50 protein-coding genes, 3 tRNA genes and 1 pseudogene (1 of these 54 only partly in view) are annotated in these 57,201 nt (G+C 67.0%); 33 read left to right on the top strand and 21 right to left on the bottom strand.

What is annotated here, in order from left to right:
* The first annotated feature begins 221 nt into the window (after positions 1-221).
* Complete coding sequence (locus tag KA419_12815) at positions 222-590, top strand: metallopeptidase family protein (protein MBP7866820.1); 369 nt, start codon at positions 222-224, stop codon at positions 588-590.
* Between the two features lie 48 nt (positions 591-638).
* Here KA419_12815 and KA419_12820 read toward each other — a convergent pair whose 3' ends face one another.
* Positions 639-2,036 (bottom strand): B12-binding domain-containing radical SAM protein, encoded by a 1,398-nt coding sequence (locus KA419_12820; GenBank protein MBP7866821.1) that lies wholly within the window; start codon positions 2,034-2,036, stop codon positions 639-641.
* A gap of 460 nt (positions 2,037-2,496) precedes the next feature.
* On the bottom strand, positions 2,497-3,387 hold the full coding sequence (locus tag KA419_12825) for an alpha/beta hydrolase (protein MBP7866822.1): 891 nt from the start codon (positions 3,385-3,387) through the stop codon (positions 2,497-2,499).
* Between the two features lie 239 nt (positions 3,388-3,626).
* On the opposite strand from KA419_12825, the gene KA419_12830 reads away from it, so the two are divergent.
* Positions 3,627-4,586: a ketoacyl-ACP synthase III gene (locus KA419_12830; GenBank protein ID MBP7866823.1), complete on the top strand. Its 960-nt coding sequence runs from the start codon at positions 3,627-3,629 to the stop codon at positions 4,584-4,586.
* A 165-nt stretch (positions 4,587-4,751) separates the two neighbouring features.
* Here KA419_12830 and KA419_12835 read toward each other — a convergent pair whose 3' ends face one another.
* On the bottom strand, positions 4,752-5,519 hold the full coding sequence (locus KA419_12835; GenBank protein ID MBP7866824.1) for a hypothetical protein: 768 nt from the start codon (positions 5,517-5,519) through the stop codon (positions 4,752-4,754).
* Between the two features lie 311 nt (positions 5,520-5,830).
* Here KA419_12835 and KA419_12840 point away from each other — a divergent pair, with 311 nt between their 5' ends.
* Positions 5,831-6,817: a polysaccharide deacetylase family protein gene (locus KA419_12840; GenBank protein ID MBP7866825.1), complete on the top strand. Its 987-nt coding sequence runs from the start codon at positions 5,831-5,833 to the stop codon at positions 6,815-6,817.
* A 412-nt stretch (positions 6,818-7,229) separates the two neighbouring features.
* Positions 7,230-7,934, top strand: coding sequence for an MBL fold metallo-hydrolase (locus KA419_12845; GenBank protein MBP7866826.1), 705 nt, complete (start codon positions 7,230-7,232; stop codon positions 7,932-7,934).
* 89 nt (positions 7,935-8,023) lie between these two features.
* On the opposite strand, the gene KA419_12850 is transcribed toward KA419_12845, so the two are convergent.
* On the bottom strand, positions 8,024-9,796 hold the full coding sequence (locus KA419_12850) for a VWA domain-containing protein (protein ID MBP7866827.1): 1,773 nt from the start codon (positions 9,794-9,796) through the stop codon (positions 8,024-8,026).
* Positions 9,797-10,216: 420 nt separating this feature from the next.
* Between KA419_12850 and KA419_12855 the strand changes: the two genes are divergently transcribed.
* From KA419_12855 to KA419_12870, 4 genes are all read left to right on the top strand, one after another.
* The gene (locus KA419_12855; protein MBP7866828.1) at positions 10,217-12,157 is read left to right on the top strand and encodes a 1-deoxy-D-xylulose-5-phosphate synthase; all 1,941 of its coding nucleotides are present in this window, start codon (positions 10,217-10,219) and stop codon (positions 12,155-12,157) included.
* A complete protein-coding gene (locus KA419_12860; protein MBP7866829.1) occupies positions 12,082-12,837 on the top strand; it encodes a TlyA family RNA methyltransferase in 756 nt (251 codons plus the stop codon). Before KA419_12855 ends, KA419_12860 begins: the two co-directional genes overlap by 76 nt.
* Positions 12,834-13,703 carry an NAD(+)/NADH kinase gene (locus KA419_12865; protein ID MBP7866830.1) on the top strand — a complete coding sequence of 290 codons (870 nt, stop codon included), beginning with the start codon at positions 12,834-12,836 and terminating at the stop codon, positions 13,701-13,703. The genes KA419_12860 and KA419_12865 overlap by 4 nt, the downstream gene beginning before the upstream one ends.
* Before the next feature lie 137 nt (positions 13,704-13,840).
* Positions 13,841-14,764 carry a cysteine synthase family protein gene (locus KA419_12870; GenBank protein MBP7866831.1) on the top strand — a complete coding sequence of 308 codons (924 nt, stop codon included), beginning with the start codon at positions 13,841-13,843 and terminating at the stop codon, positions 14,762-14,764.
* 232 nt (positions 14,765-14,996) lie between these two features.
* On the opposite strand, the gene KA419_12875 is transcribed toward KA419_12870, so the two are convergent.
* Positions 14,997-15,073, bottom strand: a tRNA-Asp gene (locus KA419_12875).
* Positions 15,074-15,154: 81 nt separating this feature from the next.
* A tRNA-Val gene (locus KA419_12880) sits at positions 15,155-15,230 on the bottom strand.
* A gap of 589 nt (positions 15,231-15,819) precedes the next feature.
* Here KA419_12880 and KA419_12885 point away from each other — a divergent pair.
* Positions 15,820-17,541 (top strand): right-handed parallel beta-helix repeat-containing protein, encoded by a 1,722-nt coding sequence (locus KA419_12885; protein ID MBP7866832.1) that lies wholly within the window; start codon positions 15,820-15,822, stop codon positions 17,539-17,541.
* Positions 17,542-17,550: 9 nt separating this feature from the next.
* On the opposite strand, the gene KA419_12890 is transcribed toward KA419_12885, so the two are convergent.
* Positions 17,551-19,032, bottom strand: coding sequence for a polysaccharide pyruvyl transferase family protein (locus KA419_12890; protein ID MBP7866833.1), 1,482 nt, complete (start codon positions 19,030-19,032; stop codon positions 17,551-17,553).
* A gap of 77 nt (positions 19,033-19,109) precedes the next feature.
* Here KA419_12890 and KA419_12895 point away from each other — a divergent pair, with 77 nt between their 5' ends.
* The 3 genes from KA419_12895 to KA419_12905 all read left to right on the top strand — a co-directional run bounded on the left by KA419_12895 (position 19,110) and on the right by KA419_12905 (position 21,821).
* Positions 19,110-20,003, top strand: coding sequence for a patatin-like phospholipase family protein (locus KA419_12895; GenBank protein ID MBP7866834.1), 894 nt, complete (start codon positions 19,110-19,112; stop codon positions 20,001-20,003).
* 115 nt (positions 20,004-20,118) lie between these two features.
* Entirely contained in the window at positions 20,119-21,216 is a 1,098-nt protein-coding gene (locus KA419_12900) for a hypothetical protein (protein ID MBP7866835.1), read from the top strand.
* A 98-nt stretch (positions 21,217-21,314) separates the two neighbouring features.
* Positions 21,315-21,821: an NYN domain-containing protein gene (locus tag KA419_12905; GenBank protein MBP7866836.1), complete on the top strand. Its 507-nt coding sequence runs from the start codon at positions 21,315-21,317 to the stop codon at positions 21,819-21,821.
* A gap of 219 nt (positions 21,822-22,040) precedes the next feature.
* Here KA419_12905 and KA419_12910 read toward each other — a convergent pair whose 3' ends face one another.
* Complete coding sequence (locus KA419_12910; protein ID MBP7866837.1) at positions 22,041-24,677, bottom strand: fused MFS/spermidine synthase; 2,637 nt, start codon at positions 24,675-24,677, stop codon at positions 22,041-22,043.
* Between the two features lie 175 nt (positions 24,678-24,852).
* On the opposite strand from KA419_12910, the gene KA419_12915 reads away from it, so the two are divergent.
* From KA419_12915 to KA419_12980, 14 genes are all read left to right on the top strand, one after another.
* Positions 24,853-25,677, top strand: coding sequence for an SCO family protein (locus tag KA419_12915; protein ID MBP7866838.1), 825 nt, complete (start codon positions 24,853-24,855; stop codon positions 25,675-25,677).
* Positions 25,674-27,347, top strand: a complete 1,674-nt coding sequence (locus KA419_12920) for a cbb3-type cytochrome c oxidase subunit I (protein MBP7866839.1) — start codon at positions 25,674-25,676, stop codon at positions 27,345-27,347. The genes KA419_12915 and KA419_12920 overlap by 4 nt, the downstream gene beginning before the upstream one ends.
* On the top strand, positions 27,344-27,967 hold the full coding sequence (locus KA419_12925; protein MBP7866840.1) for a cytochrome c oxidase subunit 3 family protein: 624 nt from the start codon (positions 27,344-27,346) through the stop codon (positions 27,965-27,967). Before KA419_12920 ends, KA419_12925 begins: the two co-directional genes overlap by 4 nt.
* 10 nt (positions 27,968-27,977) lie before the next feature.
* A complete protein-coding gene (locus KA419_12930) occupies positions 27,978-28,277 on the top strand; it encodes a cytochrome C oxidase subunit IV family protein (protein MBP7866841.1) in 300 nt (99 codons plus the stop codon).
* Between the two features lie 238 nt (positions 28,278-28,515).
* On the top strand, positions 28,516-29,442 hold the full coding sequence (gene coxB / locus KA419_12935; protein MBP7866842.1) for a cytochrome c oxidase subunit II: 927 nt from the start codon (positions 28,516-28,518) through the stop codon (positions 29,440-29,442).
* 233 nt (positions 29,443-29,675) lie between these two features.
* On the top strand, positions 29,676-30,527 hold the full coding sequence (locus KA419_12940; protein ID MBP7866843.1) for a UbiA family prenyltransferase: 852 nt from the start codon (positions 29,676-29,678) through the stop codon (positions 30,525-30,527).
* The gene (locus tag KA419_12945) at positions 30,524-30,847 is read left to right on the top strand and encodes a nucleotidyltransferase family protein (protein ID MBP7866844.1); all 324 of its coding nucleotides are present in this window, start codon (positions 30,524-30,526) and stop codon (positions 30,845-30,847) included. The genes KA419_12940 and KA419_12945 overlap by 4 nt, the downstream gene beginning before the upstream one ends.
* A 294-nt stretch (positions 30,848-31,141) precedes the next feature.
* Positions 31,142-32,401 carry a c-type cytochrome gene (locus KA419_12950; protein MBP7866845.1) on the top strand — a complete coding sequence of 420 codons (1,260 nt, stop codon included), beginning with the start codon at positions 31,142-31,144 and terminating at the stop codon, positions 32,399-32,401.
* Entirely contained in the window at positions 32,398-32,910 is a 513-nt protein-coding gene (locus KA419_12955; GenBank protein ID MBP7866846.1) for a cytochrome c3 family protein, read from the top strand. Before KA419_12950 ends, KA419_12955 begins: the two co-directional genes overlap by 4 nt.
* Before the next feature lie 33 nt (positions 32,911-32,943).
* Positions 32,944-35,667, top strand: a complete 2,724-nt coding sequence (locus KA419_12960) for a 4Fe-4S dicluster domain-containing protein (GenBank protein MBP7866847.1) — start codon at positions 32,944-32,946, stop codon at positions 35,665-35,667.
* A 130-nt stretch (positions 35,668-35,797) separates the two neighbouring features.
* Positions 35,798-36,166: a GxxExxY protein gene (locus KA419_12965; protein MBP7866848.1), complete on the top strand. Its 369-nt coding sequence runs from the start codon at positions 35,798-35,800 to the stop codon at positions 36,164-36,166.
* Positions 36,167-36,379: 213 nt separating this feature from the next.
* Positions 36,380-37,672 carry a polysulfide reductase NrfD gene (nrfD, locus tag KA419_12970; GenBank protein ID MBP7866849.1) on the top strand — a complete coding sequence of 431 codons (1,293 nt, stop codon included), beginning with the start codon at positions 36,380-36,382 and terminating at the stop codon, positions 37,670-37,672.
* Complete coding sequence (locus KA419_12975) at positions 37,669-38,106, top strand: DUF3341 domain-containing protein (protein MBP7866850.1); 438 nt, start codon at positions 37,669-37,671, stop codon at positions 38,104-38,106. The genes nrfD and KA419_12975 overlap by 4 nt, the downstream gene beginning before the upstream one ends.
* Positions 38,103-39,098, top strand: coding sequence for a hypothetical protein (locus KA419_12980; GenBank protein ID MBP7866851.1), 996 nt, complete (start codon positions 38,103-38,105; stop codon positions 39,096-39,098). The genes KA419_12975 and KA419_12980 overlap by 4 nt, the downstream gene beginning before the upstream one ends.
* On the opposite strand, the gene KA419_12985 is transcribed toward KA419_12980, so the two are convergent.
* Complete coding sequence (locus tag KA419_12985; GenBank protein ID MBP7866852.1) at positions 39,085-39,714, bottom strand: DUF47 family protein; 630 nt, start codon at positions 39,712-39,714, stop codon at positions 39,085-39,087. The genes KA419_12980 and KA419_12985 overlap by 14 nt on opposite strands.
* The gene (locus KA419_12990) at positions 39,711-42,821 is read right to left on the bottom strand and encodes an efflux RND transporter permease subunit (GenBank protein ID MBP7866853.1); all 3,111 of its coding nucleotides are present in this window, start codon (positions 42,819-42,821) and stop codon (positions 39,711-39,713) included. Before KA419_12990 ends, KA419_12985 begins: the two co-directional genes overlap by 4 nt.
* A gap of 329 nt (positions 42,822-43,150) precedes the next feature.
* Here KA419_12990 and KA419_12995 point away from each other — a divergent pair, with 329 nt between their 5' ends.
* Positions 43,151-43,528 (top strand): hypothetical protein, encoded by a 378-nt coding sequence (locus KA419_12995; protein MBP7866854.1) that lies wholly within the window; start codon positions 43,151-43,153, stop codon positions 43,526-43,528.
* A gap of 313 nt (positions 43,529-43,841) precedes the next feature.
* Here KA419_12995 and KA419_13000 read toward each other — a convergent pair whose 3' ends face one another.
* Complete coding sequence (locus tag KA419_13000; protein ID MBP7866855.1) at positions 43,842-44,024, bottom strand: type II toxin-antitoxin system HicA family toxin; 183 nt, start codon at positions 44,022-44,024, stop codon at positions 43,842-43,844.
* Positions 44,021-44,218, bottom strand: coding sequence for a type II toxin-antitoxin system HicB family antitoxin (locus KA419_13005; protein MBP7866856.1), 198 nt, complete (start codon positions 44,216-44,218; stop codon positions 44,021-44,023). Before KA419_13005 ends, KA419_13000 begins: the two co-directional genes overlap by 4 nt.
* A gap of 210 nt (positions 44,219-44,428) precedes the next feature.
* Here KA419_13005 and KA419_13010 point away from each other — a divergent pair.
* From KA419_13010 to KA419_13020, 3 genes and pseudogenes are all read left to right on the top strand, one after another.
* A pseudogene (locus KA419_13010) lies at positions 44,429-44,866 on the top strand (recombinase family protein).
* A gap of 72 nt (positions 44,867-44,938) precedes the next feature.
* Positions 44,939-45,448 (top strand): hypothetical protein, encoded by a 510-nt coding sequence (locus KA419_13015; GenBank protein MBP7866857.1) that lies wholly within the window; start codon positions 44,939-44,941, stop codon positions 45,446-45,448.
* A gap of 6 nt (positions 45,449-45,454) precedes the next feature.
* Positions 45,455-45,865 carry a carboxypeptidase regulatory-like domain-containing protein gene (locus tag KA419_13020; protein ID MBP7866858.1) on the top strand — a complete coding sequence of 137 codons (411 nt, stop codon included), beginning with the start codon at positions 45,455-45,457 and terminating at the stop codon, positions 45,863-45,865.
* 133 nt (positions 45,866-45,998) lie between these two features.
* Here KA419_13020 and KA419_13025 read toward each other — a convergent pair whose 3' ends face one another.
* From KA419_13025 to hpt, 7 genes are all read right to left on the bottom strand, one after another.
* Complete coding sequence (locus KA419_13025; protein MBP7866859.1) at positions 45,999-46,151, bottom strand: hypothetical protein; 153 nt, start codon at positions 46,149-46,151, stop codon at positions 45,999-46,001.
* A gap of 676 nt (positions 46,152-46,827) precedes the next feature.
* On the bottom strand, positions 46,828-47,175 hold the full coding sequence (locus KA419_13030) for a glycosyltransferase family 39 protein (GenBank protein ID MBP7866860.1): 348 nt from the start codon (positions 47,173-47,175) through the stop codon (positions 46,828-46,830).
* A 155-nt stretch (positions 47,176-47,330) separates the two neighbouring features.
* Complete coding sequence (locus tag KA419_13035; protein ID MBP7866861.1) at positions 47,331-47,750, bottom strand: secondary thiamine-phosphate synthase enzyme YjbQ; 420 nt, start codon at positions 47,748-47,750, stop codon at positions 47,331-47,333.
* Positions 47,751-47,775: 25 nt separating this feature from the next.
* Entirely contained in the window at positions 47,776-48,480 is a 705-nt protein-coding gene (locus KA419_13040; protein MBP7866862.1) for a hypothetical protein, read from the bottom strand.
* Between the two features lie 60 nt (positions 48,481-48,540).
* Positions 48,541-48,614: transfer RNA gene (locus KA419_13045), tRNA-Ile, on the bottom strand.
* 67 nt (positions 48,615-48,681) lie between these two features.
* Positions 48,682-49,482 carry a formylglycine-generating enzyme family protein gene (locus KA419_13050; GenBank protein MBP7866863.1) on the bottom strand — a complete coding sequence of 267 codons (801 nt, stop codon included), beginning with the start codon at positions 49,480-49,482 and terminating at the stop codon, positions 48,682-48,684.
* 136 nt (positions 49,483-49,618) lie between these two features.
* On the bottom strand, positions 49,619-50,188 hold the full coding sequence (gene hpt / locus KA419_13055; GenBank protein MBP7866864.1) for a hypoxanthine phosphoribosyltransferase: 570 nt from the start codon (positions 50,186-50,188) through the stop codon (positions 49,619-49,621).
* 173 nt (positions 50,189-50,361) lie between these two features.
* Here hpt and KA419_13060 point away from each other — a divergent pair, with 173 nt between their 5' ends.
* The 3 genes from KA419_13060 (at position 50,362) to KA419_13070 (ending at position 54,528) form a co-directional block, all read left to right on the top strand.
* Positions 50,362-51,603, top strand: a complete 1,242-nt coding sequence (locus KA419_13060) for a serine/threonine-protein phosphatase (GenBank protein MBP7866865.1) — start codon at positions 50,362-50,364, stop codon at positions 51,601-51,603.
* A gap of 156 nt (positions 51,604-51,759) precedes the next feature.
* Positions 51,760-53,067: a hypothetical protein gene (locus KA419_13065; GenBank protein ID MBP7866866.1), complete on the top strand. Its 1,308-nt coding sequence runs from the start codon at positions 51,760-51,762 to the stop codon at positions 53,065-53,067.
* A gap of 39 nt (positions 53,068-53,106) precedes the next feature.
* Positions 53,107-54,528 (top strand): sugar porter family MFS transporter, encoded by a 1,422-nt coding sequence (locus tag KA419_13070; protein ID MBP7866867.1) that lies wholly within the window; start codon positions 53,107-53,109, stop codon positions 54,526-54,528.
* A gap of 13 nt (positions 54,529-54,541) precedes the next feature.
* Here the strand turns inward: KA419_13070 and KA419_13075 are convergent, their stop codons facing one another.
* The gene (locus tag KA419_13075) at positions 54,542-56,761 is read right to left on the bottom strand and encodes a ferrous iron transporter B (GenBank protein MBP7866868.1); all 2,220 of its coding nucleotides are present in this window, start codon (positions 56,759-56,761) and stop codon (positions 54,542-54,544) included.
* A gap of 100 nt (positions 56,762-56,861) precedes the next feature.
* Positions 56,862-57,201, bottom strand: partial view of a UvrD-helicase domain-containing protein gene (locus tag KA419_13080; GenBank protein ID MBP7866869.1) — the 3' end only. 2,087 nt of this gene lie beyond the right edge of the window; only the last 340 of its 2,427 coding nucleotides appear in the window; its start codon lies off the right edge, out of view — the gene reads right to left on this strand; it ends in the stop codon at positions 56,862-56,864.

Genomic DNA, 57,201 nt, shown 5'->3' on the forward strand with positions numbered 1-57,201 from the left:
TCCACTTTAACGCCGCTTTTGCTCTATCACCCCCCTCGCACAAGAATGCCGGCTGTCTCTGAAACGCTTCAAAACCTCTCACCGCGCCCCTTTTGGCCCTGCTTGTCCTCATGATGCGAAACCGCTGGCCTCGGCACGGCCCGGTTGCATTCGCCGGCGGCGTGCGCTACCATACGCCAGCGCCCTCAGGGCCGCAACCCAGACCACGGGAGGACGCCGTGCTGCCCGACATGGAAGAATTCGAGGACATGGTGGCCCAGGCCTACGCCGAGGTCCCCGAGGAGTTTCGGCAACTCCTGGAGAACGTCGAGATTTGTGTGGAAGAGCGGCCGTCCCTCGAGACCCTCCGCGAGATGGGCCTGGAAGGCCGGGGGACGTTGCTGGGCCTCTACCAGGGGGTCCCCCGCACCGCCCGCAGCGCCTTCGCCGACCCCCTCTACCCCGACCGCATCGTCCTCTACCGCCGACCCATCCTCCGGATGTGCCGAAACCGCCGGCAGGTGGTGGAACAGGTCCGCATCACCCTCGTCCACGAGATCGCCCACCACTTCGGCATCTCCGACGAGCGCCTCCGCAAGCTGGGGTACTGAGACCGTTCGCGTGGCCCGCGGGCAGTACCAGATGATGGATGGGACCCTTTACGTTGTCGCGCTCTCCGCGCACGCGAACCGCGCTCCCTTCTCCCGGGTGAAATTCCGGTAAGCGGCGAGGTCCACCTTCAGGTTGCTCCGGTAGGAGAGGTTGCCCACCAGGCTGATGAGGGGGTGGCGCCGCCCCAGCACGCACCGCCACACGCGGTGAAGGATGCTCCCGAAGGCATAGAAGTCCCGGTTGCAGGTCATCATTTCCTCGATGACGGCCTCGAGAGACAGCCGAAGGTAACGAGCGACCGGAAACGTCAGCGTGTAGTATTTCCATTCCGTGGAGGGGTCGTCCAGGGCGATCCGCCCCCGTTCGTTCAACTGGTCCCACAACCGGGTCCCCGGCAGGGGGGTCAGGAAGAGGGTGTTGAGGTTGTCCACGCCGTAGCGGCGGGCCGTCTGGGCGATCCGGCGGCCGATCCCCGCCTCGTCGACGTCCAGGCCGATGATGAAGGAGCCCACCACCAGCAGTTTGTGCCGCTGGATCCGGCGCACGGAATCCCGGATATCCCTTCCTTTCAGGAGGTTGAATTTCTTTCCGAGTTCCTTGAGCCCCTCCGGCGTAGGGGACTCGAAGCCGATGAAGACGCCCCGGCAACCCGCCTTCTTGGCCAGGGTGAGGAGTTCCTCGTCGTCGGCGAAGTTGATGGTGGCCTGGGCGACCCACTCCTTCCGGAGGCGGGCCGCGATCAGGGCGCGGAACAGTTCCTTGGCGCGCTCGATGTGCTCCGGCTTCGTCCCGATGAGATTGTCGTCCACCACGAGCACCAGTTTCTCGGGGACCGTCAGGAATTCCTCCACCACGTCCGCAACCGGTCGCTGCCGGTAGTGGGCCCCGTTGAACGCCGTGACGCTGCAGAAATTGCAGTTCAGGGGGCAGCCGCGGGTGGTCTGGATCGCCCCGAAGGCGTACTCGCCGGTCAGCAGGTCGTGCCGTGCGGGGGGGATGCGGTCGACCGGCGCCAGTCCGCCGTCGTAGCGGCGCTTCAGGTCACCCCGCTTCAGGTCCTCGAGGACCTGAGGCCAGATCACGTCGGCTTCCCGGGTGACGACGGCATCCACGTGGTCCAGGGCCTCGTCTAGGCACATGGTGGCGTGGATGCCGCCCATGACGACGGGGACGCCCAGGTTGCGGTAGAAGTCGGCGATCTCGTAGGCGCGGTTCGCCTGGGACGTGAAGGCGGTGATGCCCACGAGGTCGGGGCGAGGCAAGGACGCGTAATCGGGTTGTGAGACGTTTTCGTCCAGGATGGCGATGTCCCAGCCCGGCGGCGTCAGGCCCGCGAGCACCATGAGGCTGAGGGGTTTCCAGACGCGGTAACGGTTCCAGCGGCTCTCCTTGACGTGAACGATGCTGACGAGGGGATTGGACGGGTTGATCAGGTAGAGGCGCATTCTGTTTTTCTGCTGCCCGATTTCGTCTGAAAAGGGGTCAGGACTCCTGACCAGATTAGCAAATGAGCTATCCTCTGTCAACACGTGTTTTCCGCAGAAAACGCCACCTTCCCGTGATCGGGGGCGGTCGGCTCCCGGAGAGGGCCCCGGGCGTGATCAGGGTCTGGGGTGGGACTGCCTCCGGGGGATCAGGGTGCAGACCACACAGACGACGAGACCGAGGAAGCCGCAGCCGCCCCAGCGGGCGGTGGCCCCGAGGCGTTCGTAAATTCACAGGCCGGCCGGCGGGGCCAGGGTGAAGGCGAGAGAGTACACGGCCGTGTCGAGACCGACGGCGGCAGCCCGGAAAAGGCGTGCCGGTAACGGTTCCGGAGCCGCGCGAAAACGGTCGCCGGGCGCCGCCTCCCCGCCGGGGTGGCGGCCGGGGTCTCCTCGCGCCGCCGCTCCGCCACGTCGCGGTTCACTCCTTCAGGAAGAGCCGGTCGAGGATCTGCCCGAGCGCCCGGTTGAACTCCTCCGGGGCCTCCATCATGGGGAAGTGTCCCCGGCCTTTCAGGACGACCACCTCGTAATCCTTGATGAACTTCCGGTTCGCCTCGATGTCCGTGGGGGCCAGGTCAGCGTTGACGGCCCGCACCGGGCACGAGAGCGATCCCGCCCAGCCCCGCGGGTCCCACTTCAGGAGGTTTTCCATGGCGGGGACGGCGATCTCTGGCGACGCCGCGGTCATCTTGTCCAGGACCTTCGTTTTCAGGGCGGGGTCGGTCCCCGGTGCGAACAGGTGGGGGGCGAGAGCGTCCCGGCAGCCGGCGACGAAATCCTTCTTCAGGAGCCCGACGAAGGTCTGGATCTGATCGGGGGACATGGACCGGTCGAGCTTGTGGAGGGTGTCCACCGGGACGAGGGCCGCCACTTCCCCCCCGGTGGCCATCCGGGCCGTCTCCAGGATGACCGGGCCGCCCATGGAGTGGCCCACCAGGACCGCGTGCCGGAGCCGCAGGACCTTGAGCACGGCGAGCACGTCCTCGCCGAAGCGGGGGATGGTCCACTCCTTTCGGGTGTCCGCGGACTTGCCGTGGCCCGCCAGGTCGAGGGTGACCACCCGGTACCGCGGGGAGAAGGCGTCGACCTGGGCGTCCCAGACGCCGGCGTCCCCGGTCCACCCGTGGACGAACACCAGGGCCGGGCCCCGGGTCCCCCGGACCGTGTAGGCGATCTTCGTGCCGTCGGCGGAGACGGCCTCGCCGGTCACGGTGCGGGGCTTGCCGGCCTCGGCGTCCGCCAGGGCGGCCCCGAGAACGAACAGGACGGTGAAACCGCGGATGAAACTTCCGGGGAACGCTTTCGGCACGGTGAACCTCCAGGGTCGGGAATGCGGCGGGAAAGGGGCCCGATCCGCCGGTCCCGCCCGGACAAGGATACGCCAGGCCCGGGGAAGATACAACCGCGGAGGGGGCGGTGGGCGCCGGGAAGCGCCCGGAAAAAAAAATTGCATAATCTGGCCCGAAGTGGTAATAATGCGCGCTTGACATTGATTGAACGAGGTTTTCAACCGTGAACCAAAGAAAAGTGAAGATTTCAGCCATCGAGATGTACGTCCCCGACCGTGTCCTGACCAACAAGGACTTCGAGCGGATGGTGGACACCTCCAACGAGTGGATCCTGGAACGGACGGGGATTCACGAGCGGCACGTCGTGGAGAAGGGCCAGACGAACTCCGACCTGGCGACCCAGGCCATTCGCCGCCTGTGCGAAAAACGGGGCATCGAGCCCTCCGAGATCGACCTCGTCATTCTCCCGACGGTGACCCCGGACATGTTCTTCCCCTCCACCGCCTGCGTGGTCCTGGACAAGCTGGGCGTCCGCAACTCCTGGGGCTTCGACCTCTCGGGCGCCTGCTCCGGGTTCATCTTCGGCCTGGCGGTCGGCGAGAAGTTCGTGCGGACCGGCGTCCACAACAAGGTGGTGGTGGTGGGCTCCGAGGTGATGTCCTCCATCATCGACTACACCGACCGGGCCACCTGCGTGCTCTTCGGCGACGGCGCCGGGGCCGCCCTGCTGGAGCCGGCTGAGGAGGGCGAGGTGGGGCTGCTGGACATCCTGACCCGCTGCGACGGGGCCGGCGGCAAGTTCCTCTACATGCCCGGCGGCGGCAGCATGAACCCCTCCAGCCACGAGACGGTGGACAAGAAGATGCACTACGTCCACCAGGAGGGGCGCCAGGTGTTCAAGTTCGCCGTTACCGAGATGGCCGACATCTCGGAGAAAATCCTGAAGAAGAACAACCTCGAAGCGGACGACGTCAAGCTCTTCGTCGCCCACCAGGCCAACATCCGCATCATCACCGCGACCGCCGAGCGCCTGAAGCTCCGGGAGGACCAGTACATCATCAACATCGAGCGCTTCGGGAACACCACCTCGGCCACCATCCCCATCTGCCTGTTCGAGGCGAGCCGGGACGGTCGGATCCGGAAGGGGGACTGGGTGCTCCTGACGGCCTTCGGCGCCGGTTTCACCTGGGGGAGCGTCCTGCTGCGCTGGGAAATCTGACGGCACCGCAACACCAGCCATCGCCTTCCGGGTGATGGCTCGAGCAGAGGCATCATCACCACTTTCCCGTTTGATTTTCGGGTTGTTCCGCGTCCCTCATGCTTTCGCGGGCGTGGGCGGTGTCAGAGAGTGAAAGCGCGGGTGAGGGCACCCGCGCTTTTGTTTTCAGGGGGTCCCGGTCTGCGCCGGCGGGTTTTCCGGGGGCGGGGCCGGGGCCGGGGTTTCACCTTTCCGGAGCGTCGCGAGGATTTCCCGCAGGACACGGTTGCTGTCTTCCGCCAGGGTCACCGAGCGCTCGCTCAGGGCCAGGGAGCGCTCGATGGAGGCCTGCGCGCGGTCCTGGTAGTCGAAGGCCTTCCGCATCTGCAGCTTGGTCCGGCGTCCGACGAGGAGGATGATGAAGATGAGGAAGGCCAGCAGGATGAACCAGAAGTAGTCCGCGACCCAGAAGAGCCAGTTGGAGCCGGCGCCGCCCCGCTCCTTCGCGAAAACGGACGGGAACTCGCGGGAGGTGGTCCATCGCCCCTTGGAATCACTCCAGAAAAGCGTGTTGCCGGCGTTCCACACGGAGTAGGCCATGGAGTGCTTCTGGAACAGGTCCGCCGGCGCCCCGACCAGCTCCACCGTCACCACCCCGTAGATGAGCCCGCCGTAATCGTTTTCCGGGTCGGTGCGGCGATCGTCGATGAAGGCGTTCAGCACGCGGAGTTCCCCTTCGAAGGGAAAGAGCTTCGTCTTGAAGTGGTAGGTCTGCTCGCCGGTCTTCCGGAAGACCTCGGTGTTTCGGTCGGCCTTCTGGGCGGCTTCCCAGGCCAGGATCAGCCCGCCCGTGTCGGGCTTCGACTGGGCGGGGGCGGCCTGGAAGCAGAGGCAGCCCAGGACGGCCAGCGTCAGGCTCGCCGCGACGGTCGGAAGGGGTTTCGGGTGGCGCATGATCGACCCTCCTGCGCTTCGGATGAATCGAAAATACCCGGTCGGGACGGCGGAGTCAAGGTTGATGCGGTCGCAAAAATTACCATCACCCTCCGGGTGATGGCTCAAACAAAGGCTTTACAGACACTTTCCCGCTCGTTTTTCCGACTTTTTGCGAACCCGTCAAAATTTACTGGAATGTGGGGACACGCGTCGTGGCGCCGTGGTTGACAAAGCTTTCCGCGGGGCGGAAAATCATGCGTCGCCCCGTTTGCGCCCCCGGGGACGGACCACGGGGGCCAAGGCGGCGGCTCCGAGGGAAGGAGAACCGGATGACCCCGCCTTGCCGCCGCTCCGCAGCGGTCCTTCTGACCTGGCTTTTCGCCGTTTCCTGCGCGGCGGCCGTCGTGGACCGCCTGCCCCCGGGGCCGCCCGGCCAGCGGCGGGTCGCCCTCACCTTCGACGCCTGCGAGAGCAACGCCCCCGCCGGTTTCGACGAGACCGTCCTGGCCTGCCTCCTCCGCGAGAAGGTCCCCTTCACGATCTTCGCGGGCGGGAAGTTCGCGGAGCGCAACGCCGCCCGGTTGCGGGAACTGGCCGCCTTCCCCTTCGTGGAGGTGGAAAACCACTCCTTCGCCCACCGCCAGCACATGGAGCGGATGAGCCCGGCGGAGGTCGAGGCGGACGTTCGGCGCGCCGAACGGGTGATCGCGGGGCTGACAAGCCGGCCCCCCCGGTTTTTTCGCTTCCCCGGCGGGAACTACGACGATCGCACCCTTGAGCAGGTGGAGAAGATGGGGTACCGGGTGGTCCACTGGACCTTCGCCAGCGGCGACCCCGACCCGAAGGTCACCCCCGAACGCCTGGAGCAGTACGTCCTGTCCGGGGCCAGGGACGGCGGCATCCTGATCTTTCACGTGAACGGGCGGGGCTGGGCCACGGGCCGGGCGCTGCCGGGCATCCTCGCGGGCCTGCGGGAAAGGGGCTACCGCTTCGTCCGGCTGGACGAGGCGATCGAGGGCGCGGGCCCCGCCGCCGGGAGCGCACCCGCCGCCCCCCTCCCCCTTTCCCTCCGCCCGGGCCCGCCGTCCGCGGCGCCGCTCCCTGTGCTCGGGCCCCCGGTCCCCGCGTCGCTGCCATCCCGGGGGCCGTCGATCCGGACCGGGCCCGGCGGGCCCGGGGCCCCGGAGACACCCCCCGGGCCGGACCTCCCCACCCCCCTCCGGCGGCCGCCGTCCCGCGCGGTGCTGGCGGGGACCGCCGCTCTCCTGCTGGCCGCCCTCATCCTGCTCTCCGTCATTCGGCGGAAAGGGAAATGAGAGGCGCAGGTCGAGCTTGCAGCGTAATAGTCGACTGCCTGCTCCTTGCCCGGTCGCGGTCGAGCGGGATCGGGCTCCTCACCTTCGACGACGCCCTGGAACGGGAACACCGGGGGGTCGATCAAGGGAACGCGCCCGGTCCGACCGACCGGTGACCTCCTTTTTGTGACGGTTGGCATTGACTTTGACCCTCTTTCCGTGGAAAATTCAGCTGTTTGGCGAATCTTGATGCACCCGCAAAAAGTCGCCAATTGGTATTTCCCGCGAATAACGCCAATTGACGCGAATACCGAATAAAAAGGAATAACATGACTTGTGATATTCCAATTCGCGATGATTCGCGTGATTCGCGGGCGTAGACAGACATTTTGCGGGGATGGCGATTTTCGAAACGGCTTCAGGAGGGTGGAAGGTGAACTGGCAAGTGACCGCCGTGGGCAACGCGGGGTTCCGGATCGATGCCGGCCCGCGCCGGATCTTCATCGACGCCTTCTACCGGCCGCTCCCCGGTGTGGCCGACCCCCCCGCCCGGTCGGTGTGGGACGTGAGCCGGGCTGACCTCATCCTCGTGACCCACGATCACCCCGACCATTTCGAGCCCGCCCTCACGTCCTCCGTGGCGCACCGGATGGGGGCTGTCGTGGTGGGCTCCCAGCGGGTCGTCGAGACGCTGCGGCAGTTCGACCGCACGGTCCGCTGCTTCGGGGTGGAGCCGGGGCAGGAGAGCCATCCCGGAGGGCTGCTCTCCCGGGAGGTCCACGCCGCCGGCATTACCCTGTGCGCTTTCCGAACGTCCCACGGCTCCGATCACCTCTCCTGGTTGGGGTCGTGCGAGGACGGGTTCCGCTTCCTCCACGACGGGGACAACGAGGACACCTCCCGCTACACCCCCCAGGACACCGGGGCCCTCGACGCGCTCTTCATCGCTCCCTGGCTCGGTTCGGGGTGGGCCCAGGCCATCCGCCGCCTGAGCCCGGCGCGGTGGTTCCTGATGCACCTCACCGCCGCTGAGATCGACGCCCACGAAAAGGGCGCCTACCTGCCCGAACTCTGCGACAGCGTCCCCCCCGGCGTCGTCTGCCTCCGCCCCGGCAAGCGTTATTCCCCCGAGTCCTGACCACGGGCAACGCTGACCCCCGGCAGGAGAAAGAAGCGCTGCCCGCAGCCGGCGGCCGTGAAAGGCGGGACCGTCGGGCGCCGCCCGCGTCAGTCCGGAACGGCGACGCGGGCCGCTTTCTTCGGGGTGGTCAGCAGGTCCAGGATCTCCACTTCCTTCTTGAGGTCGGGGTCGTTCAGCGGGGCCATCTCGGCGGCAAAGTGGGCGCGGAATTTGCGGAACACGTCCGCGTAGGGGGCGGAGACCGCCAGCGGCATGGACGTCCGCTCCCAGCGACCGAGGGCGGCCGTTTCCGGGACCCGGATCCCCTCCGCCGGCGTGACCGAGCAGACCACCTTGCCCCCCGCCTGAGCCGTCTCCCGCTCGTCGGACATCCAGTTCAGGAGCATGTCGGCGTACCGGGTCAGCAGGACGGCCTTCCGGATCCCGCCGTGGGCATAAAACTCCTTCCCGGCGACCGGCGGCGACACAGTACGGCGCTCCTCCCCTGGCTTGCCCGACCGGTCCTCCCAGGAGACCTTCAGGGAAAGGGAGCCGCCCTCGCCCGTCCGGCGGAGCTTCAGCAGGACGATGCCGCCTTTCACCTTCCCTTCCACCGATTTGGAGGGGAAAAGGGTGGCGACCTTCATCAGCTCGCCTGTTGCCTGGTCGGCCTCGGGGGAGCCGTAGACCTTGAGGATGCGGTAGCCCGGGCTCTCCAGGGCCAGCCGCAGGTTGAAGACCAGGGGCGTCACCATGTACGCGAACTCCTCGTCCAGCCGTTTCCGGAAGTCCCTGGAGGAGTGCACGGAGTAGTAGTTGCACCCCCGGACCTTCGAGATGCCCGCCACGAGTTCGGTGTTGAAGTCCACGCCGACCCCGATGAACGTGGTGAAGATGCGCCGGTCCGCGTTCTTCCGCGACAGCTCGAGCAGGCCTTCCGGATCGGTGACGCCGGTGTTGGGCATGGCGTCGGTAAGGAAGAGGATGCGGTTCTCGTACACCGCGGGGTCCGGGTTGGCGACGGTTTTGAAGAGGTCGGCGCCCATCCGGATCCCGGCTTCCATGTTGGTCCCGCCCCGGGGCCCCAGCTCCAGGAGGTGGCCCTTGAGCTTCTCCACGTCGGTCTCGCCCACGAAACGCAGGGGCTTGGCCAGGTAGGCCTCGTCGTCGAAGAGGACGACACCCAGCCGGTCGTCCTCCTTCAGGTGCCCGAGCAGGGCCGTCAGCGACTCCTTGGCCACCTGCATCTTGGACTTGTCCTCCGCCTCCCCCTCGGGCTGCTTCCGGCTCCCGGAGGCGTCGTAGTAGTAGTCCCGGAAGTTGGCGGACATGGAGCCCGAAATGTCCAGCACCACCACCAGGTTGAGTTTCTTGCGGGTGAAGGTGGAAGCGTCCAGGCCCGACTGAAGGCCGACAGAGAGGTAGAGGTCCTCCCGCCCCGAGATGGGGTCCTTCGAGACCGCCGCGGCGTAGGCGGGGCAGAAGAGGCTCTTGCAGGGCTCCTGGGGGCCCTGGTCGAAGTAGTAGTCGTAGAACAGCCCCTCGTAGGCGAGGTCCGTGGGCAGGGGCAGGTAGCCTCGCCGGATGTTCTCCCGGAAATTGCCCGCGTCCTTGGCGCCGCCGGTGGCGAGGCCGAGCCGGGCGGTGTCCGCCATCGCAGGGGCCGGCGGGGGCGCGGAGGGCATGGCCATCTGGGCGACGGATCCCCCCTTGGCCGTCTCTTCCCCCTCCGCGGGGAGGTTCAGGCACCAGTCGTCCGTCCGGTTGCGGACGTCGGGTTTGGCCCCGTTTCCCGTCTCCTGTTGCTTGCAGGCGATGGAAAGGGCGAGGACCAGGCAGGCCGCGGCGGTCGGAAGGAACAAGCGGGGACAGGATTTCATGATGATCCTCCGGTAAAAGATCGCACATCGTCAGGACGCAGTCCCGATCCCGGGGTTGCATTCTTTCTTGATGCCGCGGCCGCCCCCACCCCTGCTTCAGGCCGGACATGACCCTCCCGGCTCCTACGGCGGAATTCACCGGGCCCCGTCCTTGAAGGTCCCGCAAAGGTCCCCTGCAGCCCGCGAATCACGCGAACCGTTGTCATGGAGTGATTATATCACCGACGTTCGATTCGAGTCATTCGCAGGCTGCAAAAGACCCTTTGCGGGTTCACCGGGCTCGATCGTGCAGCTGGACACCCGTCGAGAATTTTCGATCAAGGCCTCTCTTGTCTGATATAATAAAAAATTGGCGTTTTCCAGAACGGGAGATGACCCGGGGAGCGGGACGCCGTGATCGCGGACCGGGAGGCGCGGAGAATGCTCGAAACCATCGACAGCCCGGCGGACCTGAAGAAACTGTCACTGGAGGACCTGGAACCGCTGGCTTCCGAAATCCGGGACCGGATGATCGAGGTCGTGTCCAAGAACGGGGGCCACCTGGCGTCGAACCTCGGCGTCGTGGAGCTGACCCTGGCCCTGCACTACGTCTTTGACACGCCCCGGGACAAGATCCTCTGGGACGTCTCCCACCAGTGTTACACCCACAAGCTGATCACCGGGCGCCGCGACGCCTTCCATACCCTCCGCACCTACCAGGGGATCACCGGCTTCTGCAACCGCCAGGAGAGCCCCCACGACGCCTTCACGGCGGGGCACGCCTCCACCTCCATCAGCGCCGCCCTGGGCATGGCCGTCGGAAGGGACATGGCCCGCCGTGACAACCGGGTGGTGGCCGTCATCGGCGACGGGTCCCTCACGGGCGGGATGGCCATGGAGGGGCTCAACCAGGCCGGGCACCGCCGCAACAACCTGCTGATCGTCCTCAACGACAACGAGATGTCCATCTCCTCCAACGTGGGGGCCTGGTCGGGGTACCTCAAGCGCATCATCGACGGCCAGGTCTACACCGTCTTCGCCCGGGACGTCCAGGCCGTCCTCCGCAGCATCCCCGGCATCGGGAATCAACTCCTCAAGACCACCAAGAACCTGGTGGACGCCATCAAGACCTTCTTCGTTCCCGGCAAACTGCTGGAGGAACTGGGGCTCCGCTATCTCGGCCCGGTGGACGGTCACAACGTTCCCAAGCTGGTGGAGACCTTCCGGGAGATCCGGGACATGGAGGGGCCCGTCCTGCTCCACGTGGTCACCACCAAGGGGAAGGGCTACGCCCCGGCCGAGAAGGAGCCCGACAAGTGGCACGGCGCCTCCCCCTTCAACGTGGCCACCGGCAAGGGGCTCCGGTCCGGCGGGCCGCCCACCTACACCGCGGTGTTCTCGGAAACGCTCCGCGAGCTGGCCCGGACGGACGACCGGCTCGTCGCCGTGTCCGCCGCCATGCTGAGCGGGACGGGCCTGGACGCCTTCAAGCGGGCATACCCGGACCGCTGTTTCGACGTGGGCATCGCCGAGCAGCACGCCGTGACCTTCTCGGCCGGGATGGCCACGGAAGGGTACCACCCCGTGGTGGCCATCTACTCCACCTTCCTCCAGCGGGCCTTCGACCAGGTCTTCCACGACGTCTGCCTCATGAACCTTCCCGTGACCTTCGTCCTGGACCGGGCGGGGATCGTCGGGGACGACGGGCCCACGCACCACGGGCTGTACGACCTCGCCTACCTGCGCATCCTCCCCAACATGACGGTCATGGCCCCCAAGGACGAGGCGGAACTCCGCGACATGCTCCTCACCGCCACGCGCCTGGACGGGCCCGCCGCCATCCGCTTCCCCCGGGGGGCCGGCGAGGAGGTCTCCCTCGAGGGGCCCCCGCGCGAGGTCCCCGTGGGCAAGGGCGAGGTGCTGCGGACCGGGAAGGACGTGGCCCTCATCGCCATCGGCAGCCGGGTCCACCCCGCCCTGAAGGCCGCCGAGACCCTCTCCCGGAAAGGGATCGAGTGCACGGTCGTCAACGCCCGCTTCGCCAAGCCCCTCGACCGCGACCTGATCCGCCAGGCCGCCGAGGGCCGCCTCGTGGTGACCGTGGAGGAGGGCATCCTCCCGGGCGGTTTCGGGGCGGCGGTCACGGAATTCCTCCAGGACGACAACGTCTTCACCCAGGGTATCCTCCGGATGGGGCTGCCCGACCGGGTCATCCCCCACGGCGACCCGCGCATCCTCCTGGCCCGCTACCGCCTCGATGCGGAAGGCATCGCCGAGCGGGTCGCGGAGTTCTTCGAAGAAAGACGATGGCCAAGGAACGACTCGACAGTCTGCTGGTTGAACGAGGACTGGCGGAAACGCGCGTCAAAGCCCAGGCCCTGATCATGGCGGGGCTCGTGCTGGCGGGCGACCGGAAGGTGGACAAGCCGGGGACCCGCGTGGACGACACCCTGCCCCTCCGGGTCCTGGGGGACGGTTGCCCCTTCGTGGGCCGTGGCGGGCTCAAGCTGGCCCACGCCCTGGACGTCTTCGCCCTCCCGGTGGACGGGGCGGTCTGCCTGGACGTGGGGTCCTCCACCGGGGGTTTCACCGACTGCCTCCTCTCCCGCGGCGCCCGGCAGGTCCACTGCATCGACGTGGGCCGCAACCAGCTGCACTGGAAACTGCGCACCGACCCGCGGGTCGTCCTTCGGGAGGGCTTCAACGCCCGCTACCTGGGGCCCGGCGACTTCCCGGGCGTGGTGTTCGACCGGGTGGTGATGGACGTCTCCTTCATCTCCCAGACGCTGATCCTGCCCGCGATCCGCCGGTTGCTGGACGCGGGCGGCCGGGCGGACGCCGACGTGGTCACCCTGGTCAAGCCCCAGTTCGAGGCGGGGCCGGGCGAGGTGGGGAAGGGCGGGATCGTCCGGGACGAGGCCGTGCGGGAACGAGTCCTCGAAACGGTGGCTGACGTCGCCCGGCACCTCGGTTTCCGGGTGCTGGGGCACACCGTCTCCCCCGTCACCGGCGCCGACGGCAACGTCGAGTACCTGCTTCACCTCAAGGGAGGCGACCCATGAGCGACCCGTGCTTCCACTGCGCCGCGATCTTCATGAAGGACCTCCGGGGGGCTTCCTCGGAACCCGTCTACCAGCTCCTGGACTTCCTCGCCGGGCGCGGCCTGCGCACCGCCGTAGAGGAACGGGCCGCGGCGACCCTGCTGCGGAGCGTGGACCGCTTCCCCATCGACCAGGTCCCCGCGGACACCGACCTCCTCATCGTGCTCGGGGGCGACGGCACCCTCCTCAGCGTGGCCCGGCACCTCAACACCCGGCGCATTCCCCTGTTGGGGATCAACTTCGGTTCCCTGGGATTTCTGACGGAAGTCCCGCGGGAGGACATGATCCCCAACCTGAACCAGATCCTCGACGGGCACTTCCGGATGGAGAACCGCCTTCGCCTCGAAGCCCGCCTCAAGCGGAACGGGGTCGTCCTCGCGGAGCACCTGGCCCTCAACGACATGGTCATCACCAAGGGCGCCCTGGCCCGGATCATCCACATCGAGGTGACCGTCGGCCCCCGGTTCCTCTCCCCTTACAACGCCGACGGCTTCATCGTGGCCACGCCCACCGGGTCCACCGCCTACGCCCTGTCCGCCGGCGGCCCCATCGTGACGCCCACCAGCCGGAACCTGGTGCTGGCGCCCATCTGCCCCCACACCCTCACCCACCGCCCCATCGTCCTGGACGGTTCCGAGCCGGTCCGCGTCCGCCTGCTGGCGGGCGAGGACGTCATGATGACCGTCGATGGCCAGGTGGGGTGCCCCATGGTCCCCGGCGACGTGGCGGAGGTGGCCGCCTCGCCCCACGACGCCCGCCTCGTGATGCCCGAAACCCAGAGCTTCTTCGACGTGCTGCGCCGGAAACTGAAGTGGGGGGAGCGCTGACCCGACCGCCTGCTCCGGGTATCCTTCAGACCCGTGGGAGAAAGACGTTCCTGCGAAGTTCCCCCGGTTGACAGCCGGCCGCCGGCGGGGTAGACTTCGCCCTTGCCGAAGGGCTCGAAAGAGGAGGGTTACGGTACATGGACATTCTGAAGGCCGTCGGAAACACCTCGATGGTCCGGCTTCGCAGGGTCGTCCCGCCCGGCTGCGCGGACATCGTCGTCAAACTCGAGGGGGAGAACCCCACCGGCAGCATGAAGGACCGGATGGCTTCTTCCGTGATCGCGGCGGCCGAGGCGGACGGCCGTCTGAAACCCGGGGGCGCCGTGGTGGAGTACACGGGCGGCAGCACGGGGACGTCGCTGGCCTTCGTCTGCGCGGCCCGGGGCTACCGCATCCGCATCGTCACCTCGGAGGCGTTCAGCCGGGAGAAGCGGGACCATATGGCCGCCCTGGGCGCTGAACTGACGTTGGTCCCGAGCGAGGGGGGTCTCACCACCAAAAAGCTGATCCTGGACATGATCGAGGCCGCCCGCGTCCTGAGCCGGGAGCCGGGAACCTACTGGACGGACCAGCTCAACAACCGCGACAGCATCGCCGGCTACCACCCGCTGGGCGAGGAGATCTGGGAGCAGACGGGCGGTGCGGTGGACGCCTTCGTCCACTGCGTGGGGACGTCGGCGTCCCTGCGCGGCGTGGCCACCGTGCTGAAGCGGCACAGGCCGGGCGTCCGGGTCGTCGCCGTCGAGCCCGCGGAGTCCGCCGTGCTGGGCGGGGGGCAGCCCGGCCCCCACAAGATCGAGGGCGTCGGGATCGGCTACACGCCGCCGCTGTGGGAGCCCTCCCTGGTGGACGACGTCCTGCCGGTGACGACGGCCGACGCCAAGGCGATGGCACGGCGCCTCGCCCGGGAGGAGGCCCTCTTCGCGGGGACGTCCACCGGCGCCAACGTCCTCGCGGCGATCCGGCTCGCCGAGCGGCTCGGGCCGGGACGGACGGTGGTCACCCTGGCGGGAGACTCCGGCCTCAAATACCTCAGCACCGACGTCTACAAAACCCCTTGACCCCCCCCGCGTTCGTACGCGTCGTCCCGACGCGGATCCCCCCCCCTGTTCGTACGCGTCGTCCCGACGCGGATCCCCCCCGCCTGTTCGTACGCGTCGTCCCGACGCGGACCATAACCCTCCCCCCTTCACCCGTCTCCCCCCCTCTCGCGAACAACGCCCCCCCCGGCAGGCCATCACGAAGGCGGGAAACAAAAAAGCCTTTGCAAGTTACTGCAAAGGCTTGGTTAAGTGGCGGGGTCGACGAGACTCGAACTCGCGACCTCCGGCGTGACAGGCCGGCGTTCTAACCGACTGAACTACGACCCCGCCCGGGTATCCAACCGCCCCGGCCTTTCCGATCCCTCCCAAACAACACCGGCGACGGCTAAAACTCAAAAGATCGTTTCCTGGTGGGCGGTACAAGGCTCGAACTTGTGACCCCCGGTTTGTAAGACCGATGCTCTCCCGACTGAGCTAACCGCCCGAGAGACGGCGAAATTTAACTTAAACCACCGCCCATGTCAAGATAAATTTGACGGACTCGCAAAAACCCGAAAATCCAGCGGGAATGGGGTCTTCACTGCTTTTGCCTGAACTGTCGCCCGGGGAGACTTCGTCGCCGTTGTTCAACCCCTGCCGGGGTTGGGGTGCTCATCCTGTCATTTTCCATCGACAAAGGTTGTACGCCGGCGGCGTGGGGGTCCCCTTGGCGGCCTGGAGCTGCCGCTCCGCGATGCCGGTTCCACGCCTTTCGGTCGCCCTGAGCGTTTTTAAAGGTGGAACGGCTGTGATGAAACGATCGAAAGCCCTCGAAAGACTTCGCTTGCGGCCCCAGCGCCGGGAACAGGGTGATACCGGTTGCGGTCGATCTGCATGATCCCTGGATGAACCTGGATTTTCGGGGGAGGGACCGCTCCCTTACGGTCGCGGATCTGATGGATTCCGGGAGGTGTGGTATACTCCGGATTGCCGAAGGGACCGCTCCCTTGCGGTCGCGGCTGTGGATTCCGAGGGAAGCGGACCGCTCCCTTACGGTCGCGGCTCTGAGGGGTTCTTTTGGAACGGGAGAGAGCATGAACCAGCCTTCACCCCGGTCCCGACCGTCGCGCCGTCGGGCAATCCCCCCGGCCGGGCGGCGATTCCCGGCGGTCCTCCCCGCCTTCCTCCTCGCCCTTCTCGTCGCCCCGCCCTGCATCGCGGCGGTGGTCTGCGTTGACGACGACAACGCCACCGGCGTCGCCGACGGGAGCGCCCTGCACCCTTACCCGACCCTCCAGGCCGCCGTGGACGCCGCGTCCGCGGGGGACGAGATCCGGGCGGCGGCGGGCGCCTACGCCCGGGTCGAGGTGCGGAGCAAGGCGCTGCGGCTGCGGGGGGGCTACGCCGGCGGTTCGGCGTCGGACTACGCGTCGGGCGCCGGCGGGGACTTCGCCACGCGGGACCCGCTCACCCGGGTCTCCCACGTCCAAGGCGACGGGGCCCATGCCACCGTGTCGCTGCAGGTGACGGACAACGACCCTTCAAGCCTGGCCGGGACCGTCGTGGACGGCTTCCGGATCACCGGGGGGACGCACGGGATCAGCTGCGGCCCCGACGGTTGGCCGGACCCCGTCGGGGTGACCCTCTCCGGCAACCGGGTGGAGAACAACGGCACGGCGGACGGGAGCGCGGGAAACCGCGGCGGGGGAATCTGGGCCACGGGGCACCAGATCCACATCGTGAACAACGTGATCCGGGACAACGTGGCCGGGCGGGCCGGCGGGCTCTTCGCGGCCGCGTCCCTCGAGGGCGGCACCGGGACCATGCTGATCGAGGAGAACCTGATCCGGGACAACCGCGGCTACGGCGACCACGGCGGGGGCGTTTGCCTGGCGGCCGGGGTCGTCACCTTCCGCAACAACGTGGTGGACGGCAACCGGGTGATGGAGAGCTACGGCTGGGGCGGGGGCCTGCTCACCTACGCCGAGGAAGCCCACCTCTCCGGCAACGTCTTCCGCAACAACTTCGCCCCCAGCTACGGCGGGGCCGTCTTCGTGGACGAGGGGGGGAAAGCCTGGCTCGACCACGAGCTGTACTACGGCAACACCACGTCCAGCAGCGACAAGGGGGGGGCCGCGCTGGCGGTGGACTCCGGCCCCGGGCCCTCCCACGCCTGGCTGGACCACTGCACCTTCGCCCTCAACACGGCCCCGGGCGCCCTGGGCGGGAACGCCGTCTTCGTGGACAACGACTCCCACGTCACCGTGAAGAACTGCATTTTCTGGGGGAACAGCACGGGCGACGTCTACGTCCGGGAAGGGTCCACCCTGCAGGCCGCCTACACCCTGTCCCTCGGGGGCCTGCCGGGGGCGGGCAATATCACCGCCGACCCGCTGTTCGCGGACCCCGCCGCCGGCGACTTCCACCTGAAATCGGCCGGCGGGCGCTGGGACCCGTCCGCGGGCGGCGGGGCCGGCGGCTGGGTCGCGGACGCCCTCACCAGCCCCGCCCTCGATGCCGCCGACCCGGCCTCGCCCTGGGCGGAGGAACCGTCACCCAACGGCGGCCGGGCCAACCTGGGCTGTTACGGCAACACGGCCCAGGCCAGCCGGACCCCCGGCGGGGCGTCCCCCTTCGACCTGAACCGGGACGGGCTGGTGAACGCGGCGGACCTGGCCCTCCTGGGCGCCTGGTTCGCCGGGAGCCTGCCCCAACTTCCCTGCGGGATCGCCTGCGCCGACGTCGATGGCAGCGGTTCGGCCGACGCCGCGGACCTCGTCGCCCTTGCCCGGGCGGTGGTGAAAACGGGCGCCTGATCTTTGCCGTCAGGCGCGCGGCGGGGACGGGGGAGGCGGCGGGCTGCCGGCGCTCTCCTCCAGGAGCCGCCGGAGGACGGGGTCGGTCAGGGGGAGGTACTCTTCCCAGGCCTCGCCCCGGGCGGGCATGGGGAAGGACGGCCAGCGCTCCTTCACGACCCGGGCGAGGTACTGGCCCATCCGCCCCATCTCCCGGAGTTGCTCCCGGACGTGGTCCCGCTGTGCCGCCCGGAGGGGCTCCCCGTCATCGACCAGGGAGCGGAGGCGGACCACGAGCTTTTCCTCCAGATCGACGTCCCCGCAGTCGATGGCCAGGTCCTCCCGCCCGAAGCCCGCCAGCAGGTTCCGGAGCCGCTCGTCCAGGGTGACGGCGGCGAAGGGAACCCCCTGCGGCATGGCGAGGACCCCGGCGTGAAACCGCGACGTGACGATCCGCGACGCGCATCGGAGCAGGGACACGGTCTCGAACATGTCGTACGCCTCGGCGCTGAAAACCGGCGCCGCTCCAAGCCGCTCCGAAAGCATCCGGCAAGACCGGTCGTCGATGAGCGAGGTGCCCACCAGGACCGGAAAACAGGGGTGTGCCTGCCGGTGGGCCCGGACGGCCCCGGCGATGGCGTCCAGGTAACGCCGGTGTTTCGCCTCAACGTCGGCCCCGGTCCGGTGAAAGGTCATCCCACCGCGATGCGCGTACCGATAGCGCCCCGTGAGGGCGTTCACCACCCACTTCCCCGGACTGCTGGACGAGGGGACCCAGTAAGGGTTGACGGGGCAGACGGCCAGGACGGGCGTGCTCCCGTCCCACCCGGCCTTCCGGAGCACGTTTTCGCCGAATGACGGCGGGCGCGGGTGGAAGGTCCAGGCGCAATCGGTCCCCAAAACGGGATTCAATCCCAGTTTCGTGAGGATGTCCATGGAGGAGGAATTCCGAACGATCAAGTGGGATTTCGGGCAGGCCCATTGGACGAAGGAGGCGATCTCCGGGTCCATCCGCCCGGCCTCCACCCCCCAGGCGAGAGAAAGGCTGCCGGCCCGGTCCGCGGCCCCGAGCAGCCCGGCGAAGGCCAGGGTCAGAACGTTGCTGAGGTTGCTCTTGAACACGGCCCCTTCCACCACCATGTTGACGTGATGGGTGCAGGCCATCTTCAGAATGAAACGGTCCATCCGGCAGTCCGCGGTCACCCGGCGGGACCCCTCGAAGTATCCCCTGGTCAGCTCGATCCCCGACCGGGTGAACATGCCCCCGGGCTTGCGGGTGCTCAGCAGCGAGACCACCTCGGTGTTCTCCCGGCCGAAGAGGTGCAGGACCTGGCGGACCGCCTCCTCCATCCGGGCGTCGGCCCCCGCGTTGCGAACACCCGAGAACCCGAACAGGAAGAACCGGAGGGGCGGCGGTTCGCGCCCGGGGCCTGACGCCGCACCGCCGGTCCGCTCGATTCGGAGAAGTTGCCGCCGAAGATGCCCAATCAAAAAACGTTCGATCCATCTCATGGCTTGAACCTTCACGGAAAGGGTCCTATAATTCCCAACTATGGGGAAACCGACCGGGAAAAGCAAGGGAATTCACGATGACCACTGACGTTGCAGAACAAGCGGCGGGAAAGGGGAAACCCCGGGTGGCCCTGGTGCTTGGGGGCGGCGGTCTCAAACCGCTGTCGGCCATCCCCCTGCTGCGCTTCCTGGACGCGCACGCCATCCGCCCCTCCCTGCTGGTCGGCTGCAGCGGGGGGGCCGGGACCCTCGCCATGTGGGCCTCCGGCTACTCCCACGAGGAAATGGCCGGCTTTTTCCGGGACAAACTGCGCCCGTCGCTGTTCCTGCGGGACTGGAAAAGCGTTGCCGCCACCTTCGGGCTGTGCAAGGCGGATTTTGGCCACAGTTTCTCCTTCTTCAAGACCGCCCCGATCTTCCGCCTCTTCCGGGGAATGTACGGGGAGCGGCGGCTCGAGGCACTGAACGTTCCCCTGGTCCTCCAGGCCACGGACTACGAAACCGGGGAGGGCGTCGAGCTGGAGCGCGGGGACCTGGTGGACGCGGTGTATGCCTCCAGCGCGGTGTACCCGTTCTTCCACCCCATCCGCCTGGACGGGCGGTTGCTCTTCGACGGGCTCTACTCGGCCCCGCTCCCGGTGCTCGCCGCCGTCCGCCGCGGGGCCGACGTGGTGATCGCCGTGGACTTCATGGAGAAGATGCAGCCCAACCCCAGGAGCTTCTACGAGGCCATGGTGCACGTCAACAAGGTGTTCACCAAGACCATCGTGGAGAGCCAGATGGCCTTCTCCATCGACATGCACCACCACGAGATCATCTACGTGAAGGTCCGTTTCGACAAGTACATCCAGCTCTGGGACGTGGGGACCTACGACCTGATCCTCGCCGCGGGGCAGCGGGCCGTGGAGGAGTTCGGCCCGGAGATCCTGGCGGTCTGCACGGACGGCCAGGGCCCCCGGGCGAACGACTGAGAGACCTCGCGGGCCCGCCGGGGTCAGGGGGGCCCCGGGGGCGCTCGCCTGTGGACGCATTCCCCCCGGAACGAAAAGCCGGGTCCCCAGGACCGGACAACAGGAGGAAAACACTATGCCACCGAGAAAGACGTCCGAGAAACCGGAGGTTTCCCTCTCCAGCACCAAGCAGCAACTGCTGGAGGCCTACGCCGAGATGAAGGCCCAGCTGGAGGACAAGGCCCGGACCGAACTCCGCCCGGAGAAGATCGCGGAGGAAAAACACCGCCGGGAGGTGACCGAGGCGGCCGACACCCTTGCCGAAGAGGGCGTCGTACCGCAGATCACCCGGCTCAAGGGGGATATCGGCCGGATGCTGGCCGAGCTGTCCGAGAACCTGGAGGAAGCGACGGGGAAATACTTGAAGCTCAAGGAGTCCATCGCGATCAAGACCCGCGACCTGGAGGAGGTGTTCGGGATCGAGAAATCGGCCCATTCGCTCGCGGCGCTCGTGGAGGCCCAACAGCGCCGCAAGGCCGAGTTCGAGGCGGAGATGGCCGCCCTCAAGGAGGCGCTGGAGTGTGAGAGCGGCGAGGCCCGGGCGGCCTGGGAGAAGGAGGCCGCGGCCCACGCCGAGGCGCTGAAGGAGCGGGACGCCCAGGAGAAGAAGGACCGGCAGCGCCGGCAGGAGGAGTTCGAGTATGGCTTCAAGCGGCAGCAGGAACAGGCCCAGAACGCGCTGGCCGATCAGAAGCTCAAGCTCGAGAAAGAAATCGCCGCCCTCCGGGAGGAGTTCCAGCGGACCTCGGCCGAGAAGGAGAAGGAGCTGAAGGGGCGGGAGGCCCTGGTCCTGGAGAAGGAGTCCCGGCTGGCCGAACTGGAGAAAAAGGTCGAGACCTTCCCCAAGGAACTGGACGCCCAGGTGGGGCGGGCCGTGAAGGACGCCGTCCAGCGGGTGCGCGAGGACGCGGAGAAGGCCGAGGCGCTGCTCAAGGCGGAGTCGGAGGGGGAGAAGAACGTCCTCAAGGCCCGCATCGCCGCCCTGGAGGCGGTCGCGGCCGACCAGAACGCCCGCATTTCGGCGCTGACCGCCCAGATGGACGGCGCCTATCAGAAGGTCCAGGACATCGCCGTCAAGGCCGTGGAAGGCTCGGCCAACCGGCAAGTGATCGCCGGCCTGGAGCGGAAGATCGAGGCCGTGGCCACCCGGCCGGCGGGGGAAAAGAACGGGTGAGGGTGAAGGGCGATCGTTAGAGCGATGGGGGCGATGGCGATACCGATAGCGATAGCGGCACCAATAGCGATACCAATACTGATCCGGATACAGGGGGGATGAGGGGCGGGGAAATGGCGTATGTGGTGGACGGGCACAACCTGATGCACGAGTTGGGGGCGGGCGCCAGCCCGGACGGGGCCCGCGTGACGGCGGACCGGGTGCGGGAGATCGCCGGGCGCTGCGGCGGGCGCTATCATCTCGTCTTCGACGGCCCCCCCTCCGGCGGTTTCGTGGCGGATACCGACCTCGGCGACGTCAAGGTCCGCTTCTCCGGGAAGCGCCCGGCGGACGACGTCATCCTCGGCTTCCTCAACCAGCAGGCCCAGGTTCGCGGCGTGACCGTGGTGACCGCCGACCGGGCCCTGGCGTCGTCGTGCCGGGCCCTGGGCGCCACCGTGGTGTCGGGGCGAGAGTTCCTCCGTTCGGCCCCCTCCCACGGCGCCCCGCCCCGCCGGCCCGCGAGCGGCAAGCCCTCCCACGTGGACGTCCGGGAGTGGGAGGAGTTTTTCGCCGCGGGGCGGAAAACCCGCCCGGGCGGCAAACCCGACGACAACACGGACTGATCCGGCAAGGTACGATGCAACAGCTGTTCTCCGGAGGTGCCGGCAGGGTACGTGCGACCCTTTTCGGACTCGGGGTCCTCCTTCTCCTCGCCACCGTCGGTGCCGTCGACGTTTCCGCCGCCGTCCCCGCCATCCCGCTGGACTGAAGGGCGCCTTCCGGCAGAAGGCGCCTACAGTACGCGCCGCCTGCCGGGCGGCGCCGGGGGTTCTGCCCGTCGTTCAGGGGGAGGCGGCACCCGATGGCCGCGGCGCCCCGCCCGGCTTGCGCCGCAGTTCGTCGATAGCCGCGAGGGCGCGAAGGAAGAGGTCGCGGTCCTCCGGTCCCCTCGCCGCACCCAGACCCGCCTCGAACTCGGCCCGGGCGAGGTCGTGATTCCCCACGTCCACGTACAGCCCCCCCAGGAGAAGGCGGCTCCCGGCCGGCCGTGCCCGCTGCAGGCGGTCGGCCTCCGGGGACGGTTTCAGGGGAAGCGGTTCGTCAAGACGGGCCCGGTAGACCGCTTCCAGCGCCTGCGCCTCGTTGTGGCACAAGCGGCCCACATTCCACCGCCCGGACAACCACAGGGGGGCGTGGGTTTCCAGGAGCGGGAAGTCGTCGGTGACGAGCGGGGCCCCGGCTGAAACCCGCCGGACCCTCTCGGGGCCCAGCATGTAGAGGCCGACGAAGTGCTCCACCCCCGGCACCCCCAGGCGCGCGAGGTCTCCCCGGAGACCGGGACGGTCCCAGAGGGTGCGCAGGCGGACCGTGTCGATTTCAACGGGCGCGTCGCGGCGGGCGACGATGATCCCCGTGAGGCTGTGCACCCAGAGGGTGGTCTCGGGGAAAACCGCCTGCACGGTGCGCAGGATCGAGGCGGCCTCGGAGGGCGTCATGAGGTGGAAGGGCAGCCACTGGACCAGGATTCCCCCCGGGTTCAGCCGCCGGCGGGCCAGGGCGTAGTACTCCCGGGAGTAGAGGCTCGACACGCCGGCGAAGACGGGCGGCATCGGCTCGGAGGTGATCACGTCCCAGGTCCTGTCCGTGGTCAGCAGGAAGTTCCGGCCGTCGTCCACGATGAGCCGGGCGCGGGGGTCGCCGGCCACGTTCCCGTTCACGTCGCGGAAGTGTCCCGCCATCGCGAAGACGTTGGGGTCGATGTCCACGACGTCCACGCGCGCCCCGGGGTAGTGCAGGCCCGCCCCCGCGGTCGTGCCGGTGCCGAAACAGATCACCAGCAGCGCGTGCGGGTCGGGGTGAACCAGCATGGGGATGTGGGTCATCATCCCCATGTACGCGGCGATCGCGTCGGAAGCGGCGGCCTCGAAGCCGTCGATCCGGAGGGTCTTGCCCCCGCGGTCGTTGCGGACCACGGAGACCGACGCCGCCACGCCGTCGCGGTGGGCCACGATCCGCTCCGCCGGGACCCGGTCGAAGGGGTTGGGCCCGCGCAGCACCGAGGCCGCACCCCAGAAGGCGGCGAGCAGCCCCAACCCGGTGAGGGCGACGAGCCGGCGGGCGGCGGTGCGCCCCTCCGCCCAGGGCAGCAGGGCCCAGCCCATCGCCACCTGGACGGCGGCCAGGGCCATCAGGCTCCCCTTGAGCCCCAGGAGCGGGATCAGAACGAACCCCGTCGCCAGGGAACCGAGCACCGCCCCGAGGGTGTTGACCGTGTACGCGCTGCCGATCCCCCGGCCGGCGTGATGGAGGTCGCGGGTCAACAGGCGGCTCGTCATCGGGAAGACGAAGCCCATGAGCGTGGCCGGGGCCAGGATCACGAGGCCCGCGGCGAGGGCCATCCCCGCGGAGACGGCCCCCTCGCCCCCCGCGGCGAAGGCCCGGACGATGTCGGTGGCGCGGGGGCTCAGCGGGACCAGGAGGAGCGCCAGGAGGCCGCCGAGGGAGAGCGCCGTGGCCAGCGCCCGGACGCGCCCCCCCCGCCGGTCCGCCACGGCGAAGAGCCCGCTGCCCAGGGCCAGGCCGGCCAAAAACGTCGCCAGGATGACGGCGAAGGCCTGCATCGTGCTGGTGAACGCGAAGAGCAGCACCCGGGTCCACAGGATCTCGTAACCCAGGGAGGTGAAGCCCGAAACGAAAGCCGTGAGGTAGAGCAGGTTTCGGAACCGGTCCATGCGGGGGGCGGGCCCGCCGGCTTCGGGGGGGGGCGCGGCGGCCGCCGGCACGGGCGGATCCGCGGTCCTCCACGACAGCGCCAGCACCCCGATCCCGAGGTTCGCGACCACCGCCCACAGGGTCGCGCCCTGGAGCCCCAGGTTGGGGATCAGCGCGTACGCGGCGGCGAGGCTCCCGAGGCAGGCGCCGGCGAGGTTGGCGCCGTAGAGCGTGCCGAGGTCGCGGCCGAAGCGCGCTTCGCTGCGCCCGACGAAGCGGACGAGTACAGGCAGGGTGCCGCCCATCAGGAGCGTCGGGGGGAGCAGGAGCGCGGCCCCGAAAACCGCCCGCAGGGCCACCAGGAGCGCGGGGCTGTCCGGGACGCCCCGGGCCGTCGCGACATAAAGGGGGCTCGCCCAGGCGAACAGGAAGGGGAGCAACAGGGCGTACAGCCCGATGGCGATCTCGAGGACGGCGTAGAGCCGGAGCGGGGACCGGCTCCGGTCGGCGACCCGCCCGAAGATCGCGGCCCCCAGGGCCAGGCCGCCCATGTAGACGGCCAGGAGGGTGCTGATGGCCGAGGTGGTCGCTCCCATCGTGAGGCGGAGCTGGCGCATCCAGACGACCTCGTAGACGAGGGCGCTCGCCCCCGACAGGAGAAAACAGCCGTAAACCAGGGCCCGGCCGGATCGGGCCGGGGACGGCCGGAGAACCGGCGCCTCGCTGGCCGGGTCCGGGGAGGGGTTGGTGCGTCCTTCATCACTCATTCCGGTGGAATAAACTGGAAGGGTAGCGATGTCAAGGCAAATATTGGGACCCGGGCCCCCGCTTGAACATCCCCCTTGCTTTCCCCGGCGGGCTTGTGTTAAAGAAATTCCAAGTCGAGCGGGTTATGAACTGAGGGCCGTTTTCGAAAGATTTCGTGACAGGGGGCGTTGTACCATGGCGCTGTGGGCGGGTCTTGCCGGTGGCGGTCGACTCCGGTCGACGATCCTGATTTTCCTGGCCGTGCTGTCCGCGATCGCGGCGGCCCCGGGGGTGCCGGGCCAGGCCCCGGCCGCGGACATCGGCATCGACGAGCACCTGGGGACTTTCCTCCCGAAGGACCTCGTCTTCCTGGACGAGGCGGGCAAGCCGGTCCGGCTGGGTGAGCTGATCCGGAAACCGACGCTGCTGGCCCTGGTCTACTTCCGCTGCCCCGGCATCTGCACCCCGCTCCTGGAAGGCCTGGCGGACGTCCTGAACCAGTTGCGGTCCGAGCCCGGCAAGGACTTTCAGGTGGTCACCATCTCCTTCCACGCCGGCGACACCCCCGAGCTGGCCCGGCAGAAGAAGGCCAACTTCCTCAAGATTCTCACGCGGCCGTTCCCGCCGGAGAGCTGGCACTGGCTGACGGGCGACCAGGCGGCCATCGACGCCGTCACCGCCGCGGTCGGCTTCCGCTACGTCCGGCAGGGGAAGGACTACGCCCACCCCGGGGCCATCTACTTCATCTCGGACCAGGGCAAGATCTGCCGCTACCTCTACGGGATCCGGTTCCTGCCCAACGACGTGGAGTTGGCCCTGATGGAGGCGTCGGAAGGGAGGACCTCGGCCTCCATCAACCGGGTCCTGAACTTCTGCTACAGCTACGACCCGGTCAGCAAGACCTACGTCTTCAACTTCCTCAAGGTGGCCGGGGTCGTCACCCTGCTGGTCCTGGCCCTCTTTGTTATCGTCCTGGTCGTCATCAGTCGAAAACGCAAGACGAGGAGAACCGACGCATGAGTGAACCGGCCGCTGCCGCGACCGCCGCCGAGAGCTACCTGTCCCCGCCCGGGGGTCGACCGGGGATCCGGGGGTGGATTTTTTCCACCGACCACAAGCGAATCGGGGTCCTCTACCTGGTGTCCATGTCGACCTTCTTCGGGATCGGGGCCCTCATCGGGGTCCTGATGCGCCTCGAACTCATCGCCCCGGGCCGGACCCTCATGGCCGCCCAGACCTACAACGCCCTCTTCACCACCCACGGCGTCATCATGATCTTCCTCTTCATCGTCCCGGGCCTGCCGGCGGTGTTCGGGAACTTCTTCCTCCCCCTGCAGGTGGGGGCCCGGGACGTGGCCTTCCCCCGGCTGAACCTCCTCTCGTGGTGGCTCTACATGACGGGCGCGGTCCTCGCGGTGGTGGCCCTCTTCACCGGGACCGGCCTGCCCGACACCGGGTGGACCTTCTACGTCCCCTACGCCGTCCGCACCACCACCAACATCACCCTGGCGGCCTTCGCGGTCTTCGTCCTCGGCTTCTCCTCCATCCTCACGGGGATCAACTTCATCGTCACCATCCACCGGCTGCGGGCGAAAGGGATGGGGTTCTTCCGGATGCCCCTCTTCGTCTGGTCCCTCTACGCCACGGCCTGGATCCAGATCCTGGCCACCCCCATCCTGGGGATCACGGTGGTCCTGCTGATGCTGGAGCGCCTCTTCGCCCTGGGGCTCTTCGACCCCGCCCGGGGCGGCGACCCGCTCCTGTACCAGCACCTCTTCTGGATCTACTCGCACCCGGCGGTCTACATCATGATCCTGCCCGCCATGGGCGTGATCTCGGAGATCTTCCCCACCTTCGCCCGGAAGAACATCTACGGCTACAAGGCCATCGCCTTCTCCAGCATGGCCATCGCCTTCGTGGGCTACCTGGTGTGGGGCCACCACATGTTCACCGCCGGGATGAGCGACACGTCCCGCGCCCTCTTTTCCCTTCTCACGTTCATTGTGGCCATCCCCAGCGGCGTCAAGGTCTTCAACTGGGTGGCGACCCTGTACAAGGGGGCCACCCGCATCACGCCCCCCATGCTCTTCGCCCTCACCTTCATCTTCCTCTTCTCCATCGGGGGGTTGACGGGCCTGGTGAACGGCGCCCTGGCCACCGACATCCACATCACGGACACCTACTTCATCGTGGGGCACTTCCACTACGTGATGTTCGGGGGGACCGGCCTGGCCTTCTTCGCCGCGCTCCTCTACTGGTTCCCCAAGATGTTCGGCCGGATGTACCCCTTCCGCCCCGTGATCGTCTCGTGGGTCCTGTTCTTCGCGGGCTTCAACCTGCTCTACTTCACCATGCTGGCCATGGGGTGGATGGGCATGCCGCGGCGCTACTACGACTACCTGCCGAGCTTCCACACGCCGCACGCGGTGGCCACCGTGGGCTCGTGGTTGATGGTGGCCGGGCTGGTGGTGCTGTCCTGGAACTTCCTGCGGGCCCTGAAGAAGGGCGAGCCGGCGCCGGCGGACCCCTGGGGCGGCCCCACCCTGGAGTGGAAGACCGCGTCGCCGCCGCCGGTGGAGAATTTCCACGCGGAACCGGTGGTGACCCACGGTCCCTACTGGTTCCCGGAGAACGCGGGGGCCGAGACCCCGAACGGCGCCGACACGCCGCCGAGGGAAGGTGACGCATGAGCACGGGCGAGCAGGCCGTCCACGGCCACCCTTCCGACGCGCTGGGCGCGCGCATCGGCATGTGGCTCTTCCTCCTCACGGAGATGGTGCTCTTCGGCGGGCTCTTCCTGCTCTACGCGGTCTACCGGGCCAAGTTCCCGGCCGACTTCCACTTCTGCACCCTCCAACTCGACACCCTCCTGGGGACGGTCAACACGGTGGTCCTGCTCACCAGCAGCCTCACCATGGTGCTGGCGGTGGGGGCCCTGGAGCGCGACCGGGCCCGGCTCAGCGCCTTCTTCACCGGCCTGACCATCCTGCTGGCCGTGGTTTTCCTGGTGAACAAGTACTTCGAGTGGAGCGCCAAGATCCACCACGGGATCTGGCCCAACTCCCCGGAACTCACCGGCCACACCCCGGGGGAGAACCTGTTCTTCGGCCTCTACTACGCCATGACGGGGCTCCACGGGATCCACGTCCTGGCGGGGGTGGGGGTGCTGGCCGTCATGCTGCGGAAAGTGCTGCGCGGGGCCACCGCCCCGGCCCGGCTCCTGATCCAGATGGAGAACGCCGGCCTCTACTGGCACCTGGTGGACGTGGTCTGGATCTTCCTCTTCCCCCTGTTCTACCTCATCTCGTAAAGGAGCGCCCATGGACGCGCAGAACGGCAAGGTCGAGCACAGGGAACCGGTCCCCTACGGCACCTACGTCATGGTCTGGCTCGGGCTCCTGTGCCTGACGGGCGTCACCATCACGGCGGCGGGGCTGCACTTCGGCCGGCTGAGCGTCATCGTGGCGCTGAGCGTCGCCGCCGTGAAGGGGAGCCTGGTGGTGGCCCACTTCATGCGGCTCAAACACGAGGAGCGGTTCTTCAAGATCATGCTCCTGCTCACCATCGCCACCCTGGCGGTCATCATGATCCTGACGTTCGCCGACACCGCCTTGAGGTAACGAGTAATTGCTACCACGAAATACACGAAATACACGAAAAGGGATTTGAGCGTGGGAATACTGACGAGCCCGAATCTTATCCGGGATATAAACAAAGAGGCAACCCGTCGGAATGATCATCCGATCGGTTCCGGGATGGGTCATCAGGCGGGTTCCGGCCCGGTTCCGGTTTTCCCGCTTCTTTCGTGTATTCCGTGTATTTCGTGGTTCCATTCTGTCGGGTATTCGAGGTGAAGGGATGAAAGGGGCGGAGGCCAACCTGACCCAGGTCGTGGACAACGTGTTCCTCTACATCGTCGGGATCTCCGTGGTCCTGCTGGTCCTGGTGACGGGACTCATGATCTTCTTCGCCGTCCGGTACAACCGCCGCCGGCACCCCCGGGCGGTGGAGGTGGAGGGGAGCGCCTGGCTGGAGATCCTCTGGACCGTCATCCCCACGATCCTGGTCCTGAGCATGTTCTACTTCGGCTACGAGGGGTTCCGCCTCATGCGGTCCGTCCCGGAGGGGGCCATGGAGGTGAAGGTCACCGGCCGGATGTGGGACTGGAGCTTCGAGTACCCCAACGGGCGGAAGTCCAACGAACTGTACGTGCCGGTGGGGAAACCCGTCAAGCTGAGCCTGAAGTCGCTGGACGTCATTCACAGCTTCTACATCCCCGCCTTTCGCGTCAAGGAGGACGCCGTGCCGGGCCAGGAGAACTACCTCTGGTTCAAGCCCCAGACCATGGGGCCCGCCGACATCTACTGCGCCGAGTACTGCGGGCAGAGCCACGCCTACATGATGTCGAAGGTCCACGTCCTGTCCGGGGAAGCGTTCGCGAAGTGGTACGGCCAGGCCCCCGGGGCGGCCCCGGAGATGGACCCGAAGCTGGCGGAGATCTTTCAGCGGCACGGCTGCCTGGCGTGCCACGCCCTCACCGGGGACACGCCCAACGCCCCCGGCTTCAGGGACCTGGCGGGGAAGACGATCACGGTGCGCTCGGGGGAGACCCGGCGGGAGGTGGTGATCGACGCGGACTACCTGCGCCGCGCCATCACCGAGCCCGACGCCGAGATCCACGAGGGTTTCCAGTCCACGATGCCGAAGTCCCCCGGCCTCACGGCGGCGGAGGTCGACGCGATCGTGGCCTTCCTGCTGGGGCCGTCAAAAGGGAATATCCCATGATCCCCCTCCCCTTCGACACTCCCCCATCGGTATCTGAATTGGAATCGGTATCGGTATCGCAATCGGTATCGCAATCGTTATCGCAATCGTTATCGCAATCGACACCGACTGCGATTGCGACCCCGATACCGACTGCGACTGCGATACCGATACCGACTGCGACCCCGATACCGATACCGACCCCGATGGGATAGGCGAATAGGATGGATTGGACGGGAAGGGATGGACGACACATGATCCTGGAACTGGTCAAGGGGCGGATATCGGCGGCGGCGGCCGGGACGGCGGTCACGGGGTACCTGCTCGCCGGCGGGCGCCCGTCCGTCACCCTGGGGGAGGTGTTCCTCGGGACGCTGCTCAGCGCCTTCGGGGCCTCGGCCCTCAACCAGTGGCAGGAACGCGCCGCGGACGCCCGCATGCCCCGCACCGCCGCCCGCCCGATCCCCTCGGGGCGGGTGTCGCCGGGGTCGGCGCTGGCGCTGGCGGCGGCGCTGATCGCCGCGGGGTTGGCCCTCCTCGCCCGGGCGGGGGGCCTCGGGCCGCCGGTCCTCGCCGCGGCCGCGGTCGCGGTGTATGCCGGACTCTACACCCCCCTCAAGCGCCGGACGCCCTTCGCCTCCGTCCCGGGCGCCCTGACCGGCGCCCTGCCGCCCCTGGTCGGGTGGGCCGCCGCGGGGGCGTCCCCGGCCTCCGCCCCGGCGCTGGCCCTGGGGACCTTCTTCTTCCTCTGGCAGGTCCCCCACTTCATCTTCCTCTTCCGGCGCTTCGAGGCGGAGTACCGGCAGGCCGGCTTCCCGGTACTGGGGGACGTCCTCTCCGGCCGCCAGGCGGACCGTTTGGCCTTCGTCTGGGTGAACGCCGCGGCCTGCGCCGCCCTGGCCTTCCCCCTCTTCGGCCTGGTGCGCCGGCCCGCGGGGGCCATCCTCCTGGCGGCGGCGGCGCTGGTGCTGGCGGGGGCCGCCCTGGTTTCCCTCCTGCGCGGGGGCGCCGACCCGCGCCGCTTCCGCCGGGACTTCCGGTGGGTGAACGCGTTCGCCCTCGCGGTGTGCCTCGTCGCCGCCGCGGACGGGCTGGGGGGACCATGAAACCCGCTTCAGGTGAAACCCTCAAGGTCCGGATACCCATCCCTCGCCCGCAATTGGAGGCCTGTTGCCGGAAGTACCACATCCGGAGACTGGCCCTCTTCGGGTCCGTGCTGAGGGAGGATTTCGGCCCGGACAGCGATGTGGACGTCCTGGTGGACTTTGAGGAAGGTCACGTGCCCGGATTGGCCTTTTTCGATATTCAGAGAGAACTCACCGAAATCCTCGGGCGGGACGCCGATCTGAACACTCCCGATGATCTCAGCCCGTACTATCGTCAGCAGGTCATGGAAGAGGCGGAGGATCTCTATGTCGAGGCATGACCCCTGGATCTGCGCGCGTGAGGTTCTGGATTATTCGCAGGAAGCCATCGCACCGAGCCGGGGAAGGACATGGCAGGATTTCGATGAAGATCGGCTTTTCGATACGAACCTGACATCTCCGCAAAACGTCTTTTCTCTCACAGAGGCACGGAGGCACAGAGAAGTGCAATTTGTATTTCTTAGACAAAACATGCTTTATGGTTCCTCTCCGTGCCTCCGTGCCTCTGTGAGAGAAAAATCCGGATTTTTTGGCGAGATCATCAAAAAAGATTCTGATCACGGAGAGCTGCCCTGATGCTTGACCTGGACAAACTGATCCTGCCGCCCTCGCCGGGCTTTTTGCAACTGGTCTACGGGCTGGTGCCGGCCATGCTCCTCCTTCTGCTCCCCTTCGCGGGGGCGGCGGTGGTGTCGAGCCTCCTGTCCGTCGCGACGGGGAAACGCCGCCCCGACCGGGCGGAGGCCTTCCTGCGGGTGATCCCCGCCGGGGCCGGGGCCTGGCTGATCTTCGGCTTCCTCCCGCTGGTCTCCCTCGTGTTCCTGCTCCACATGCTGTTTTACGGCACGACGGTCCCCGTGGAGCGCTACGTGCTGCGCATCGTCCCGCCCGCGGGCATCGGGCTTCTGCTCCTCGCCGCCCACCGGCGCCGGCCCTCGCCCTTCCTCGGCGGCGTCGGTTCGCTCCTGCTCCTGGCGGGGCTCTTCTTCCAGCTGGACGTCCTGGCCCTCCTCATGGCCCCCGAGCGGTGGCCCTTCGTGAAGACGCCCCTGCCCTTCATCTTCTCGGTGCACGTCCCCACGCACTTCCTGGTCTTCCTGGCGCTGTCGGTGGTGGCGACCGGGGCGCTCCTGGCCTTCCGGGCGCTTCACTGGCGCGAGACGGCCCTCCCCGAGGGGCCGCTCCGGGCCGAGGTCCGGCGGTGGTCCGTCGGGCTCGTCCTCGGGGGCGCGCTCCTGCTGCCCGCCCTGCTGGTCTGGGAGTACAACTCCATCCCCGACTACGCGCTGGGCTGGGCGGTCTTCGTCCTGGGCTGGGCGTTCCTGGCCGTCGGGCTGGCACTCTGCGTCGGGGCGCTCTCGGCGGCCCTCCGGGACGCGCCCCTGCGGCCGGTGGCGACCCTGGCCCTCGTCCTGGCCCTCTTCGGGCTCTTCGCCGCCCGGGACACGGTCCTTCTCTCCACCGCGAACCAGGAACACCTGGTGCTCCTGGCCGCTCGGGCGAAGGCGGACCAGGCGGCCCTGCAGCAGGCCCAGGAGAAGCGCTACGCGTCCGCCCTGCCCATCGACCCGAAGCTGGGCGAGAAGATTTTCAACGAGCGGTGCTCGGCGTGCCACCAGTTCGACCGGAAGGTGGTGGGGCCGCCGTACCTGGAGACGGTCCCGAAGTACCAGGGCAAACCCGAGGCCCTCCGGGACTTCATCCTCAACCCGGTGAAGATCGACCCGGCCTACCCGGCCATGCCCGGCCAGGGGCTCAACCGGCGCGAGGCGGAGTCGGTGGCCCGGTACCTTCTGACCCACGTGGCGGAAATGACGGCGGGAGGGAAGCCATGAACCGGCGACTGCTCACCCTGGCCGTGACGGGGTATTTCGTCCTCTGCGCCGCGGGGCTCGCGGGCTTGGCGGCCTGGTGGAAGACCCACTGGGAAGCGCCCGTGCAACCCGTCTTCTTCAAGCACGACCTGCACGTTCAGAAAGTGGGGCTCGACTGCCGGCACTGCCACACCACGACGGCCTTCTCCCGGCACGCCGGCGTCCCCGCACTGGAGGTCTGCATGAAGTGCCACGAATCGGCGGTGACGGACCGTCCCGAGGTGCGCAAGCTGACGGCCGGGTGGCGGGCCGCCAAACCGCTCCCCTGGGTGCGGGTCCACGAGAACCCCTGGCACGTGTACTTCTCCCACAAGCGCCACGTCCGCCGCGGGCTGGACTGCACGAACTGCCACGGCGAGGTGAAGGCCATGGAGCGCCTGCGACAGGTGCGCTCCCTGTCCATGGGGTGGTGCCTGAACTGCCACCGGCTCTACCGGGCTCCCACCGACTGCTGGACGTGTCACAAGTGACGCGGGTTAGCCGAATCCCCTGAAGGTGAATCGATGAAGAGACGAGACTTTCTGAAACTCATGGGCATGGCCACCGGCGCGGCGGTGACGGTTTCCTGCGGCAGCCGGTCGAAAATCGTGTCCGAGTTGCACGGCGGCGGGCCGCTTCCCGGGGAAGGGGTCTACGTCCCCAGCGTCTGCACGGCCTGCCCGGCCGGTTGCGCCGTCCGGGCCCGGGTGGTGGACGGGTGGCCCGTCAAGCTCGAGGGCGAACACGGGTTGTGCATCCGCGGCCAGGCGCGGCTCGCCCGGCTCTACCACCCCGAACGCCTCCGGGGGCCCCGGTCCGGGGCGGGCAAAGGGAAGCCGGTCCCCTGGGACCAGGCCCTCGCGACGCTGAAGGGCGCGCTGGACCAGGCCCGGCGCGAGGGGAAAACGAACGTCTGGCTCCACGGCCACGTGCCGGGGACCCTCTCCCGCCTGCTGGACGACTTCTGCCGGCGGACGGGGACGGTGCGCTGCGGCGAGGCGGAGGCCCTCCAGCCGGGCGCCCTCCGGCGGGCCTGCCAGGACCTGGGGATGCCGGGGGTCCCCCTGCCCGACCTGTCGGGGTGCGACACCTGGGTGACCGTTGGGGCGGACCTCTTCGAGGCTTCGCCGGACCCCGTGGAGTTCGCCCGCCAGTACGGCGTCGCGAGCGGGCGGGAGGGGTTCCGCTGGTTCCACCTCGAGCCCGGCCTCGGGCTGACGGGCCTCGCGGCGGGGACACGCCTCGCCGTTCGGCCCGGGAGCGAGGCCGACATCCTCGAGTGGCTCTTCCACCGGGTGCGGCACCGGGCGGACGTGGAGGGCCTCCGCAACGTGATCCCCCACCCCGCGACGGACAAGGTCGCCGCGACCGCGGGGCTGGACGCCCGGCAGCTCGAGGAAATCGCCCGTGCGCTGGACCGGGCGAAACACCCGGCCGTGGTGGGCGGCCTCTTCGCCGTCGCCCAGCGGGGGGGGGACGCCGCGGCCCGGGCCTCGGTCGCCCTTCTGGCGGCCCTCGGCCTGCCCGGCCGCCACCTCCGGGGTTTCCTCGCCGCCCCCCGTTTCGACCTGCCCGTGCACGCCCTGCCGGAGCTGCTGGAATCGGGGCGCTGCGGGGTCCTCCTGGTCTCCCACCTGGCCGACGCCGCCCTGCCGGCCGAGGTGTCGAAGGCCCTGACCAGGGCGGCCTTCCGCGTGGGGTTCACGGACCTGCCGCCGGCCTGGGGCGGGGCGTGCGACCTGCTGCTCCCCCCCTCGGACATCCTGGAGACCTGGGGCGACGCGGAGCCGCTGCAGAACCGCCCGCGGGCCGCCAAACCCGCCCTGGCCAAGCCGATCCACGACACCCTTCCGCTGGGCGAGATCCTGTTGAAACTCTCGGGGGCCGGCGGCACCTGGAAGGCCTGGCTCCTCGAGGCGTGGAAGGCCCGGGGGCTGGATTTCGAGGCCCCGCCGGCGCCCGGCCCGGCCGGCTGGTCACCCGACCCCGAAGTCCTCGCCGGGGCCTTTGCGAACCCGGCCGCGCGGCCCGTCCCGCCGTCGGGCGCCACGCTCCTGCTCATGCCCACCGCCCGCGGGTACGACGGGCGCGACACCGCCATCCCCCTGCTCCGGGAAGTTCCGGACCCCCTCGCCTCGGTCTCCTACGGCGCCTTCGCCCTGCTCCACCCCGCCACGGCCGCCGGGGCGGGGCTTTCCGACGGGGCCACCGCCCGGATCGAGATCCCGGCCGGGGCCGTGGACGCGGCGGTCCGCACGGTGGAGGCCGTGCCGCCGGGCGTGGTGCTGTTGCCCCTGGAACACCGGGGCCCGCTGGCGATCCCCTGGGACCCGAAGACGGGGGACTACCACCTGCGCCTCGACAACGTCCGGCTCGCCCGGTCTTCCGCGGCGCTTCCCGTGGCCGTCCTCTCCGGCGGCCGCGACGCCCGCGGGCGGGGGATCACGGAACCCGCCCCGGTCCACCACGCCCACGCCCACGGCGGGAGCGAGGCCCACGCCCACCCCGCGGACGAGAAGCAGGAACCGATCCCCGGGAAGGCCCAGCCCACGCTCTACCCGCCCCACGCGCACAAGGACTACCGCTGGGGCCTCGCCGTGGACCTGGCCCGCTGCACCGGCTGCTCCGCGTGCGTGGCGGCCTGCTACGTGGAGAACAACGTGGCGCTCACCGGCTTCGACGAACACGTCCGGGGGCGGGAGATGTCGTGGCTGCGCATCCAGCCCTACGACCTGCCCGGCGCTCGCATGGAGTTCGTCCCCATGATGTGCCAGCAGTGCGACCACGCCCCCTGCGAGCCCGTCTGCCCCGTCTATGCCGCCTACCACAGCGACGAGGGGCTCAACGTGCAGGTCTACAACCGGTGCGTGGGCACCCGGTACTGCGCCAACAACTGCCCGTACAAGGTGCGGCGGTTCAACTGGTTCGACCACGCCTGGGCGCCGCCGTCCGACAAGGGGCTCAACCCCGACGTCTCGGTCCGGCCCCGGGGGGTCATGGAGAAGTGCACCTTCTGCATCCAGCGCATCCGGTGGGCCAAGGACCGCGCCCGGGACGAGGGGCGGAAGGTGCGCGACGGCGAGATCGTGCCGGCCTGCGCCCAGGCCTGCCCCGCGGGCGCCATCGTGTTCGGCAACCTCCTTGACCCGGAAGCCGAGGTCTCGAAGTGGGCCCGCTCGGAACGGGCTTACCGCATCCTCGAGGAGGTCGGCACCCGCCCCGCCGTCTACTACCTCCGACGAGTGTGAGATGATGAACCACGAACCACCCGAACTTCGGATCAACAGGAACCACGGATGAACACGGATAAACACGGATGAGCATGGGTGGCCTGGACAGGAAAGAGAAAAGAGGGGCGAGAGTTGGAGATTTTGAAAAATGGAGCTGATGGAAAAAGAGTTGACGGAGAAAATCATAGGCTCCTGCCTCGAGGTCTCAAACGAGCTGGGGGTTGGATTCCTGGAGAGTGTTTACCATAAGGCATTGATGGTCCGTCTAAAGGAAACGGGTATCGAATACCAGTCGCAAACCCCGTTGAAAGTGAGTTTTCATGGACATGACGTGGGTGAGTTTTTTGCGGATCTGTTCGTTGAAGGGAAAGTCCTTGTGGAATTGAAAGCCGTGAAGGAACTGATCCCCGAGCACGAGGCACAATTGTTGAATTATCTCAAGGCTTCGGGGATACGGGTGGGACTGCTGGTTAATTTCGGAAAACCGAGGCTGCAATGGAAACGTTTTGTTCTCTGAAACGCAACCGTTTATCAGCAATCTTCTGCGATGAGCCTCTTCGCGATCGGATTCGTCCCGCGGCGCTCTCTCCCTTCAAAATACCAAACCCTATCCGTATTCATCCGTGTCCATCCGTGTTCATCCGTGGTTTGTGTCCATCCGTGGTTTGTGTCCATCCGTGGTTTGTGTCCATCCGTGGCTCATCTCTATCCGTGGTTTCATGAGGCAGGAATGAAAGCAGTTTACGACACCATCGAAACCGACGTCCTGGCGGCCATGCGCGCGCCGGGGAAGGCCTACAAGGCGGCGCTGGGGTTTTCCATCCTCCTCTTCCTCCAGGGGATGGCCTTCTGGGGCTGGCAGATTCACACGGGGATGGGGATGGCGGGGAAGAACAACCCCGTGGGGTGGTTCTTCTACATCACCGACTTCGTCTTCTGGGTCGGCATCGCCCACTCGGGGACCCTGATCTCGGCGGTCCTCTTCCTGTTCCGGGCCCGCTTCCGCAGCTCCTTCAACCGCGCCGCCGAGGCCATGACCATCTTCGCCGTCATGACCGCCGGCCTCTTCCCCCTCATCCACCTGGGGCGCACCTGGTTCTTCTACTGGCTGATGCCCTACCCGAACCAGCGGGAGCTGTGGGTGAACTTCCGCTCCCCCCTGGTCTGGGACGTCTTCGCCGTCAGCACCTACTTCACCGTGAGCCTGGTCTTCTTCTATGTGGGGCTCATCCCGGACCTGGCCGCGGCCCGGCGGCACTTCACCGGGCTCCGCAAGCGCCTCTACGACCTCTTCTCCCTGGGCTGGACCGGCACCCCCGACGAGTGGAACCACTACAACCGCCTCTACATGTTCCTGGCGGCCTTCGCCACGCCCCTGGTCATCTCGGTGCACTCGGTGGTCTCGTGGGACTTCGCCATGAGCGTCATCCCCGGCTGGCACACCACCATCTTCGCCCCCTACTTCGTGGCGGGCGCCATCTTCTCCGGCACCGCCATGGTCATCACCCTGGTGGTGCCCATGCGCAAGATCCTCTCCCTCGAGAAGTACATCACCATCGACCACTTCGAGAGCCTGGCGAAGATCCTCCTCTTCACCTCGCTGATCGTCTCCTTCGCCTACGCCGTGGAGTTCGGCATCGCCTTCTACAGCGGCATCCTCTTCGAGAAATACCACTTCACCTTCCGGCTCCTGGGGCACTACAAGTTCCTGTACTGGCTGATGGTCTTCTGCAACGTCCTCCTGCCCCTGACCGTCTTCGTGCGTAAGCTGCGGCGGAACCTGGTCTACCTCTTCGTCCTGTCCCTCTTCGTGAACGTGGGGATGTACCTGGAGCGCTTCGTCATCATCACCACCTCCCTGGCGCGGGACTTCGACCCCTACAGCTGGGGCGACCCCATCCCCTCCCTCACCGACGTGGGGATCACCCTGGGCAGCTTCGGCCTCTTCTTCACCCTCTTCCTCCTCTTCATCAAGGCGCTGCCCGTCCTCTCCATCACCGAAGTCAAGGAGCACTCCCGATGAGCAAGGAACACGTCTTCGACAACCCCGCGGACTTCGTCGCCCGGCTCGAGGAACTGCGCCAATCGGGGGTCCCGCCCCGGCGGCTGGAGACCATCACCCCCTACCACGTCCACGAGACGGACCACCTGCTCCACGTCAGGCCCAGCCCCCTCAAGTTCTTCACCCTGATCGGCGCCGTGACGGGGCTGGTTGCGGGCCTCGGCCTCACCCTCTACTCGGTGCACGACTGGCCGCTGATGACGGGCGGCAAACCCGTCGTCTCCCTCCCCGCCTTCGTGGTGATCACCTTCGAGCTCACCATCCTGATCGGCGCGCTCTGCTCCTTCGCCGGCTTTTTGATCCTGGGCCGGCTGCCGTCCCTCCGGCGGATCCTGGAACCAAGGGAGCACGAGAACCGCTTCATCATCATCGAGCACGACGGGGAGGGCGCATGAAGACGCACCGCTACGCCGTCACCGCCGCGGCCGTCCTGGCCGCCTTCCTGGTGGACCTGGCCTTCGGCGTCCGCGCGGGGGCGTCGCTTCTGCCGGCCCTGCTGCTGGCGCTGGGGATGGTCCAGGGCGCGCTGGCCCTCGCCGCCGCCGCCGAGCTGTCCCGGGGCCGGTGGATCGAGCCGCTCCGGGAGGGCCTCCTGGACCTGCACCCCCTGCTCGTCCTGGGCCCGCTGGGCTTCCTCGCCTGGGCGCGGCACCTGTCCCTCTACGGCTGGGACGCCGCCCCCAACGCCTGGCTGAACCCGCCCTTCTTCGTGGGGCGCAACCTCGCCCTGGCCACCCTCGCCTGGCTGCTGGCGGGGGCCTTCGCCGGGGCGGTCCGGAAAAACTCGCCCCGGCGGGGGACGTGGGCCGTCCTCTACCTGCTGGCCTTCGTCTTCTGCCAGTCCATGGCGGGCTTCGACTGGGTCATGTCCTTCGACTACCCCTGGGCGGGGACCCTCTTCGGCCCGTACTTCTTCATCGAGGCCCTCTACCTGGGCATCGGGCTCGCGGTCCTGCTGGCGTTCAAAGCCGCCCGCACCGGCGGGACGGCGCTTCACCCCGCGCGGAAGGACGCGGTGACCCTCCTCTTCGGCTTCTCCCTGCTCTGGGCCGGGCAGTTCTTCGCCCAGTACCTGACCATCTGGTACGGGAACATCCCCGAGGAGGTGGACTACCTGGTCAAGCGCTTCCACATGCCCGGAATGGGCGCCCTCGGCACGGCCTTCCTGCTGATGATGTTCGCCGTCCCCTTCGTCGTCCTCATCTCCCGGCGGGCCAAGGAGACCTTCGTGGCCCCGGCCGTCGTCCTGGTGACCTGGCTGGGGTACCTGGTGGAGAAGGTCTTCATGCTGGCGCCGTCCGCCCCCCTGGACCCTGCCGCCCTGGCGGTGCTGACCGCGATCCTCCTCGTTCCCGCCGCCGTGGCGCTGCGCGTCAGACGTTCTTGAGGATGATGCTTTCCAGGACGAGGCCCACGCGGTGGACCCGGAGGGCGGCCTCCTCGAGCCGGTCGTAGAGGCGGGCCCACTTCACGAGTTCCAGGAGACGGGGTGCGTCCGGCGGCGGGGCCTCGTAGAGTTCACCCAGGGCGACGAGGAGGACCATGTCGTTCTCCTCCATGATCCGGGCCAGCCTCCGGCGGTAGTCGGACGCGTTGCGGGCGACGACGACGTGGTGCACCATCTCGCGGGTGACCCCGGCCGCCTCCGCCAGGTTCTCCGCCAGTTGGAGGGCGGCCGGGCGGATCTCCGTGAAACCGTAGAGTCCCAGGCGGGCCGCGATCTTGCGGACGGCGCCGAGGGCCTCGTCCAGGGCGTAGGCGAGGCCGTGGAGGTCGGCCCGTTCGATGGGGTGCAGGAAGGTCAGGGAGAGTTGCTCGAGGACCTGGTGGAAGGTCTCGCCCGCCCGGGTTTCCACCGCCTGGATCCGCCCCGCCGGGCCCGCGACGTCGGGGTGTTCCCGGAACGCCTCGAGCAGCAGCTCCGCCGCGTGGCGGAGGTGTTCGCCCTGGGCCTGGAGGAGCGGCAGGAAGGGGAAATTCGGGCCGAGAAGGTTGAAGCTCATGGGGTCACTCCGGGCGCCGGCCGCCGGGTTCGCCGCGCGCGGGAGACCCACCGGCTGAAGCGGTCGAGGTAGATGTAGAAGACCGGCGTGATGTAGAGGGTGAAGAACTGCGAGAAGAGCAGCCCGCCCACCACGCAGACGCCGAGCGGCTGGCGGGCCTCCCCCCCGGCCCCGTAGCCCAGGGCGATGGGGAGGGCCCCGAGCAGGGCGGCCAGGGTGGTCATCATGATGGGCCGGAAGCGGTCCATGCAGGCCTGGTAGATGGACTCCTCCGGTTTCAGCTCGTGCAGCCGCTCGGCCTCCAGGGCGAAGTCCACCATCATGATCCCGTTCTTCTTGACGATCCCCACCAGCAGGATGATGCCCACCATGGCGTAGAGGTCCAGCTCCATCCCGAAAGCCCACAGGGAGACCAGCGCGCCGAACCCGGCCAGGGGGAGCGCCGTGAGGATGGTCAGGGGGTGGATGAAGCTCTCGTAGAGAATCCCCAGCACCATGTAGATGACGATGACCGTCAGGCAAACGAGGAAGCCCATCCCCGCCAGGGAGGACTGGAAGGCCTGCGCCGTCCCCTGGAAGCTTGTCTGGACGGTCCCCGGCAGGACCTCCAGGGCGGCCTTCCGGACCTGGTCCACGGCCTGGCTGATGGAGGCCCCGGGCTTCAGGTTGAAGAAGATGGTCGCGGAGGGGACCTGGCCCGAGTGGCTCACCGTCAGGGGCGCCACGTCCTCCCGGACCGTCGCCACGGTGTTGAGCGGGACCGGCGCCCCCCCCGCCGGCTTGACGTAAATCTTGTGGAGGGCCTCGGCGTTGGTTCGGAAACGGGGGTCCAGCTCCAGGATGACGTAGTAGAAGTTGGTGGCGGTGTAGATGGTGGAGACCTGCCGGGCCCCGTAGGCGGAGTAGAAGGCGTCCTGGACCTGGCGGAGGGTGAGCCCCAGCGCCGAGGCGCGGTCGCGGTCCACCTCCACCCACACCCGGGGCTTGCGCACCTGGAGGTCCGATTTCACGTCCAGCAGCATGGGCATGGCCCGCATGCGCTCCTCGAGCTTCGGCGCGTAGGTGTAGAGGTCCTCCAGGTCGGTGCTCTGCAGGGTGAACTGCCACTGGGCCGTGGACAGCCGCGCCCCGATGTTGACCACGGGCGGGTTGACCAGGGAGACGATCAGGCCGGGGATGTCGCGGATTTTCGGGCGCAGCCGGGTGATGATCTCGTCCACGGACTTCGTGCGCTGCTCCCGGGGTTTGAGGCCCACGAACAGCAGCCCCGTGCAGTCCCCGTTGAAACCCACCACGGAGACGATCTTGGCCTCCCGGCAGTCGGGGTCGTCGAGGATGATCCGGTTCAGCGTGTCCATGTGGCGGTGCATGTCGGCGAAGGACGTCCGGTCGCTGCCCTGGCAGAAGACCCGGAAAAAGTACTGGTCCTGGTTGGGGACGAAGCCCTTGGGGATCAGGCCGAGGACCTGGAACATGACGACCACCACGACCCCGGTGAAGACGAGGGCCAGGATCTTCCCCTTCAGCACGAGCCGCAGGGTCCACCCGTAGAGGTTGCGCCAGCCGTTGAGGAACCGCTCGCCGACGCGGTAGAGCCGCCCGTGGCGCCGCTCGGTCAGGCCGCTCAGGAGGCGGCTGCAGAGCATCGGGGTCAGGGTGAGGGAGAAGAAACCCGAGAACAGGATGGCCGTGGTGATGGCCACGGCGAACTCCCGGAAGAGACGGCCCAGGATGCCCCCCATGAAGAGGATGGGGATGAACACCACCGCCAGCGAGACCGTCATGGAGAGGATGGTGAACCCGATTTCCCGCGAGCCTTTCAGCGAGGCCTCCACGGCGTTCTCGCCGGACTCGATCCGGCGGATGATGTTCTCCATGACCACGATGGCGTCGTCCACCACGAAACCGATGGAGAGGGTGATGGCCATGAGGGAGAGCGTGTTCAGGGAGTAGTCCAGCAACGCCATCACCGCGTAGGTGCCGATGATGGAGAGGGGGACGACGAGGCTCGGGATGATGGTGGGTTTCCCCGCCCGGATGAACAGGAAGATCACGAACACCACGAGCCCGATGGTGAGGATCATGGTGAATTCGACGTCGTGAATGGACTCGCGAATGTAGTCCGACTGGTCGTAGAAGACGTCCAGACCGGCGGCCGAGGGGAGCATGGCCTGCAGCGTGGGGAGCTTCTTCCGGATCCGCTCGGTGATCTCCACCGTGTTGGAGCCCGGCTGCTTGGTGACCCGGATGCACACGGCGGCCTGGATCCTGCCCTTGTTCAGGTAGTCCGCGCGGGCCCGGTCGTTCTCCACCCCGTCGAGGACCCGGGCGACGTCCGAGATCCGGACCGGCCGCCCGTCGCGGTAGGTGACGATCAGCGACGCGAAGGAGCGGGCGTCGAAGAGCTGGCCGTTGGACTCCACGGTGTAGGAAATGACCCGCCCGTCGAGGGTGCCGCCGGGCAGGTTGACGTTGCCGTTCTGCAGCGCGTCGGAAACCTCGTTGATCCCGACGCCCAGGGCGGCCAGGCGGAAGGGGTCCACCTGGACCCGCACGGCGTAGCGCTGCACCGGCACGGCGTCCACCTCGGCCACCCCGTTGATGGCGGAAAGGTGGGCGATGAGGACGTTCTCCGCCCAGTCCTGGAGGCGGGTGACGGGGAGCGTGTCCGACGTGAGGGCCAGCATCATGATGGGCATGTCCGCCGGGTTGACCTTCTTGAAGGTGGGCGGGTTCGGCATGTTCTGCGGCAGGACGCCCATGGCGGCCGCGATGGCGCTGTTGACGTCCAGGGCGGCGGCATCGATGTTCCGTTCCAGGGAGAACTGGATGTTGATGGTGGTGACGCCGAGCTGGCTGGTGGAGGTCATGGAGTCGATGCCCGACAGCACCGAGAACTTCTTCTCCAGGGGCATGGCCACCGTGGCGGCCATGACCGCCGGGCTGGCGCCGGGCAGGACCGCCGTGACGCTGATGGTGGGGAAATCCACGTTGGGGAGGTTGTTGATGGGCAGCGAGCGGTAGCTGATGAGGCCGAACAGCAGCACGGCCGCCATCACCAGCAGGGTCATCACCGGCCGCCGGATCCAGATTTCCGAAAGGTTCACGCGGTAAACCCCTTTGCCCCGGAAGATGGGTGTATCTTAAATGACCCGGAGGCCACGATCAAGGGTTTTGCGCCCCCAAGTTCGTACGCGTCGTCCCGACGCGGCCCCGAAGTTCCCACGCGTCGTCCCGACGCGGACCCCCCATCGTTGCTTTCTCCCCCCCCTCCGTTGCTTCTTCCACTTGCCCCCGCCGCTTCGACAGGAGTATCCCCCACCCTTTCCCGCGCCCCACCGGATCGGGAAGAGCGGCCGCGTCGCCCATTGGAATGACGCGACCGCAGGACCGCGCCCGCCCCCCCCGGCGGGCCCTCACGAAGGAGGGGAAATCCATGCGACCCCCCGCGCTCGCCGCGCTGGCGGCGATCCTGTGCCTTTCCGCGCCCGGGGCTCACCCGGATGACACCTGGAAAGGGATCAAGATGTACAAGAAGGTGACGAAGACGGACCCGTCCCACCCGATCCCCCATTGTTTCGGACCGCATGGGGACATCTACGCGGTGGAGCTGACGGACGCGTGGGGCAGGGAGGGGGCGCCGCGGGACCGGGTGGAATCGTCCACGGTGGGCGGGGCAGCTGCTGCGCGCGTGCAGCGACGCCAGCGACACCCTCCCCCGGCCCGATCCCCGCAGGGGACCAAGGTGTGTAGAAAGGTCGCGATGCTCACGCCCTCCCCCGGCCCGATCCCCGCAGGGGATCAATCTGTGTAGAAAGGTCGCGATGCTCACGCCCTCCTCCGGCCCGATCCCCGTAGGGGATCAATCTGTGTAGAAAGCGGCGCTCTTTTTGATAAAATCCGCCCCGCGCGCCGCCGGCCGAGGCCCTGGCGACACCTGAAACTTCCCCCGGCGGCGCGCGGGGCGAAAGTCCGAAAAAACGCGGGATTCCGACACACATTGAACCCCTATAAGGGGTTCTAATCCCAAAACCGCGAAATAGTTCAACTCTTTTATAAAGAAATTATTAACGCAATGAATCTCTGGCCAGAGGCGGCAGATTGGATAAAACCTGTGGTCAATCCGATCATTTTTTCCCTGTCAGTTCCCTCAGGATATGCCGAGCCAGGTTTTCATCGATTTCATCATGCCGGGGAACGGGCTGCTGCTTGCCGGTGACCGGGTTCTGATACAAATCATGCCGAGAACCATGGCGGATGAGCCTGCAGCCGGCATCCAGAATTTTTCGGATCAAGGTCTTCCTTTTCATACCTTGAGGGCCAGTTCCTTGATTTCGTGATGCTCGGGGACGTCATCCAGAACCATGAGCCGGTAGGCGTCCCGCATGTTCTCCTCGAGTTCTTCCAGAGTCTCGCCCTGCGTCATGATTTCCGGATGGTCGAGCAGTTTGCCCACCCAGAATCGGTCACCCTGCCAGAACACCATCTTCAATTTCGTCTCCATGCTTGTCCTCCCGAACCAGCATTCGCGCCCGCCGTCGAGCTTGGCCTGATCAAGCTCGCTCAACGGCATTCCCCGGTCAAGTCAATTGTATCTGAACATGACCAAGATGGATAGCCAAAATCGAGGCGGCCAAATTACATTGTGTTTGCAATTCTTGTCCACATGCTTTATCGTTGGCCAAGTCAGGTATACCCATCTTGGACAGTGAAAATGAAAGTTGCCCGCATCTACCTTCGAGTCAGCACCGCCGAACAGGACCTTACCCGCCAGGCCGACATCGAGCAATGCACGCGAGCGGCCGGCTACTACATCGCCGGCGTCTACCGGGAGAAGGCGTCGGGTGCCCGCGCCGACCGTCCCGAACTGCTGCGCCTGATCGCAGATCTTCAGCCGAATGAAGTAGTCGTCGCCGAAAAGATCGACCGCATCAGCCGTCTTCCGTTACCTGAAGCCGAGCAACTGGTCGCCTCCATCCGGGCCAAGGGCGCCAAGCTGGCCGTGCCGGGCGTGGTCGATCTGTCCGACTTCGCGGCCGGCGCGGATGGCGTGGCCAAAATTGTGCTGGAGTCGGTCCAGGAGCTGCTGCTCAAACTGGCCTTGCAAATGGCCCGCGACGACTATGAGACCCGCCGCGAACGCCAGCGTCAGCGTTCTTTAATGTGTTGCATTTTCAATGGTTGGCACATTCCGCGGTTTTGGGCTTAGAACCCCACAATCGATTTGACAGGTATTGATTTAGAGGCAAATGAAGGCGCAAAGCTACTCAAAGATATCTGTGGTGCGCCAGAGCGATATGATCTCTCTGTTGGATCAACTGTTGAGACACGAGGAGGATCTGTTAATGTAGCTCCAATTCAAAATCTGGATGCTAATATTGACAATAGATATAATTACAGACGTCCACCGGGTAAAACAGCTACAGAATTGCCCCAAGTCGGCATTGACGATCAGGTTGCAATTAATCTAGAGTATTATGTTAGTACAACCACCCGGCAAAGTCTCACAAATCTTCAAGTGCCAGTGGATTACACTATATATTTTCATGAATTAGCTGAGGCCTACGAGAAAATTCATAATAATTCCCAATACGCGCAAGCTCACGTAAAGGCTCATGAAAGAGAACGTAAAATGCGTGATCAGCGTCCGATCTTGAAACAAAATAATTTTGGGTCTGGCGGCCAAGAGAACAGTCAATATACTCCAGCAAATAGAGCAACCATGCGGAGGTAATTAGAAATGTTTTTCAGAGAAAAAAAACTAATAGAGTTTGTATCCGTTTTCCTTATCTTTCTATTATCGATAGCATGCAACAGGAGGATTGCAATTCCGGCAATTCATCTGCCGACTGATCTATCTTTGGTAGAAATTGAGGAAGAGCTCCTTGCCAAGAATATGATTGGATGCGTGATCGATCCAACTGGGGCACGTATAACAGGAGTTAAAGTTGAATTATTAGACAGAATTAAAAAGAAATTGATTGCTGAAACAGTGACGAATCAGAAAGGCAGATTCTTTTTCGGGAATGTACAAAATGGAAAGTATTGCATCCGAATAAGTTTAGAAGGTTTTAATACGATAATTTACAACGTTAAAAAAGCTCCAAATACCAAAAAAGAACTTGTTCTGTTAACAGTGATCATTCAATAAACATTCTACCCCGGTGGCCACTTGAAAAACCCCTACCTGGGTGACGGAAACGATTCGTGCAAATCTCAGCCATATCTCTGTAAATAGAAGATATTATAGGAAGTTAAGATTCGAATATCAGCTCTTTATAACCTCACCCACTGAACTGCACGTCGAGGCTTTCGGCGGCGCGGCGCTTGGCGTGTTCGTCGCGACGGGCGTAGCGCAGGGTGGTGCGGACGTCGGCGTGCATGGCGAGCCTGGCGACGATGAGGGCGTCGTTGCCCCGGTTCAGAAGGGTGGTCACGAAGGTCCGGCGGGCGTCGTGGGGGCTGGGGACGGCTCCCGGCCTGACCGGCCCGGGCCTCGAGAATGCCGAGGACGGCCTGGTCGCTCAGTCTGGCGTCGGTTATCCGGCCTCCCTTGCCGATGCGTACGAAGAGGGGGCTTGGTAAAGGATCCCGCAGGTGACCCACGAAGACCGGACTTCATGCAACAACTTCGGTTACGGCCAGGGGATGTACGAGAAAGGCCGGCTGATTTGGGACCGGTCGGAGGCGGAAGGGGTCGTGGTGTTGCGGGACTACGACTACGAGTGGCGCGGACTGGTGTCGCAACGCCAGGACGTCATCACCCGGAACGGGTCGACGGAGTACTTCACAACGGCGTATGAGTATGAGCAGGGGGGCGTGTTGAAGAAGGCCTCGTACCCTTCGGGGGCTGTGGTGGAAACCTTGTCCGGGCCCGGTGGAGTGGTGGACGTGGTCAAGGTGGGGGACGTCACGACGACGTCCGCAGTGTACGAGCGACGGGGCAACGCTTCCAACGGGGCGCCGGAGGCGGTGCGTTATGCCGAGGGGTTGTTTACCGTGGACGGGGCGCGATTGTACGACCCGACAACCCTGTGGCCGATGGAGATGAAGGTGGGCCCCGGGGTGACGCCGGGGACGGGTCTGGACAGCGCCTCGGTCCTGTTCGGGCTGTCATACGCCCACGAGAAGAACGGGAACGTGACGGCGATGAGCCGGGTGTGGCGTCCGTCGGCGGGGGGCGATATTGGGCAGGAGAATGACGAGGGCGAGCGCCGCGCCGGCCCAGAGCCAGGGCGACCGGAGGTGTTTGCGGACCGGGGTGAGGCACACCGCCAGGACCAGGGCGATCACGTGCACGCCCATGGTGTAGCGGGTCATCATCCCCAGCCCGACGGCGGCCCCGACGGCCAGCCACCAGCGGGGATCGCCGGACTTCAGGAGGCGAAGGAGGAACCAGGCGACGAGGACGACCCAGAGGAGGTCGAAGGCCACGTAACCCCAGTCCCAGGTGGCGCGCATCGGCGAGGGTCGCCAGTTCGTCCCGGTGGAAGCCGTACTGGTGGTTGGTGAGCAGGTGCAGGAGCAGGCGAGCGGCGGCGAGCAGGAGGAGCCAGGCCAGGTCCGACCGGAGGAACGATTCGGATCGGGTTTTCATCCAGGATTTTCCGTTTCGCTCATTCCCCGAGGATCTGAACGACGATCTCGCGGCGGCGGGGGCGGGTGTCGAAGTCCACGAAGACAATCTGCTGCCACGTGCCGAGGGTCAGCCGGCCGTCTCGGAAGGGGACCGACAGCGAGGCGCCCAGGAGGGCGGCGCGGAGGTGACTGTGCCCGTTGCCGTCCCCCCAGCGTTCGTTGTGGGCCCAGGCCCGCCGGGAGGGGGCCACTTCCTCGAGGCAGGACCGGAGGTCTGCCACGCACCCGGGCTCGAACTCGAGGGTCGTCAGGGCGCTGGTGGCGGAGGGCGTGAAGAGGGTTACGGTCCCGTCCTTCAGGCCGCTTCTTCGAACGGCCTCGGCGACGGGGCCGGTGAGGTTGTCAACAGAGGCATTCCCTCGGGTATCGAAGGTGATCCGGTCGGATTTGACGCGCATGCCGCCCCCCGTCGGCATAACGCCCTCATTCCGCAATGTAGAGGATGCGCCGGCAGTTCTCGCACTGGAGGATCTCCGCGCCCCGCAGCAGCTCCTGGTAGAACTGCGGGCGAAGCATCACGCGGCAGGCGGTGCAGAGCTCGTCCCGGGCCTCCGCCACCACGATCCCGCCGGAGACGGGGAGGAGCTTGTTGTACAGGGCCATGGCCTTCGCCGGGACCCGGGCCAGGGCGTCGGCCCGACGGCCGGCGGCGCGGTTGATCTCGTTTTCCAGGAAGGTCGCGGAGTTGTTCAGGTTGCCGAGCTCGGCGGCGATGTCCTTCTTCCCCTGCTCGCAGCGCTTGCAGGACCCCTCCAGGGACGCCCGGAGCTGGTCCATGGCCTCCATGCCCTCCAGCACGCTGTCCTCCTGGTCCGAGATCTTCCGGCTCAGGAAATCCATCTCGTGGAGGGCGGCCTGGTACTCCTGGTTCGTTTTGACCTGGAGCTGCTTCTGTTTCAGCTTCGTCAGGCTGCCCCGGAGGTCCTCGATGTCCTGCTCCATCCGGCGCAGCTCTTTCTCCCTGGACTTGAAGTCCGCCTGGCCCGTCGTGAAGTCCTGCTCGAGCCGCTGAAGTTCCGCCTGGAGTTCCTCCCGGCGCCGGGGGATCTCCTCGAGCTGTTTCCCGAGGGTGGCGATCTCCCGGTCCAGTTCCTGCAAATCCAGCAGATGACGGATGTCCGGCAGCATGGGTCCTCCAGGGGGGCGGATTCGGGCGTGCGCGGGGCCGGGGGCGGCACCGCGGGAAAATGGGCCCACCAGGATTCGAACCTGGGACCAGCCGGTTATGAGCCGGCAGCTCTGAACCGCTGAGCTATGGGCCCGTGCTGCGCCTGATCACGCCCGCGGGAAGGGAGTGTAAACCACGGGGCCGGCAATGTCAACCGGGGGTTACCGGACCTCCCGGACCAGGCGGAACCCGAGGCCCGAATACCGGAGGTCCTTCGGGTAGGGCATGCGGTTCGCCGCGCGGACGCTCCAGCCGTTGCTGCTCCAGGATCCGCCGCGGGCCACCCGGCGATTCTCCTCCCCCCCCGCGACGCGGGCGATCCCGTCGGATGGGGCGCCCTCGTAAGAACCGGTGTAGACGTCCTCGCACCACTCCCACAGGTTGCCCAGCATATCGTGGATCCCCCAGGGATTGGGCTTTTTTCCCTTCACGGCGTGGGGCGTCCGTCCGGAGTTGGCGTCGTACCAGCAGTACGCATCGGGAGGCTCGGCTTTCCAGAAGGCTTCCGTGACGGTCCCGGCGCGGCAGGCATATTCCCACTCCGCCTCCGAGGGCAGGCGGTAACGTTTTCCGGGGTCCTTCTCGTTGAGTTTTCGGACGAATTCCTGCGCGTCGTCCCAAGAGACCGAGTCTACCGGGCACTCGTCGCCGCAGGCGGGGAAACCCGAGGGGTTCTCCCCCATGATGGCCTTCCACTGCGCCTGGGTCACCTCGGTGGTCGACAGGTAGAATCCCCGGTTGAACGTGACCCGGTGCATGGGGATCTCGTCGGGCTCGCCCTTGTCGGAACCCATCTTGAACTTCCCGGCGGGGACGTAGGCGAAGGTCATCCCCAGGGGACCCTCGAGCGTGGTTCCCGCCTTGACGTCGTCGGTCTGGGCGCCAGCCGGAACCATCAGTGCGATACCCAGGCAAACGGTGCAACAGGTCATCAGAACGGCGTTGAATCGATGCACGGGCATGGTGCCTCCTCCCGGACTCATTGTTGGACGTTTTGATTCTAACACGCCGGGTGAAAATCGTGTCGATCTTTCTTCCGGGACGCTCGCCTTCCCCCGGGTTGGGGCGGGGGGCCGTGCGCCGCCGCGAGAGGGGCTTCTAGCCTTCCTGCGTCTGGGCCATGAACTTGAGGACGCCGATGTCGGGAAGGTTGCGGTAACGCTCGGCATAGTCCAGGCCGTACCCCACCACGAACACGTCGGGGATCTCGAAGCCCTGGTAATCCACCGCGACCTCCACCTTGCGCCGGGAGGGCTTGGAGAGCAGGGCGCAGATGCGGACCGTGGCGGGGTCGCGGTTCTCCAGCAGGTGTTTCAGGTAGGTGAGCGTCAGGCCGGTGTCCACGATGTCTTCCACGATCAGGACGTGGCGCCCGGTGATGGAACAGTCCAGGTCCTTGATGAGCTTGACCTCGCCCGTCGTGTGGGTGGAAGCGCCGTAGCTGCCGACGGCGATGAAGTCGACGCTGAGCGGGATGTCGATGCACCGGATGAGATCGGAGTGGAACAGCGTGGCCCCTTTCAGGATGCAGATGAACAGCGGGTTCTTGCCGGCGTAGTCCCGGGAGAGGGCCTGGCCCATCTCCGTCACGCGGGCCTGGATCTGTTCCCGGGTGAGCAGGATGTCCCGGATGTATTCGCCGGGGTATTCGGGGTAGACTTGCTTCATGGGAAACCTCCTTCCGTCCCGTTCGGGAAGACGATGCCGCATTATCCCACAAATCCGGGGTACCGGGGAGGTGGAAATTCCCGGTCCGCCGGGCGGATTTTTCAGGGTCCCCGTGATTCAACCCTTGCAGGCGCGTCGCCATTGTGTATACTTTTCTCCGAGGGAAGGTGGCAATGAATCAACCGCTGAGCATGAAAAAGGGCGAGCATTCCCACGTCGGCAAAGTCCGCGAGGAGAACCAGGACCGGGTCACGTCGTTCCCGACGGACTACGGCGAACTGCACATCGTGGCCGACGGCATGGGCGGCCACCGCGGGGGCGCCACGGCGGCCTCGATGGTGGTCAACGGTTTCGAGGATTTCTTCCGGAGCCGGAAGGCCCCCCCGGGCACTTCGCTGGCCGACGCGCTCTGCCTGGCCACCCGGGCCACCAACCAGGCCATCTTTTCCGCGGCCAACGCGGGGAACCCCGAGACGACGAAGATGGGCTCGACCGTGGTGGTGGCCGTCTGGCGGGCGGAGGAGAACGAGCTGGTGGTCGGCCACGTGGGGGACAGCCGTGCCTACCTGTTCCGCGACGGCGCCCTCATGCAGATCACCCACGACCACTCCCTGGTCCAGCGCTACATCGACGCCGGCATGATGTCCGAGAGCGACGGCCGCCAGCACCCCGACTCGGGTGTCCTGACGCGATCCATGGGGCAGCGGCCCGAAGTGGAGATGGACGTCAAGCCTCCCGTGAAGATGCAGGAGGGGGACGCCGTGCTCCTCTGCTCTGACGGGCTGTGCGGTTACGTCGAGGACGAGGCCATCGCCCAGGCCCTCAATGCCGCCACGGAATCCCAGGACGCGGCGGACCGCCTCCTCGACCTCGCCCTGAAGGCGGGCGGGGAGGACAACGTGTCCATTCAGGTCCTCCAGTTCGGCGCCCGCAAGGCGGCGAAAACCGTCGTCGTGAAAGCCCTTCCGGGCGGCGCCGGCCCCGCGTCGCCGGGGGCGCCTTCCGCCCCGGCCGCCGTCGTTCCCCCCGCGGCGCCCCCGGTGGTTCCCGCCCCGGCCACGACCGCGGAGAAGGCGAGCCCGAAACCTTCCCGGAAACCGGCAGGCGACGAGGATCACGGCCACCCCAAGCACCGCCTGTTCCTGATCCTCCTGATCCCCACCGTTTTCCTGCTGGGGATGGTGGCCGGCATCCTGCTGGATCACTTCGTTCTCGCCCCGCCGCCGGCGGCCAAGCCCGCCGCCCCGCCGCCGGCCCCCGCCGGCCCCCCGACGCCGCCCGCCGTCACCCGGCCCGAAACCGCCCCGGGCCCGGCCGAGACGCCGTCCGTGACCATCACCCCCTCACCGGCGCCGCCCCCGGCCAACCGGCCGGCGCCCCGGAAAGCGGAGCCGCACAAAACACGTCATCACTGAAGCGGCCTGCCTGATTTCTTCGCGCCCGGGGTGCGGTCCGCGGGGAAGAGCCCCTGTGACGCCCCGGGTCCCGTTCGGGGCTGTTCGTTTTTCCGCCGTTCTGGTGTATGCTGTCTTCGTTCCGTGGCGGTCATTTCCGGGGAGAGGTGCATTCTCGTGAAGAGACAGGATGCCATGTCGGAATTGACGGGTACGTTCCGCCTCACGCCCGCCGACATCGCGGAGATTGTCAGCGGCTTTCATGCCGAGATGCGGCGGGGCCTGTCGGGCGAACAGAGTTCGCTCAAGATGCTGCCCTCCTTCGTCGCGAAGCCCAGGGGATCGGAAACGGGCAACTACCTGGCCCTGGACCTCGGCGGGACCAACCTGAGAGTTTTGGCCGTCGAACTGGAGGGTGCGGGCAAGTCCCGCGTCCTGGCCGTGGACAAGTTCGTGGTCCCGGGCGCGCTGATGTGCGGGAAGGGGGAGGACCTCTTCGATTTCCTCGCCGATTGCGTCCTGACCTTCGCCGGCAAGGTCGGGGCCGGTTCGGCCGGCGGGCTGAGGCTGGCATTCACGTTCTCGTTCCCCACGGAGCAAACCCGCGTCGACTCGGGCCGGCTGGTCGCCTGGACGAAAGGTTTCACCGCGACGGGCGTACAGGGTGAGGATGTCGTCGACCTGCTCACCCGGTCGCTCCGGCGAAAGGGGGCCGGTTTCGTCCGGATCGTGGCGCTCGTCAACGACACCGTCGGCACCCTCGCCGCCCGGGGCTACGCCGATCCGGCCTGCGACGTGGGGGTCATCCTGGGGACCGGAACGAACGCCTGTTACTCCGAGGAGATCCTGAGAATTACCAAGAACAGGAACCTGGGTGCGGGCGGGGAGATGATCGTCAACATGGAGTGGGGCAATTTCGCCCTGCTCCGGCGCACCCCCTTTGACCTGGACCTGGACCGTCACTCCCCCAACCCGGGTTCTCAGCTCCTGGAGAAGACGGTCTCGGGAATGTACCTGGGAGAGCTTTCCCGACGGGTCATCCGGGCGTTGGTGAACGAAGGGCTCCTTTTCCCCGGGGCCGGCCGGGACCTCTTCGCCACTCCCTACGCGTTCAGGACCGAGCACATGTCGGCTCTCGCGGCCAATGATCCCGGGGTTCTGGCCGCGTTCGGCATCGACGATCCCACGGAGAACGACCGGGGTCTCCTGGCCGACGTTTGCCGGGCGATTTCCCTGCGGTCGGCCCGGATCGTGGGTGCGGCCCTCGCCGCGGTCATCACCTGGATGGACCCGGAGCTGATACGGCCGCACACGGTGGGGATTGACGGGTCTTTGTTCGAGCATTACCCGGGGTACCCGGGAGATATCCGCGGCGCCCTGGCGGACGCCCTGGGGCCCCGGGCGGACCGGGTCCGGCTCGAGCTGGCCAAGGACGGTTCCGGCATCGGGGCGGCCGTCATCGCGGCCGTCGCCGGCACCGACTGACCCCTTCTCGAGGTTTATCACCAAAGGAGACCAGACAGCATGGAACAGCGCACACAAAGCGGCTACAAGACAGTCACCTACTTCGTCTGTGCCACGGCCGCCCTGGGGGGCTTGTTGTTCGGCCTCGACCAGGGGTTCATCGCCAATTCCCTGGGGACGATCAAGCAGGTCTACAACCTCGACCTGAAGGGGGCCGAGCACTATTCCTCCATCCTGGCCACCGGAAGCATCTTCGGGGCGCTCCTCGCCGGGGTGTTCGCCCGGTTCCTTGGACGGAAGAAAAGCCTGCTTCTCGCGGGCTTCCTCTTCAGCGCCGCCTCGAGCCTGTCGGCCTTCCTGCCCCACCTGCACATCCTGTTCGGGTGCCGCTTCGCCCTGGGGTTCGCGGTAGGCATCGCCTCGTTCGTCGTCCCCCTCTACCTGTCCGAGACGGCGCCGGCGAGCATCCGCGGCGCGATGGGAACGCTTTTCCAATTGCTCATCACCATCGGGATCTTCCTGATCTCCGTCACGAACGTGACCATCGTGCACTGGATCGTCGATCCCCGCTACGCGCTGTCGACCATGTTCGCCGTCATCGTCGTCTTCGCCCTCCTGATGTTCCTGGGGTGTTTCATCCTGCCCGAAAGCCCCCGGTGGCTCCTGCTGAAGGGGCGGAAGGACCAGGCGGTCGACGTCCTCACGAAGGTGCTCAACACCGACGAAGAGGTCCGCAGTGAAATCGCCGGGATCGAAAGCACCCTCCACCACGCGGGGGCCAGCCTCGGCATCGTGTTCCGGAAGTACTTCTTCAAGGTGCTCCTGGTGGGCGTCGGGCTGCAGATGTTCCAGCAGTTGGTGGGCATCAACGTGATGATCTACTACGCCCCCACCATCCTGGGCTACGCGGGGCTCACGGGCCTCGTCGGGATGATGACGGTGCCGACGGTCAACATGCTGTTCACCTTCCCGGCCATCCACCTCGTGGAGAGGTGGGGGCGCAAGAAACTCCTGTACGTGGGTGCGGTCTGCATGTTCGTCACCATGGTGGCGGCGGGCGTCGCGTTCCACCTGGTCGGCGACGTGTCGGACCCCAGCCAGGTGGGCGGGCTTCCCAAGACGATCCTCCTGGTCTCGGTGATCGTCTACATCTTCGGGTTCGCCGTTTCATGGGGGCCCGTGGCCTGGCTCGTCTGCTCGGAGATCTTCCCGCTCGAGGGCCGGGAAATCGGCATGACCATCACCACCATGGTCAACTGGACGTTCGCCGGCCTGCTCATGGACAACTCGCTGACCTTCATGCACACCTACGGGAACTCGTCCATCTTCTTCCTCTTTTCCGGTTTCTGCATCGCGGCCGTCTTTTTCGTGGCACTGTTCGTCCCGGAGACGAAGGGGGTCAACCTGGAGGCCATCGAGAGCAATCTGAGGGGTGGCGAAAAGATGCGAAACCTCGGCAAAGCGGCGGCCGGGGATCGTTGACGGGGTTTCGGGGTCACACCCCGAACAGGGGGAGGGCGAGGCGGGTCAGGGCGCCGGTGAGGACGGCGAAGGGGATGACGAAGAAGAGGATCAGGGCGGCCTTTTTCAGCCCCTGTTCCTTCACGATCATGAAGAAGCTGGCGACGCAGGGGACGAAGAGGGTGAGGACCACCAGGGTGACCGCCACCTGGCCGGGGCCGAACATCCCCCGCTCCACCATGTCGTAGAGGCCGGCGGCGCCGAAGTCGCGGCGCAGAAAACCCATGACGAAGACCTGGGCGGCCTCGCCGGGGAGGCCCAGGAGCCCCGATACCACCGGTTTGGCGGTGTCGATGATCTTGCCCAGCACGGTGAACCAGTCCAGGAGGAAGAGGAGGAAGGTGCCCAGCAGGAAGAGGGGAACCGCCTCCTTGAGGAACCACCACACCCGGAGCCCGGTCTTGATCCAGATGTTCTTCCAGCACGGGTAGCGGACGGGGGGGATCTCCAGGATGAAATCGCTGGGGTCCCCCGGCAGAAGCCGGGCCGCGAGGATGCCCACCAGCAGGGTCTGGAACGCCACCACCCCGATCACCACCAGGGCGACCCACGCGGAGAAACCCGAGAAGATGCCCAGCATGACCCCCAGCTGCGCCGAGCAGGGGATGCCCAGGGCCAGCAGGAGAGTGGCGATCAAGCGCTCCTTGCGGGAGTTGAGGACCCTCGCCGTCATGACCGCCATGGTCCCGCACCCCAGGCCGAGAACCATGGGAAGAACGGCCTTCCCGTTGAGGCCGACGAGCCGGAAGGACCGGTTGGCCAGCACGGAGAGCCGGGGGAGATAGCCGCTGTCCTCGAGGAAGCCGAAGGCGAGGAAGAAGGTGGAGACCACGGGGAGCACGATGCCGACGCTGTAGGTGAGCCCCTTGGAGATCAGGCCGTAAGGCCCCGTGAAGAGGTCGGTGATGAAGGGGGAGGGGACGGCCTCGTGGAACCAACGGTGGAGCGGCGGGTTGAGGTAGGCATTGAAGATCCCGTCCTCCAGCAACCCCACCAGGACCTGGGCCCCGAAGACCCCGACGAAGACGTAGACGGCCGCCAGGACGGCCAGGAGTGCCGCCAGGCCGGTTCCCGCGCGCCGGGTGAAGCGGTCGAAGGCGTTGGTGAAGCGGCCGCCGCGCTTGAGGAGGGCCAGGAAGGGCAGCAGCGGCGGCATCACGGTGAGGGCCAGGAGCGTGAGGCCGGGGTGGAGCAACCCGAACTCCCCGACCAGGAGCCCGCCGGCCCCGACCAGGATGCCGTTGCCGTCCAGCAACGGTGCGAAGGCCGCATCGATCCGCTGAAGGGGGCCGGGGATCCCCAGCAGCGGCAGGATCGCGTTGGAGGCCATCACCGCCAGGCCCAGGGCGAGCCCCGTTCCCAGAACGGCCGGCACGTGGTCGTCCGGCAAGACCGTCGCCAGGTTTCCGTTGGTCTGCTTCACCGTGGGGATGAACTCGTCCAGAAATCTCCGCCGGGACTGTTCGAAGTGGAGGCGAGGGTCGGGCCCCGCCTCCGGGCGGCGGTGCACGATGACGTTCCGGATGTGCTCCATCAGCTTGCGTTCGCGGGCCCCCGCCTCCAGGGGCAGGTCGCCGGGTTCCTCCTGGACCAGCCACTCGAGGGTGAGGGCCCGCGGCAACCCCGGCAGCTTCGCCTCGACCGCGTCGGCCAGGGGAGAGGACAGGGCGACCGGGAGGCGGGGCCGGGCGGCCCGGGTGAAGAGACGGGCCAGGCGGGGGATGCCTTCACCCATGGTGGCGATGGAGGTGTTCACGGGAACGCCGAACGCGGCGGAGACGGCCTCGGTGTCGATGCGGATCCCCCGGGCGGCGCACTCGTCGATCATGTTGAGGTTCAGCACCATGGGGATGCCGAACTCGGCGAGCTGCAGGGTCAGGTGGAGGGTCCGCCGGATGTTCTTCGCGTCGCCCACCTGGACGATGATGTCGGGCCGCTCGCGCAGCAGGATGTCCCGGGTGACGCGCTCGTCCTCGGACTGGGGGACGAGGCCGTTGATCCCGGGCGTGTCGATGATCTCGTAGCGGCGCCCGTCCACCGTCACGCCGGCGCGGGAGAACTCCACCGTCGTCCCGGGGTAGTTGGAGACGATGGCGTATCGCCCGGTGAGCGCGCCGAAGACCACGGACTTCCCCACGTTGGCGTTGCCCACCAGCACCACTTTCCTCACGCGTGTCGTGCCTGATCCGCTCATGTGCCGCCCGTGCCTCGTTTCCCGGCCCACCCGGGGTCGTTTCCGGGGTTCCCGCCCCGTCCGCCCGGGGTGTCAGATGACCCGGAACTTCCCGGGGGTCTCAAATTTTCTGCAGATCCGCCAGGTGCTCCAGCAGGACCTTGATGCCGCGGTTTTCGAAGGAGATGGTGAGCTTGCGCCCGATGGAGGACGTCTCCACCCGCAGGATGCACCCGTTCCCGAACTTCTCGTGACGGACCCGTTCCCCCGCCTTGAAACCGGCCAGCGGCCGGCGTTCGCCGATCTTCGGTGCGGTCCCGGGCGGGGTCGGGGCCCCCGTTGCCGGCACGCGGGCCGGGGTTGGCGGCCGCACGCCCCGGTCGGCCTTCGAATCGGGGAGGCGGACCGGCGGTAGGACCTGGGACGCCCGCGAGACGATGCGCGGGCCCGCCGGTTTCGGT

It is taken from the genome of Acidobacteriota bacterium (genome assembly GCA_018001935.1).
Classification (GTDB): domain Bacteria; phylum Acidobacteriota; class JAAYUB01; order JAAYUB01; family JAAYUB01; genus JAGNHB01.

Coding starts and splice junctions, on each gene's coding strand:
- KA419_12820 (MBP7866821.1), bottom strand. CDS start 2,036: ATGCGCCTCTACCTGATCAACCCGTCCAATCCCCTCGTCAGCATCGTT.
- KA419_12830 (MBP7866823.1), top strand. CDS start 3,627: ATGTACGTCCCCGACCGTGTCCTGACCAACAAGGACTTCGAGCGGATG.
- KA419_12835 (MBP7866824.1), bottom strand. CDS start 5,519: ATGCGCCACCCGAAACCCCTTCCGACCGTCGCGGCGAGCCTGACGCTG.
- KA419_12840 (MBP7866825.1), top strand. CDS start 5,831: ATGACCCCGCCTTGCCGCCGCTCCGCAGCGGTCCTTCTGACCTGGCTT.
- KA419_12850 (MBP7866827.1), bottom strand. CDS start 9,796: ATGAAATCCTGTCCCCGCTTGTTCCTTCCGACCGCCGCGGCCTGCCTG.
- KA419_12855 (MBP7866828.1), top strand. CDS start 10,217: ATGCTCGAAACCATCGACAGCCCGGCGGACCTGAAGAAACTGTCACTG.
- KA419_12860 (MBP7866829.1), top strand. CDS start 12,082: ATGGCCAAGGAACGACTCGACAGTCTGCTGGTTGAACGAGGACTGGCG.
- KA419_12865 (MBP7866830.1), top strand. CDS start 12,834: ATGAGCGACCCGTGCTTCCACTGCGCCGCGATCTTCATGAAGGACCTC.
- KA419_12870 (MBP7866831.1), top strand. CDS start 13,841: ATGGACATTCTGAAGGCCGTCGGAAACACCTCGATGGTCCGGCTTCGC.
- KA419_12885 (MBP7866832.1), top strand. CDS start 15,820: ATGAACCAGCCTTCACCCCGGTCCCGACCGTCGCGCCGTCGGGCAATC.
- KA419_12890 (MBP7866833.1), bottom strand. CDS start 19,032: ATGAGATGGATCGAACGTTTTTTGATTGGGCATCTTCGGCGGCAACTT.
- KA419_12895 (MBP7866834.1), top strand. CDS start 19,110: ATGACCACTGACGTTGCAGAACAAGCGGCGGGAAAGGGGAAACCCCGG.
- KA419_12900 (MBP7866835.1), top strand. CDS start 20,119: ATGCCACCGAGAAAGACGTCCGAGAAACCGGAGGTTTCCCTCTCCAGC.
- KA419_12905 (MBP7866836.1), top strand. CDS start 21,315: ATGAGGGGCGGGGAAATGGCGTATGTGGTGGACGGGCACAACCTGATG.
- KA419_12910 (MBP7866837.1), bottom strand. CDS start 24,677: ATGAGTGATGAAGGACGCACCAACCCCTCCCCGGACCCGGCCAGCGAG.
- KA419_12915 (MBP7866838.1), top strand. CDS start 24,853: ATGGCGCTGTGGGCGGGTCTTGCCGGTGGCGGTCGACTCCGGTCGACG.
- KA419_12920 (MBP7866839.1), top strand. CDS start 25,674: ATGAGTGAACCGGCCGCTGCCGCGACCGCCGCCGAGAGCTACCTGTCC.
- KA419_12925 (MBP7866840.1), top strand. CDS start 27,344: ATGAGCACGGGCGAGCAGGCCGTCCACGGCCACCCTTCCGACGCGCTG.
- KA419_12930 (MBP7866841.1), top strand. CDS start 27,978: ATGGACGCGCAGAACGGCAAGGTCGAGCACAGGGAACCGGTCCCCTAC.
- coxB (MBP7866842.1), top strand. CDS start 28,516: ATGAAAGGGGCGGAGGCCAACCTGACCCAGGTCGTGGACAACGTGTTC.
- KA419_12940 (MBP7866843.1), top strand. CDS start 29,676: ATGATCCTGGAACTGGTCAAGGGGCGGATATCGGCGGCGGCGGCCGGG.
- KA419_12945 (MBP7866844.1), top strand. CDS start 30,524: ATGAAACCCGCTTCAGGTGAAACCCTCAAGGTCCGGATACCCATCCCT.
- KA419_12950 (MBP7866845.1), top strand. CDS start 31,142: ATGCTTGACCTGGACAAACTGATCCTGCCGCCCTCGCCGGGCTTTTTG.
- KA419_12955 (MBP7866846.1), top strand. CDS start 32,398: ATGAACCGGCGACTGCTCACCCTGGCCGTGACGGGGTATTTCGTCCTC.
- KA419_12960 (MBP7866847.1), top strand. CDS start 32,944: ATGAAGAGACGAGACTTTCTGAAACTCATGGGCATGGCCACCGGCGCG.
- KA419_12965 (MBP7866848.1), top strand. CDS start 35,798: ATGGAGCTGATGGAAAAAGAGTTGACGGAGAAAATCATAGGCTCCTGC.
- nrfD (MBP7866849.1), top strand. CDS start 36,380: ATGAAAGCAGTTTACGACACCATCGAAACCGACGTCCTGGCGGCCATG.
- KA419_12975 (MBP7866850.1), top strand. CDS start 37,669: ATGAGCAAGGAACACGTCTTCGACAACCCCGCGGACTTCGTCGCCCGG.
- KA419_12980 (MBP7866851.1), top strand. CDS start 38,103: ATGAAGACGCACCGCTACGCCGTCACCGCCGCGGCCGTCCTGGCCGCC.
- KA419_12985 (MBP7866852.1), bottom strand. CDS start 39,714: ATGAGCTTCAACCTTCTCGGCCCGAATTTCCCCTTCCTGCCGCTCCTC.
- KA419_12995 (MBP7866854.1), top strand. CDS start 43,151: ATGCGACCCCCCGCGCTCGCCGCGCTGGCGGCGATCCTGTGCCTTTCC.
- KA419_13000 (MBP7866855.1), bottom strand. CDS start 44,024: ATGAAAAGGAAGACCTTGATCCGAAAAATTCTGGATGCCGGCTGCAGG.
- KA419_13005 (MBP7866856.1), bottom strand. CDS start 44,218: ATGGAGACGAAATTGAAGATGGTGTTCTGGCAGGGTGACCGATTCTGG.
- KA419_13020 (MBP7866858.1), top strand. CDS start 45,455: ATGTTTTTCAGAGAAAAAAAACTAATAGAGTTTGTATCCGTTTTCCTT.
- KA419_13030 (MBP7866860.1), bottom strand. CDS start 47,175: ATGCGCGCCACCTGGGACTGGGGTTACGTGGCCTTCGACCTCCTCTGG.
- KA419_13035 (MBP7866861.1), bottom strand. CDS start 47,750: ATGCGCGTCAAATCCGACCGGATCACCTTCGATACCCGAGGGAATGCC.
- KA419_13040 (MBP7866862.1), bottom strand. CDS start 48,480: ATGCTGCCGGACATCCGTCATCTGCTGGATTTGCAGGAACTGGACCGG.
- KA419_13050 (MBP7866863.1), bottom strand. CDS start 49,482: ATGCCCGTGCATCGATTCAACGCCGTTCTGATGACCTGTTGCACCGTT.
- hpt (MBP7866864.1), bottom strand. CDS start 50,188: ATGAAGCAAGTCTACCCCGAATACCCCGGCGAATACATCCGGGACATC.
- KA419_13060 (MBP7866865.1), top strand. CDS start 50,362: ATGAATCAACCGCTGAGCATGAAAAAGGGCGAGCATTCCCACGTCGGC.
- KA419_13070 (MBP7866867.1), top strand. CDS start 53,107: ATGGAACAGCGCACACAAAGCGGCTACAAGACAGTCACCTACTTCGTC.
- KA419_13075 (MBP7866868.1), bottom strand. CDS start 56,761: ATGAGCGGATCAGGCACGACACGCGTGAGGAAAGTGGTGCTGGTGGGC.